The sequence below is a fragment of the Luteibacter jiangsuensis genome, assembly GCF_030812295.1.
Classification (GTDB): Bacteria; Pseudomonadota; Gammaproteobacteria; order Xanthomonadales; family Rhodanobacteraceae; genus Luteibacter; species Luteibacter jiangsuensis_A.
Genome location: NZ_JAUSSK010000002.1, coordinates 822898 through 878362, shown reverse-complemented (window position 1 = coordinate 878362; position 55465 = coordinate 822898). Strand labels below are relative to the sequence as shown.

At 66.6% G+C, this 55465-nt stretch carries 56 protein-coding genes (2 of these 56 running past the window's edge); 30 read left to right on the top strand and 26 right to left on the bottom strand.

Annotated features, from left to right (window positions below):
* Positions 1-276, top strand: partial view of a hypothetical protein gene (locus J2T07_RS09180; RefSeq protein ID WP_306849182.1) — the final stretch only. The gene continues 672 nt to the left of window position 1, outside the view; the window shows 276 of its 948 coding nt (coding positions 673-948); its start codon lies off the left edge, out of view; the stop codon is at positions 274-276.
* A 47-nt stretch (positions 277-323) separates the two neighbouring features.
* Here J2T07_RS09180 and dcp read toward each other — a convergent pair whose 3' ends face one another.
* The 3 genes from dcp to bioD form a co-directional block, all read right to left on the bottom strand.
* Positions 324-2504: a peptidyl-dipeptidase Dcp gene (gene dcp / locus J2T07_RS09175; RefSeq protein WP_306849180.1), complete on the bottom strand. Its 2181-nt coding sequence runs from the start codon at positions 2502-2504 to the stop codon at positions 324-326.
* A 109-nt stretch (positions 2505-2613) separates the two neighbouring features.
* Positions 2614-2949 (bottom strand): hypothetical protein, encoded by a 336-nt coding sequence (locus tag J2T07_RS09170; protein WP_306849178.1) that lies wholly within the window; start codon positions 2947-2949, stop codon positions 2614-2616.
* 37 nt (positions 2950-2986) lie between these two features.
* Positions 2987-3658, bottom strand: coding sequence for a dethiobiotin synthase (gene bioD / locus J2T07_RS09165; protein WP_306849176.1), 672 nt, complete (start codon positions 3656-3658; stop codon positions 2987-2989).
* A gap of 74 nt (positions 3659-3732) precedes the next feature.
* On the opposite strand from bioD, the gene J2T07_RS09160 reads away from it, so the two are divergent.
* Positions 3733-4221 carry a GAF domain-containing protein gene (locus J2T07_RS09160; protein ID WP_306849174.1) on the top strand — a complete coding sequence of 163 codons (489 nt, stop codon included), beginning with the start codon at positions 3733-3735 and terminating at the stop codon, positions 4219-4221.
* A gap of 12 nt (positions 4222-4233) precedes the next feature.
* Here the strand turns inward: J2T07_RS09160 and yihA are convergent, their stop codons facing one another.
* A complete protein-coding gene (gene yihA, locus J2T07_RS09155; protein ID WP_306849172.1) occupies positions 4234-4878 on the bottom strand; it encodes a ribosome biogenesis GTP-binding protein YihA/YsxC in 645 nt (214 codons plus the stop codon).
* Between the two features lie 172 nt (positions 4879-5050).
* Between yihA and J2T07_RS09150 the strand changes: the two genes are divergently transcribed.
* From J2T07_RS09150 to J2T07_RS09130, 5 genes are all read left to right on the top strand, one after another.
* Positions 5051-5824 (top strand): c-type cytochrome, encoded by a 774-nt coding sequence (locus J2T07_RS09150; protein ID WP_306849169.1) that lies wholly within the window; start codon positions 5051-5053, stop codon positions 5822-5824.
* An 81-nt stretch (positions 5825-5905) separates the two neighbouring features.
* Positions 5906-6775 carry a thiol:disulfide interchange protein DsbA/DsbL gene (locus J2T07_RS09145; protein ID WP_306849165.1) on the top strand — a complete coding sequence of 290 codons (870 nt, stop codon included), beginning with the start codon at positions 5906-5908 and terminating at the stop codon, positions 6773-6775.
* Positions 6776-6805: 30 nt separating this feature from the next.
* Positions 6806-7453 carry a thiol:disulfide interchange protein DsbA/DsbL gene (locus J2T07_RS09140; protein WP_306849163.1) on the top strand — a complete coding sequence of 216 codons (648 nt, stop codon included), beginning with the start codon at positions 6806-6808 and terminating at the stop codon, positions 7451-7453.
* An 82-nt stretch (positions 7454-7535) separates the two neighbouring features.
* Positions 7536-8363 carry an endonuclease/exonuclease/phosphatase family protein gene (locus tag J2T07_RS09135; protein ID WP_306849161.1) on the top strand — a complete coding sequence of 276 codons (828 nt, stop codon included), beginning with the start codon at positions 7536-7538 and terminating at the stop codon, positions 8361-8363.
* Complete coding sequence (locus J2T07_RS09130; protein WP_306849159.1) at positions 8360-8770, top strand: hypothetical protein; 411 nt, start codon at positions 8360-8362, stop codon at positions 8768-8770. Before J2T07_RS09135 ends, J2T07_RS09130 begins: the two co-directional genes overlap by 4 nt.
* A 98-nt stretch (positions 8771-8868) precedes the next feature.
* On the opposite strand, the gene J2T07_RS09125 is transcribed toward J2T07_RS09130, so the two are convergent.
* Positions 8869-10521 (bottom strand): glycosyl hydrolase family 17 protein, encoded by a 1653-nt coding sequence (locus J2T07_RS09125; RefSeq protein WP_306849157.1) that lies wholly within the window; start codon positions 10519-10521, stop codon positions 8869-8871.
* A gap of 144 nt (positions 10522-10665) precedes the next feature.
* Here J2T07_RS09125 and J2T07_RS09120 point away from each other — a divergent pair, with 144 nt between their 5' ends.
* From J2T07_RS09120 to J2T07_RS09110, 3 genes are read left to right on the top strand one after another with little or no spacing between them, the layout of a single operon-like run.
* Positions 10666-12768: a transglycosylase SLT domain-containing protein gene (locus J2T07_RS09120; RefSeq protein WP_306849155.1), complete on the top strand. Its 2103-nt coding sequence runs from the start codon at positions 10666-10668 to the stop codon at positions 12766-12768.
* Positions 12765-13703 (top strand): complex I NDUFA9 subunit family protein, encoded by a 939-nt coding sequence (locus tag J2T07_RS09115; protein ID WP_306849154.1) that lies wholly within the window; start codon positions 12765-12767, stop codon positions 13701-13703. The genes J2T07_RS09120 and J2T07_RS09115 overlap by 4 nt, the downstream gene beginning before the upstream one ends.
* Positions 13704-13711: 8 nt before the next feature.
* Entirely contained in the window at positions 13712-14941 is a 1230-nt protein-coding gene (locus tag J2T07_RS09110) for a multifunctional CCA addition/repair protein (RefSeq protein WP_306849152.1), read from the top strand.
* 84 nt (positions 14942-15025) lie between these two features.
* Here J2T07_RS09110 and J2T07_RS09105 read toward each other — a convergent pair whose 3' ends face one another.
* The gene (locus J2T07_RS09105; protein ID WP_306849150.1) at positions 15026-16219 is read right to left on the bottom strand and encodes a class I SAM-dependent methyltransferase; all 1194 of its coding nucleotides are present in this window, start codon (positions 16217-16219) and stop codon (positions 15026-15028) included.
* 76 nt (positions 16220-16295) lie between these two features.
* A complete protein-coding gene (locus J2T07_RS09100; RefSeq protein ID WP_306849148.1) occupies positions 16296-18407 on the bottom strand; it encodes a TonB-dependent receptor in 2112 nt (703 codons plus the stop codon).
* A 173-nt stretch (positions 18408-18580) separates the two neighbouring features.
* Here J2T07_RS09100 and J2T07_RS09095 point away from each other — a divergent pair, with 173 nt between their 5' ends.
* Positions 18581-19237: a hypothetical protein gene (locus tag J2T07_RS09095; RefSeq protein WP_306849146.1), complete on the top strand. Its 657-nt coding sequence runs from the start codon at positions 18581-18583 to the stop codon at positions 19235-19237.
* Between the two features lie 62 nt (positions 19238-19299).
* Positions 19300-20037, top strand: a complete 738-nt coding sequence (locus J2T07_RS09090) for a pteridine reductase (RefSeq protein ID WP_306849143.1) — start codon at positions 19300-19302, stop codon at positions 20035-20037.
* A 3-nt stretch (positions 20038-20040) separates the two neighbouring features.
* Here the strand turns inward: J2T07_RS09090 and J2T07_RS09085 are convergent, their stop codons facing one another.
* The 5 genes from J2T07_RS09085 to tsaD all read right to left on the bottom strand — a co-directional run bounded on the left by J2T07_RS09085 (position 20041) and on the right by tsaD (position 24239).
* A complete protein-coding gene (locus J2T07_RS09085) occupies positions 20041-20895 on the bottom strand; it encodes a DUF6159 family protein (protein ID WP_306849141.1) in 855 nt (284 codons plus the stop codon).
* Between the two features lie 104 nt (positions 20896-20999).
* On the bottom strand, positions 21000-21509 hold the full coding sequence (gene folK, locus J2T07_RS09080; RefSeq protein ID WP_306849139.1) for a 2-amino-4-hydroxy-6-hydroxymethyldihydropteridine diphosphokinase: 510 nt from the start codon (positions 21507-21509) through the stop codon (positions 21000-21002).
* A 1-nt stretch (position 21510) separates the two neighbouring features.
* Positions 21511-22779, bottom strand: coding sequence for a mechanosensitive ion channel family protein (locus J2T07_RS09075; RefSeq protein WP_306849137.1), 1269 nt, complete (start codon positions 22777-22779; stop codon positions 21511-21513).
* Entirely contained in the window at positions 22776-23135 is a 360-nt protein-coding gene (folB, locus tag J2T07_RS09070; protein WP_306849135.1) for a dihydroneopterin aldolase, read from the bottom strand. Before folB ends, J2T07_RS09075 begins: the two co-directional genes overlap by 4 nt.
* A 60-nt stretch (positions 23136-23195) precedes the next feature.
* Positions 23196-24239: a tRNA (adenosine(37)-N6)-threonylcarbamoyltransferase complex transferase subunit TsaD gene (tsaD, locus tag J2T07_RS09065; protein ID WP_306849133.1), complete on the bottom strand. Its 1044-nt coding sequence runs from the start codon at positions 24237-24239 to the stop codon at positions 23196-23198.
* Between the two features lie 65 nt (positions 24240-24304).
* Between tsaD and rpsU the strand changes: the two genes are divergently transcribed.
* The 5 genes from rpsU (at position 24305) to J2T07_RS09040 (ending at position 27911) form a co-directional block, all read left to right on the top strand.
* A complete protein-coding gene (rpsU, locus tag J2T07_RS09060; RefSeq protein ID WP_029213735.1) occupies positions 24305-24520 on the top strand; it encodes a 30S ribosomal protein S21 in 216 nt (71 codons plus the stop codon).
* 133 nt (positions 24521-24653) lie between these two features.
* Complete coding sequence (locus tag J2T07_RS09055) at positions 24654-25097, top strand: GatB/YqeY domain-containing protein (protein WP_306849123.1); 444 nt, start codon at positions 24654-24656, stop codon at positions 25095-25097.
* A 140-nt stretch (positions 25098-25237) separates the two neighbouring features.
* Positions 25238-25411, top strand: a complete 174-nt coding sequence (locus J2T07_RS09050) for a DUF1328 domain-containing protein (RefSeq protein ID WP_306849121.1) — start codon at positions 25238-25240, stop codon at positions 25409-25411.
* A 51-nt stretch (positions 25412-25462) separates the two neighbouring features.
* The gene (gene dnaG, locus J2T07_RS09045) at positions 25463-27205 is read left to right on the top strand and encodes a DNA primase (RefSeq protein ID WP_306849118.1); all 1743 of its coding nucleotides are present in this window, start codon (positions 25463-25465) and stop codon (positions 27203-27205) included.
* Between the two features lie 91 nt (positions 27206-27296).
* A complete protein-coding gene (locus tag J2T07_RS09040; RefSeq protein ID WP_306849116.1) occupies positions 27297-27911 on the top strand; it encodes a DedA family protein in 615 nt (204 codons plus the stop codon).
* A gap of 164 nt (positions 27912-28075) precedes the next feature.
* Here J2T07_RS09040 and J2T07_RS09035 read toward each other — a convergent pair whose 3' ends face one another.
* Positions 28076-28951 carry a LysR substrate-binding domain-containing protein gene (locus J2T07_RS09035; RefSeq protein WP_306849114.1) on the bottom strand — a complete coding sequence of 292 codons (876 nt, stop codon included), beginning with the start codon at positions 28949-28951 and terminating at the stop codon, positions 28076-28078.
* A 104-nt stretch (positions 28952-29055) separates the two neighbouring features.
* Between J2T07_RS09035 and J2T07_RS09030 the strand changes: the two genes are divergently transcribed.
* From J2T07_RS09030 to dgoD, 8 genes are read left to right on the top strand one after another with little or no spacing between them, the layout of a single operon-like run.
* On the top strand, positions 29056-30054 hold the full coding sequence (locus J2T07_RS09030; protein ID WP_306849112.1) for a 2-dehydro-3-deoxygalactonokinase: 999 nt from the start codon (positions 29056-29058) through the stop codon (positions 30052-30054).
* 43 nt (positions 30055-30097) lie between these two features.
* Entirely contained in the window at positions 30098-31090 is a 993-nt protein-coding gene (locus J2T07_RS09025; protein WP_306849110.1) for an arabinose ABC transporter substrate-binding protein, read from the top strand.
* A 2-nt stretch (positions 31091-31092) separates the two neighbouring features.
* Positions 31093-32619 carry an L-arabinose ABC transporter ATP-binding protein AraG gene (araG, locus tag J2T07_RS09020; protein ID WP_306849108.1) on the top strand — a complete coding sequence of 509 codons (1527 nt, stop codon included), beginning with the start codon at positions 31093-31095 and terminating at the stop codon, positions 32617-32619.
* Positions 32620-32622: 3 nt separating this feature from the next.
* The gene (araH, locus tag J2T07_RS09015) at positions 32623-33624 is read left to right on the top strand and encodes an L-arabinose ABC transporter permease AraH (protein WP_306849106.1); all 1002 of its coding nucleotides are present in this window, start codon (positions 32623-32625) and stop codon (positions 33622-33624) included.
* Positions 33624-34517 (top strand): SMP-30/gluconolactonase/LRE family protein, encoded by an 894-nt coding sequence (locus J2T07_RS09010; RefSeq protein ID WP_306849104.1) that lies wholly within the window; start codon positions 33624-33626, stop codon positions 34515-34517. The genes araH and J2T07_RS09010 overlap by 1 nt, the downstream gene beginning before the upstream one ends.
* Positions 34514-35323, top strand: a complete 810-nt coding sequence (locus J2T07_RS09005; protein ID WP_306849102.1) for an SDR family oxidoreductase — start codon at positions 34514-34516, stop codon at positions 35321-35323. The genes J2T07_RS09010 and J2T07_RS09005 overlap by 4 nt, the downstream gene beginning before the upstream one ends.
* Complete coding sequence (locus J2T07_RS09000) at positions 35313-35939, top strand: 2-dehydro-3-deoxy-6-phosphogalactonate aldolase (protein WP_345783959.1); 627 nt, start codon at positions 35313-35315, stop codon at positions 35937-35939. The genes J2T07_RS09005 and J2T07_RS09000 overlap by 11 nt, the downstream gene beginning before the upstream one ends.
* 2 nt (positions 35940-35941) lie before the next feature.
* Positions 35942-37093 carry a galactonate dehydratase gene (gene dgoD, locus J2T07_RS08995; protein ID WP_306849098.1) on the top strand — a complete coding sequence of 384 codons (1152 nt, stop codon included), beginning with the start codon at positions 35942-35944 and terminating at the stop codon, positions 37091-37093.
* Between the two features lie 155 nt (positions 37094-37248).
* Here dgoD and J2T07_RS08990 read toward each other — a convergent pair whose 3' ends face one another.
* Together J2T07_RS08990 and J2T07_RS08985 are read right to left on the bottom strand one after the other, a co-directional pair.
* Positions 37249-37797: an rRNA large subunit pseudouridine synthase E gene (locus tag J2T07_RS08990; protein ID WP_306849097.1), complete on the bottom strand. Its 549-nt coding sequence runs from the start codon at positions 37795-37797 to the stop codon at positions 37249-37251.
* A gap of 1 nt (position 37798) precedes the next feature.
* Positions 37799-38647, bottom strand: coding sequence for a class I SAM-dependent methyltransferase (locus tag J2T07_RS08985; RefSeq protein ID WP_306849096.1), 849 nt, complete (start codon positions 38645-38647; stop codon positions 37799-37801).
* 144 nt (positions 38648-38791) lie between these two features.
* Here J2T07_RS08985 and J2T07_RS08980 point away from each other — a divergent pair, with 144 nt between their 5' ends.
* Positions 38792-40903, top strand: coding sequence for a TonB-dependent receptor family protein (locus tag J2T07_RS08980; protein WP_306849095.1), 2112 nt, complete (start codon positions 38792-38794; stop codon positions 40901-40903).
* Between the two features lie 36 nt (positions 40904-40939).
* On the opposite strand, the gene J2T07_RS08975 is transcribed toward J2T07_RS08980, so the two are convergent.
* Genes J2T07_RS08975 through J2T07_RS08955 form a run of 5 tightly spaced genes read right to left on the bottom strand, consistent with a single transcriptional unit; the run spans position 40940 to position 44999 of the window.
* Positions 40940-42115, bottom strand: a complete 1176-nt coding sequence (locus J2T07_RS08975; protein WP_306849094.1) for an ABC transporter permease — start codon at positions 42113-42115, stop codon at positions 40940-40942.
* Positions 42112-42846, bottom strand: a complete 735-nt coding sequence (locus J2T07_RS08970) for an ATP-binding cassette domain-containing protein (protein ID WP_306849093.1) — start codon at positions 42844-42846, stop codon at positions 42112-42114. The genes J2T07_RS08975 and J2T07_RS08970 overlap by 4 nt, the downstream gene beginning before the upstream one ends.
* Positions 42843-44402, bottom strand: a complete 1560-nt coding sequence (locus J2T07_RS08965) for an alpha/beta hydrolase (protein WP_306849092.1) — start codon at positions 44400-44402, stop codon at positions 42843-42845. Before J2T07_RS08965 ends, J2T07_RS08970 begins: the two co-directional genes overlap by 4 nt.
* 4 nt (positions 44403-44406) lie before the next feature.
* On the bottom strand, positions 44407-44601 hold the full coding sequence (locus tag J2T07_RS08960; RefSeq protein WP_306849091.1) for a helix-turn-helix transcriptional regulator: 195 nt from the start codon (positions 44599-44601) through the stop codon (positions 44407-44409).
* A complete protein-coding gene (locus J2T07_RS08955) occupies positions 44598-44999 on the bottom strand; it encodes a hypothetical protein (RefSeq protein ID WP_306849090.1) in 402 nt (133 codons plus the stop codon). The genes J2T07_RS08960 and J2T07_RS08955 overlap by 4 nt, the downstream gene beginning before the upstream one ends.
* 267 nt (positions 45000-45266) lie before the next feature.
* On the opposite strand from J2T07_RS08955, the gene J2T07_RS08950 reads away from it, so the two are divergent.
* From J2T07_RS08950 to J2T07_RS08935, 4 genes are read left to right on the top strand one after another with little or no spacing between them, the layout of a single operon-like run.
* A complete protein-coding gene (locus tag J2T07_RS08950) occupies positions 45267-45776 on the top strand; it encodes a Csu type fimbrial protein (RefSeq protein ID WP_306849089.1) in 510 nt (169 codons plus the stop codon).
* A gap of 23 nt (positions 45777-45799) precedes the next feature.
* Complete coding sequence (locus J2T07_RS08945; RefSeq protein ID WP_306849088.1) at positions 45800-46513, top strand: fimbrial biogenesis chaperone; 714 nt, start codon at positions 45800-45802, stop codon at positions 46511-46513.
* Positions 46467-48824, top strand: coding sequence for a fimbria/pilus outer membrane usher protein (locus tag J2T07_RS08940; protein ID WP_306849087.1), 2358 nt, complete (start codon positions 46467-46469; stop codon positions 48822-48824). Before J2T07_RS08945 ends, J2T07_RS08940 begins: the two co-directional genes overlap by 47 nt.
* On the top strand, positions 48821-49837 hold the full coding sequence (locus tag J2T07_RS08935) for a Csu type fimbrial protein (RefSeq protein WP_306849086.1): 1017 nt from the start codon (positions 48821-48823) through the stop codon (positions 49835-49837). Before J2T07_RS08940 ends, J2T07_RS08935 begins: the two co-directional genes overlap by 4 nt.
* A gap of 131 nt (positions 49838-49968) precedes the next feature.
* Here J2T07_RS08935 and dhaL read toward each other — a convergent pair whose 3' ends face one another.
* The 6 genes in view from dhaL to J2T07_RS08905 are tightly spaced (at most 40 nt apart) and all read right to left on the bottom strand, a layout consistent with a single transcriptional unit that may run on beyond the window.
* Positions 49969-50625: a dihydroxyacetone kinase subunit DhaL gene (gene dhaL / locus J2T07_RS08930; RefSeq protein ID WP_306849085.1), complete on the bottom strand. Its 657-nt coding sequence runs from the start codon at positions 50623-50625 to the stop codon at positions 49969-49971.
* Positions 50622-51623, bottom strand: coding sequence for a dihydroxyacetone kinase subunit DhaK (locus J2T07_RS08925; RefSeq protein ID WP_306849084.1), 1002 nt, complete (start codon positions 51621-51623; stop codon positions 50622-50624). Before J2T07_RS08925 ends, dhaL begins: the two co-directional genes overlap by 4 nt.
* A gap of 40 nt (positions 51624-51663) precedes the next feature.
* Positions 51664-52779, bottom strand: coding sequence for an MDR/zinc-dependent alcohol dehydrogenase-like family protein (locus tag J2T07_RS08920; protein WP_306849083.1), 1116 nt, complete (start codon positions 52777-52779; stop codon positions 51664-51666).
* A 29-nt stretch (positions 52780-52808) separates the two neighbouring features.
* Positions 52809-53576: an SDR family oxidoreductase gene (locus J2T07_RS08915; protein WP_306849082.1), complete on the bottom strand. Its 768-nt coding sequence runs from the start codon at positions 53574-53576 to the stop codon at positions 52809-52811.
* A gap of 2 nt (positions 53577-53578) precedes the next feature.
* Complete coding sequence (locus tag J2T07_RS08910) at positions 53579-54574, bottom strand: substrate-binding domain-containing protein (protein ID WP_306849081.1); 996 nt, start codon at positions 54572-54574, stop codon at positions 53579-53581.
* A 31-nt stretch (positions 54575-54605) separates the two neighbouring features.
* Positions 54606-55465: the 3' portion of an ABC transporter permease gene (locus J2T07_RS08905; protein ID WP_306849080.1), read on the bottom strand. 124 nt of this gene lie beyond the right edge of the window; only the last 860 of its 984 coding nucleotides appear in the window; its start codon lies beyond the right edge, outside the window — the gene reads right to left on this strand; its stop codon occupies positions 54606-54608.

Below are 55465 nucleotides of genomic sequence, written 5' to 3'. Positions count from 1 at the left end.
GGCAGCACCGAGGCGGCAGGCAACGATGCCCTCCTGATGTATCGCACGGTACGCAACTCCCTGGATCTCACCGTCGTACCCGATCCGTCGGGCGAGCCGGCCACTATCGAGTTCCTCGAAGCCCCTGATTTCACCACGCTGCACTCGATTCGCATCGATCCGGCGAGCGGGCCGCAACGCCTGTCGTTCACGGCTCCGAGAGGATCGAGCCTGCAGGGCATGCGCTGGACCGGTGGAAAGCTGCGCATCGACGAGGTGATGCTTCGATCCAGATAAGGAAAGGGCCCCTCGGGGCCCTTTCTCGTATCGACAGGGGTCGGAACTTATTTCAACCCACGATCCTTGAGCATCGGCTCGATGCTCGGGTCCTTGCCGCGGAAATCGCGATAGAGCTTGCCCAGTTCGACGGTGTTTCCCCGGGAGAGGATCTTGTCGCGGAAGACCTGGCCATTCTCGCGAGTGAGCCCGCCGTGCTCCTTGAACCACTCGAAGGCGTCGGAATCGAGCATCTGCGTCCACAGGTAGGCGTAGTAGCCCGCGGCGTAACCATTGCCCCAGATGTGCTGGAAGTAGCTCGAGCGATAGCGCGGAGGCACCTGAGGCAACGTGAAGCCCGCGTGCTTCAGCGCGTTGGCTTCGAACGTATCCACGTCCTGCTGGGCGCCGCCCGGCGGCAGCATGTGCCACTGCATGTCCAGCAGGGCGGCGGAAATCAACTCGCTCATTGCATAGCCCTGGTTGAAGCTGTGCGCCTTCTTGATCTTCTCCACCAGCTCGGCCGGCATGGGCGCGCCGGTCTGGTAGTGCTTCGCGTAATGGGCGAATACCTGCGGATCGGATGCCCACTGTTCGTTCAACTGCGAGGGAAACTCGACGAAATCGCGCGCGGTGCTGGTGCCGGAAAGCGAGGGGTACTGCGCGTCGGCGAACAGACCATGCAACGCGTGACCGAACTCATGGAACATCGTGGTCACGTCGTCGAACGAGAGCAGTGCCGGCTGGCCCGCGGCCGGCTTGGTGAAGTTGGCGACGTTGTACACCACCGGCTTGGTACCGAACAGCTTCGACTGGTCGACGAGGTTGCTCATCCACGCGCCGCCGTTCTTGTTGTCGCGCTTGAAGTAGTCGCAATAGAACAGTGCCATCGAGGTACCGTCCTTGTCGAACACCTCGAACACACGCACGTCCGGCTGCCACACCGGGATGTCCTTGCGCTCCTTGAAGGTGATGCCGTAGAGCTGGGTGGCTGCGTAGAACACACCATTCTGCAGCACGTTGTCGAGCTCGAAATACGGCTTGATCTGCGCTTCGTCCAGGTCGTACTTGGCCTTTCGCACCTTCTCGGCATAATGGTCCCAGTCCCAGGCCTGGACCTTGAAGCCACCCTTCTCCTGGTCGATCACTTGCTGGATATCCTTCGATTCGGCCGTCGCGCGGGCGACGGCTGCAGGCGCCAGGCGTTCCATGAACTTCTCGGCGGCTTCGGGCGTCTTCGCCATCTGGTCGTCGAGCTTCCACGCCGCGTAGTTCGGGAACCCGAGCAGCTTCGCGCGATCGGCGCGCAGCTGTGCGATGCGCGTGATGATCTGCCGCGTGTCGTTGGCGTCGCCGTGCTCGGCACGCTCCCAGGAGGCCTTGAACAACTTTTCACGCGTGGCGCGATCGTTCATCGCCTGTAGCGCCGGCTGCTGTGTCGTGTTCTGCAAGGTCACCACGAACTTGCCGTCGAGTTGACGATCCTTGGCGGCCGCGGCCGCGGCTTCGATGTCGGCATCGGACATGCCGTCGAGCGCCTTCCTGTCGTCGGCTACCAGGGCGGCGGCCTTGGTAGCGGCCAGCAACTGGTTGGTGAACTTCGTGCTGAGCGTCGACTCTTCCTTGTTCAGCGCCTTGAGCTTGCCCTTGTCCGCTTCGGAAAGCTTCGCGCCCTCATGGACGAAATCGTCATAGGTCACCTGGAGAAGACGGGCGGATTCCGGATCGAGGTTCAGCGAAGCGCGCTTCTCGTAGAGCGCTTCCACCCGCTTGAACAACTTGTCGTTGAGGTAGATCGCATCGCTATGCGCGGCGAGCTTCGGCGATTCCTCTTCCTCGACCTTCTGCAAGGTGTCGTTGGTGTTGGCACCGGTAAGCGTGCTGAACACGTTCTCGACGCGCTTGAGCAGGACGCCCGTCTTCTCCAGGGCGACGACGGTGTTCTCGAACGTGGGTTCCCCGGGCGCGTTGGCGATCGCCTCGACCTCGGCCAGCTGCTGCTTCATGCCTTCTTCCAGCGCGGGCTGGAAATCCGCATCCACGATCTTGTCGAACGGGGGGGCCTGGAACGGCAGCGAACTCTGGGTCAGCAACGGGTTCTCGTGCGCGGTGGTCGCCGCGGTCGTCGTAGGCGCGGGCGCGCTTCCCGGCGAGGCGGGCGCGGCGGCCTTGTCGGCTTCGTTGGACGATGAGCAGGCGGCGGTTAGGGCGATCGAAGTGGCGATCACGAGTGTGCGGACCTTGAGCATGGTCGAGGTATCCCCTGACGGTGAAAGTCACCGACTCTAGCCGTGGTGGCGTGTCCGGAACAACCGCCATCGGTCAGGGCGTTCCATCGCCGACAGGGTCGGCGATGTCTTACCGGGTGTCGCGAAGCTCCCAGCTGGATCCGATCAGGAGGTTCAGGCGGTGCTTCACGATCCGCATCGGCAACGAGGTGGTCAGCTTGACGTCGTTGCGGTCGTTCGAGAGCTCGCCCGTGGCGGACGCGGAAGCATCCGCCACCCCGAGGCTGGGGTCGACCTCGTCCGGCTCCGGCTGCTTGGCGCGCCAGCGCTGGAACAGGTCGTCGCTGCGCATCGCATCGGCGATGTCGGCGGCCAGTTTCTCCGGGCCGATGCCTTCGAAGGAAAGCTCCGGGTCCGGGCCCTTCGCCTTGCTCATGTCCTTGACGGAAAGATAGTAGGTGGTCATGGCTCGACTAGTTAGGATGAAACGCGTGAAGGGACCGTCAGCCCAGCGGGCCGAGGTCGAGGAGAACGGCCGCATCGGCAGGCGCCACGCCGTAGGGCAACACGCCCAGGCATGCTGCCGGCAGGTAGTCGCGCAACGTCTGGATGTTTTCCTCCCACAAGGGCATCGTCGGCTCGATCACGTTGGCGATCCAGCCCGCCAGTCGACAACCATCGGCCTGTATCGCCCGCGCCGTGAGGCGCGCATGACTGATGCAACCCAGGCGCACTCCGACCACCAGCACCACGGGCAGGTTCCAGCGTGAGGGCATGTCTTCGGTCGACATGCCTTCGGCCAGCGGCACCATCCAGCCACCCACGCCCTCGACCACCACGCGGTCGTAATCGCGTGCCAATAGCTGGAAGGCGGCATCGAGCGGCGGCCAATCGATAGGCTGTCCCGACCGTGAGGCGGCGAGATGCGGCGCCACGGCTTCCTCCAGCGCCACGGGATTGACCCGTTCGTACGCCGGGAGAGGCGCGCTGGCGGCCTGCAAATCGAGGGCATCCTGGTTGCGCATGCCTTCCGGGCCTCGCGCCGAACCGCTGGCGATGGGCTTCATCCCGGCCACGCGCTCGCCCGTCCTGCGGAATGCATGGACGAGGACCTGGGCGGCGTGCGTCTTGCCGATTCCCGTGTCGGTACCGGTGACAAAGATATGGCGCGACATCGTGCGACAGCCTTGCGGAACTTGGGACGTGGCACCATACACCGCCTCGCCCACGAATCGCTCCAGGAACCGCCATGTTCGAAACCAAGGCCATCGCCACCGACGACAAGGCCGCCCTGTACGCCGAACTGGTCCAGCAGGCCCAGGGCCTGATGCATGGCGAGCCGAACACGATCGCCAATGCCGCCAACTTCGCCGCGCTCGTCTACGACGCGGTGCCCGACCTCAACTGGGCAGGCTTCTACCTGTTCGACGGCACGGAACTGGTCGTCGGCCCGTTCCAGGGCAAGCCCGCCTGCATTCGCATCGCCGTGGGCCGCGGTGTCTGCGGCACGGCCGCGCAGACGCGGGAAACGCAGGTGATTCGCGACGTGCACGAATTCGATGGCCACATCGCCTGCGACGCGGCATCGAATTCCGAGATCGTGGTGCCCCTGGTGATGGCCGACGGCAGCCTGTTCGGCGTGTGGGACGTCGACAGCCCGTCGGTCGCTCGCTTCGACGACGAGGATCGCAAGGGCATGGAAGCGCTGTGCAGGGTGTTCATGGCAACCCTGGCGTAGGAGCGGTCCGCGTCAGAGTTCGTGCGGCCGGGGTGTCGCCAGCAGTTCCATCACCCGGGCACGCGCTTCCTCCACGCCGGTTTTCGCGGTCGAGGAAAAGACCTGCGCCGTGCCGGGCACGCCGTTCGCGCGGAAGTCCTTGCGCAAGGCCTCCAGCGCGGCGGACGCCTGGCCACGCGAGAGCTTGTCGGCCTTGGTCAGCAATACGTGGCAAGGCAGCTCGGTAGCCGCGCAGAAATCGAGCATCGTCCTGTCGAAATCCTTCAGCTCGTGGCGGATGTCCACGATCAGGACGATGCCGCGCAGGCTGCGGCGCATCTTCAGATAGGCGTCGATCTCGCCGCGCCAATGTTGGCGCATCGCCTCGGGCACCTTGGCGTAACCGTAGCCGGGCAGGTCCACCAGGCGGGCATCGACCGGCGCGGCGCCCTCCACCTTCAACGGCGGCAGGTCGAACACGACCATCAACTGCGTGCGCCCGGGCGTCTTCGAGGTCCTGGCCAGGCCGTTGTGCCCCGTGAGCGCGTTCAATGCGCTCGACTTGCCCGCGTTGGAGCGCCCCGCGAAGGCCACTTCGGCACCCTGGTCGTAGGGGAGCTGGGTGATTTCGTGGGCGGCCAGCACGAAACGGGCGCCATTGAGGGGATTGGAGGACATGGGTAAGTGGCCAGCGGGGCGCAAGGAAACGGAGGCCCGGCAGTGTATGCGATCGTGCCCGGCGGCGCGCGCGGTGCGGTTTGACCGGGCTCTCCCGCGCCCCCCATAATCTTTTGGTTGAGGCGCGGCAGGGTACGCGTCCCGGTCCGGAAAGTTCCCCTTGGAGAGACTTATGAAGTTTCGGCACGCCGCCGCTGCCATCACCGCGTTGCTCGTCATGCATGCAGCCGCGGGCCAGACCGCAACTCCCGCCAAGCCGGCGAGCGCACCGGCTCCGGCCGCCACGACCGCCGCCAATCCGGCCACCGATCCAGCCACTCCGGGCATGCCGACAGCCGAAACGTCCACCGCCGCGCTGAAGCCGGGCGATGCCACGGCCGGCCAGGGCAAGGCCGCCGCCTGCGGTGCCTGCCACGGCATCGACGGTAATTCCACCGATCCGCAGTACCCGCGCCTCGCCGGCCAGAACGAGCAGTACATCGCCGCGCAGCTGGCGGACTTCAAGTCGGGCAAGCGCATGAATCCGATCATGGTCGGCTTCGCCCAACCCCTGTCCGAGCAGGACATGCACGACATCGGCGCCTACTTCGCCGGCAAGGCGTCCCTGCCCGGCGTGGCCGACCAGGCGCTGGTCGAACAGGGCCAGACGCTCTACCGCCAGGGCGATGTCGACCGCGGCATCCCTGCCTGCATGGCGTGCCACGGCCCCGACGGCCGCGGCAACCCGGGAGCGCACTATCCGCAGCTCACCAGCCAGCATGCGAAGTACGTCGAGGCGCGGCTGAAGGGTTGGCACGACGGCGGCACGCCGAACGACGGCCCGCGTACCAAGATCATGGTGTCGATCGCGCAGAAACTCGGCGACAAGGACATCGCGGCCGTGGCCAGTTATATCGAAGGCCTGCACACGAACGAACCGACGGCTGCCGCACCCGCGACGCCCTGATGGCGTTAAAGTTGGACGATCGGACGGGCCCCTTCGGGCCCGTTCCTGTTTAAGAAGGTAAGAAAAGGACCCCACATGCGTATGCGCCTTCCCCTCCTCTGCGCCGCCCTGATCGGCCTTGCCGCCTGCGGCTCGGGCAACAACGACAGCGCCACGGCACCGCCCGCCGCCTCGACCGCGGCCCCGGCGGCGACGCCGGCATCGCCGTCCACGGCGGCGGCTACGCCCGCGTCCGCGACGACGGCCGCGCCGGCCGCCAGCGGCAGCACGGCACCCGCACCCGTCACAAGCGCCGACGACGACAACCGCCCTGCCGCGAAGCCGTTCGTCGACGACGGCAAGTGGGTGGAAGGCAAGCATTACTTCCGCATCGATCCGGTCCAGCCCACCAGCACGCCCGGCAAGATCGAGGTCACCGAGGTGTTCTCGTACGGCTGCCCCGCCTGCTTCCAGTTCCACGGCGTGGTGGACGAGCTGGCCAAGAGCCTGCCCAAGGGCGCGGTCATGACCTATACCCCCGCGTCGTTCCGCCCGGACGAGAACTGGCCGCTGCTGCAGCGCGCCTACCTCACCGCGCAGGCCTTCGGCGTCGACAAGCAGAGCCACGATGCATTCTTCGACGCCGTCTTCAAGAGCGGCGAGCTCGGCATCATGGACCAGCAGTCCGGCAAGCCGAAGGCCCAGTCGGCATGGCCGACCATCGACGACGTGGCCAAGTTCTACGTCAAGTACGGCGTCAAGCCCGACGAATTCGTCGCCACGGCCAACTCCTTCACCATCAATACCAAGATGAAGCGCGCCGATGAACTGATCCGCGCCTACGAGGTCGATAGCACGCCGACGATCGTCGTCAACGGCAAGTACCGGCTGACCCCGATCACCGCTGGCGGCTATCCGCAGGCGGTCGAGCTCACCCAGTGGCTCGTCAGCAAGGAAGCCGCGGGCAAGTAACCGCGCACTCGACCCACTTCGGAGACATCCATGTTCAAGCGTCTTTCGCTCCTCTTCGTCGGCCTGGCCATGACCGCCGCCTGCAGCGCGCGCCCCGCCGACGACGCATCCACCCCGGCCTATACCGAGGGCACGCAATACGTGGCCACCGGCGCGCCGCAACGCCTCGATCCGAAGAACGGCAAGGTGGAGGTCGTCGAGGTGTTCTCGTACGGCTGCATCCATTGCGCGCATTACGAGCCGAAGGTCGAGCAATTGCAGAAGGATCTGCCCAAGGGCGTGGTGTTCCATGCCATCCCGGCGGCGTTCAACGACGCCTGGCTTCCATATGCCCAGGCCTATTACGCGGCGAAGAAGCTCAACGCGCTGCCGGCCACGCACGCCGCGCTGTTCAAGGCCATCCATGAAGAGCATTACCCACTGCGCACGCTCGACGAACTCGCCGACTGGTATGCCCAACATGGCGTGGACAAGGCGAAGTTCCTCGCCGCCGCCAACAGTGGCGAAACGCGCGACCGCATCCTCGCCGACACCAAGCTGATCCAGGCATGGGGCATCGACGGCACGCCGACCATCGTCGTGGACGGCAAGTACCGCAGCGCCCAGATCAAGGACTTCGACGAGCTCAATGGCGTCGCGACGTTCCTGGTCGACAAGGAATTGAAGGGCGGCAAGTAAGTCCTTCCCCATCGATGCCCTCCGTTCACACGGCGGGGGGCATCCTCTGGCCTCCCGGCCAGTCGAGACCCAACGCCGTATCATGACCCGCGCCACGCCGAATCCCTCCCCCGCTCCCGAGCGCACGCTGCGCCTGTTGAGCTGCAACATCCTCGCCGGCGCGAGCGTGCAGCGTTACAGCGACTATTTCACTCGCAGCGTCAACGCCGTACTGCCCGGCCGGACGAAACTGGCGAACCTGGATTCGCTGGCGGAGCTGCTCCACGAGTTCGACGTGGTGGGTCTGCAGGAAGCCGATGCCGGCAGCCTGCGTTCGGGTTTCCTCAACCAGACCCGCTACATCGCCGAAGCGGCCGGCATGCCCTACTGGAGCCATCAGCCGAACCGGCCGATGGCGCGCGTGGCGCATTCGGCCAACGGCCTGCTGAGCCGCATCGAGCCCAGCGAGGTCATCGACTATCCGCTGCCGGGCCGGATCAAGGGCCGCGGTGCGCTCTTCGTTCGCTTCGGTCATGGGCCCGATTCCCTGGTGGTGGTCATCGCGCACCTCTCGCTCGGCGCCGCGGCCCGACTGGGCCAGCTCGCCTTCATCGCCGAGTTGCTCGCGCCGTATCCGCATGCGGTGCTGATGGGCGACCTCAACACCGAGCCGGCCAGCCTCGAGATGCGCCATCTCTTCGACAAGACCGCGCTGCAACCACCCTCGGTGGCGACACCGACCTTCCCCAGCTGGAAGCCACGGCGCGCCCTGGACCACATCCTCACGTCGGCGGACATCAAGCTTGAGCGCACGTGGACCTTGCCGCGCGCCTTCTCCGACCATTTGCCGCTGGCCGCGGAGATCCGCCTGCCGATCGCCCTCGCCCAGGCGTCCGGCGCGGCATCATTGATCCATACAGGAACGCCATGAAATCCAGCCTTCGCGTCGCCCTGCCCTGGGCCGTCATCGTCGCTGTCGCCCTCGTGGCCGGGCTGCTGCGCTACGGATTCATCGAGCCATCCGACATGGGGCATGCATGCGACGCCAAGGGTGGCCCGTGGTGGTGCGGGCCGCGCACGGTCATCGTGCAAGGCTTCCTCAACTACGGCTATGGCTATGCCGCCGTACTGGCGGCCCTGGTCGCGGTGTTCTGGCGAAACACCTTCACCGCCGTGCTCGCCGCCTCGCTCGGCGTCATCGCGTTGCAGTTGTATTGCTACGAGGGCGGCGCCCTCGCGCTGCTGATCGGTTCGCTACGGCTGGTGCGCGACCAGGCGGGAGCCGCCCCTGTCGGCAATGCTCCTGTGGGAGCCGATTCATCGGCGATCCCGCGGTAGCGGGGCAGCCTGAGGCAAGCACCCGTCGCCGCTGAAGCGGCTCCCACAAGGCGCGGTGGGAGCCGACCCTGTCGGCGATCCCGCGGCAACGGGCCAGGTTACGGCAAGCGTCCTTCGCCGATAGGGTCGGCGCCCACCCAGGCGATCAACACCGGCAGTGCCAGGGCGAGGTTCAACGCCAGCCATCCCCACGACACCGCGTTCGCACCGATTTCCTGTACGACCACGCTCGCACCGAGCAGTACCAGCCAGATCGCCATGAGCCGCTCTTCCACCAACGGCATGAGCGCGCGGTCGCGCGTGCGCAACAGCGCCAGCACGAAGAAGCCGATGCACGGCATCGCGAAGAGGCCGATGGGAAAATCGCGGTATCGTCCGTTGAAGACCATCAGGATGCCGTAGAGGGACAGGACGAACATCCAGAAGAAGCGTTGCGGGGTGAACTCGTCCGTCCATGCGATACCGAACCGTCGCCGCTCGACCGGCGACGGCGCGACGGCGGCCGGATTCACCGGGGCGGCAAGACGGGGCGCAATGGCACGCGCCAACGACAGGGCGGTCAGCCCTCCGGCGAGGCCGATGGCTATGCCCACCGTCCACTCCACATCGTTGCGGCACGCGAAGAGCAGCAGCCGCGCATGCGCCGCCAGCGCGGTACCGGTGGCGAAACCGGCCAGGGCCAGCGCCAACCAACCCGGAACGCCGTGCCAGCGCCGCCGGATCGAACCGGCCAGCAGGAACAGCAAGGCGCCCGCGCCGCCCGCGGCGATCGCCCAGGTCCAGCGCGGCTCCTCCACGACGGGTCCCTGCATCGCGAATTTCGGCCGGGCCTGCGTGTCGAAGATGCCCCAGAAGCCGCCGACCGTGCCTTCCAGGTCGCGTTTCCATGGCTGGTCGAAGGCCTCGATCACGTTGTAGGGCATGTCGACGGTGGCGGCGTAGTTGAGGAATTCGCGCACGTAGCGCGCCTCGTTGACGAGACTCGCGCTGGCGTCGCGCCGCGAGCGGCCCTGGCTGGGCCAGCCGGTTTCGCCGATCATGATCTGCTTGCCCGGAAACTCCGCCTTCATCTTCTGGTAGACGTCGGCCACATGCTGGACGGCCTTTTCCGGCGCCACCGGCTCGTCTTCCCAGTACGGAAGGATGTGGATCGTGATGTAGTCGGTGACCTTGGCCAAAGCCGGATGCTTCTGCCAGAACTCCCAGACATCGGCATAGGTGACGGGCACGTCGGTCGCCGCGTTCACCCGCTCGATATAGGCCGCCAGCGCGTGCTCGGACAGTTCGTTGCGCAGGAGCACCTCGTTGCCCACCACGATGCCACGCAAGGTGTCGTGGTCGCGACTCGCCGCCGCCAGGCCCAATTCGATCTCCCGCTCGTTGGCGGCGGGATCGCGACCGAGCCAGATGCCCATCAGCACTTTCATACCGTAGCGCCCGGCGATATCCGGCACCGCGCCCAGGCCCTGGCTCATCGAATACGTACGGACGCAATCGAAACGCGTGGACAAGGCCTTGAGATCGGCGTCGATCCGCTCCGGAGGGACGAAGGCGTACGGGTCGAACGGCGTCTCCCCTTCGAGGCGGAACGGTGCATACGACACGCAGGCGATGCGGGCCGTGGGCGAATCCGGCAGGTTCACCGGGCGCCCGAGCGACCACCAATAAGCCGCGCCGAACACGGCGGCGAGGACGAGGACGATCCAAGCGAGCGGTCGCGCGAACCGCGCGTAGGAAGTGTGTGGCGGCATGCCGTTCCAGATCGAAAGCGAAAGTTAGCGACACAAGCTTAACGGCCCGCAGGCGGGAGAGCGATTCCCCCGTTCAGGATGTTCATCCGGCCTGCGCGCGTCGTTCCCCTACAATCATGCGGTATGTACCCGTGAAGGAATCCCATGGTCCCCGCCCCGGCATCGCGACGCGCCGCCCGTTCCCTCCGCCTGCTGGCAGGGGTCGTCCTCGCCATCTGCGGCGCCGCCGCCACGTTCACCGCATCGGCGGAGGGCACGGAAGCCCAGCGCCTTCGTTTCCGCCAGGCCTACGCCGTGGCCCAGCAAGGTGGCGACGCGTGGAAGGCGCAGGCAGCCGGACTGGAGGGCTATGTGCTCTTTCCTTATCTGGAAGCGGCGGCCCTGGAGCACGATCTGCGCACGTTGGATCGCGCGCGCGTGGACGCCTATCTGGCCCGTTACCCGGGTCTCATTCCCGCCGCCGACCTGCGTCGCGATTTCCTGGGTGAACTTGCACGGCGCAAGGACTGGACCACCTTCAGCGCGATGTATCAGCCCGGCCTGGGCGACTCGTTGAGTTGTTTCGCATTGCAGGCGAAGCTCGCGCGCAACGAGCCGCTGGTGTTCGACCGCGATCTCGCCGACCTGTGGAAAAAGGCCAGCCTGCCGAACGCCTGCGATCCCGTGATCGCCGCCGCGCACGACCAGGGCCTGCTGACGCCCGAGCGTCTGTGGACGCGTATCCAGACGGCCGCGGAGGCAGGCAAGGGCGGCACGGTGGCCTCGCTGGCGCCCTGGTTGCCGCCCGAGGACGCGATCGCCGCGCAGCGCATCGCCCAGGCGCTCAACGACCCCGCCAGCGCATTGCGTACCGCGTCCACCTGGCCCGACACGCCACGCCATCGCCAGGCCGTGACGCTGGCCTTGCAACGCATGGCGCGCAAGCAGTCCACCGTGGCCGATGCGGCCTGGTCCACGCTGTCACCACGTTTCTCCCTGAGCGAGCAGCAGAAGGGCGCGATCGAGAACGCATTGGCGCTGTTCCACGCCACCGACTTCGACGAGTCCGCGCTCGAGCGCCTCGCTACCTTGCCGCCCGGCGCGCAAACCGACGCCGCACGCGAGTGGCGCGTGCGGGTCGCCCTTGCGCGGCAGGATTGGAAATCCGCCCTGGCGGCCCTCGACGCGCTCGGCGAGTCGCAGAAAGACGATGGCGAGTGGCGCTATTTCCGCGCGCTCGTGCTGGAAAAGCTGGGGCGCAAGGGCGAGGCTCAACCGATCTATCGCTCCGTGGCGCAGGAAGCCACCTATTTCGGCTTCCTCGCCGCCGACCGGATCGACACCGCCTATGCGATCTGCCCTTCGAGCATGGCCACCGACGAAGCACGGGAAGCCGCGTTGCTGGCCGACCCGGGCCTCGACCGCGCGTTCGAGCTTTACGCCGTGGGACTGCAGAAGCTCGGCCGCCGTGAATGGACCGCCGCACTCGCCGGTCGCGACGCGGACACGCAGCGATTGGCTGCCGACCTGGCGTTCCGCAAGGGCTGGTACGACCGTGCGGTATTCGGCCTCTCGTCCGGCGACGCCTTGCGTCTCTACGAACAGCGCTTCCCGCTGGCGCGCCAGGATGGCGTCGTGGAACAGGCCAGCCAGGCCGGCATCGAGGCGCCCTGGGCCTATGCGATCATCCGCGCGGAAAGCGCATGGATGAGCGACGCCCGTTCCGGCGCCGACGCGCGCGGCCTCATGCAACTGCTGCCGGGCACGGCGGCGCTGGTCGCCAAGCGTAACGGCCTGTCGTGGTCCGGTGGCGACAGCCTCTACGAACCCACGACCAATATCGTGCTCGGAACCCGCTACCTCGCGCAAATGGCGGCTCGCTACAGCGGCGCACCCTGGCTCGCCAGCGCGGCGTACAACGCCGGGCCGAACAAGGTCGACCAGTGGGTGGAAGCACGCGGCACGCTCGATCCCGACCTGTTCGTCGCCAGCATTCCGTACAAGGAAACGCGGGAATACGTCGCGCGCGTGATGGCTTTCGCCGTGATCTACGACTGGCGCCTCAACGGCAACGCCTTGTCCATCGGCTCGCGCATGACCCGCCTCGGGAATACGTACTCGCTGCCTTCGCCGGGCGCGGTGCGCAAGCCGGTGGCCTGTCCCGCGCCCGCCGTGGCGAAGGCCGCGCCACCGACGGCACCCGCCGTCATGGAGCCCGCTCCCGCCGAGGCATCGTCGGCACCCGCGCCACAGGAGCCACAGCGGTGAAAACCCAGCGCATCGTCATCCTCGGCGGCACCGGCTTCGTCGGAGGCAGCCTCGTTCCGCGCCTCGCCGCCGATGGGCACGAGTTGCTGCTGCTCTCGCGCAATCGCGAAGGCCGCCGCCATAGTGCCGTGGGCCGTAACGTCAAGGTGACCAGCGCCGACATCTACGATTCGCCCACCCTGCGCCGGCATATCGCGGGCGCGGATGCCGTGATCCACCTCGTCGGGATCCTCAACGAGAGCGGCAGGGACACCTTCGCGCGCGTCTATCCGGAGCTGACCCGGCTCGTGGTCGACGCCTGCAAGGACACCGGCGTACATCGCCTGCACCTGATGAGTTCGCTCAAGGCGGGACAGGGTCACTCTGGATACCTCCGCGCGCGCGGCGAGGCGGAAGCGCTGGTGAAGGCTTCGACGCTCGACTGGACCATCTATGAACCGAGCACGATCTTCGGTCCCGGCGATGGCCTCGTCAGCCGCTTCGACCAGCTGCTACGCATGACCCCGGTGGTGCCGCTGCCCCGGCCGCAGGCAAGGATGGCGCCCGTCTACGTCGGCGACGTGGCCGAGGCCATTGCACGCGCCGTCGCCGATCCCTCGTCGGTGTTGCGCACCTATGAACTCTACGGCCCGGAAACCTGGACGCTCATCGACATCGTGCGGGCGATCCGCGACGCCCGTGGCCGGCACCGCGCCGTGCTGCCGATGCCCGACGCGCTGGGACGCCTGCAGGCATGCGTGGCCCAGTTCATGCCGGGCAAGCCATTCACGCCGGACAACTTCCGCTCGCTGCTCACCGATTCGGTCGGCCAGGTCGATGGCCTGGCGCAACTGGGCATCGATCCACAGCGTTTCTCCGCGTGGCTGCCACGCCTGCTCGGCCCCTCGGTGCGCCAGCGCCGGCTGGACGAGGCACGCAGCCGGCGCCGCCCTTGAAAGGACGTATGGACATCTATCTGGTCGGCGGTGCCGTACGCGACGAATTACTCGGTCGACCCGTGGTCGACCGCGACTGGGTGGTGGTGGGCGCGACGCCCGAGGAGATGCTCGCTGCCGGCTACAAGGCCGTGGGCAAGGATTTCCCCGTATTCCTGCATGGGGAAACCAAGGAGGAATACGCCCTGGCCCGCACGGAACGGAAGACCGGCCGCGGCTACCATGGCTTCGCCTTCCACGCGGACCCGTCGGTGACCGTCGAGCAGGATCTCGAACGCCGCGACCTCACGATCAACGCCATCGCCCGCCACCAGGACGGTTCGCTCGTGGACCCGTTCGGCGGCGTCCACGACATCCACACGCGCACGCTCCGCCATGTCTCCGAGGCCTTCGCGGAAGATCCCGTGCGCTTGTTGCGCGTGGCGCGTTTCGCGGCCCGCTATGCTCCCCTGGGCTTCACCGTGGCGGGAGAAACCATGGCGTTGATGCGGCGCATGGTGGAGGACGGGGAAGTCGATCACCTGGTACCGGAACGCGTGTGGGCCGAGACGCGGAAAGCGCTCGCCGAACCGGCCCCATCCGCCTTCCTTCGCGTGTTGCGCGACAGTGGCGCGTTGCGCGTGCTGTTCCCCGAGGTGGATGCCCTCTACGGCGTGCCGCAGCGGCCGGAATTCCATCCGGAGGTCGATACCGGCATCCATGTGGAATTGGTGCTCGATGCCGCCGCGAGGCTCGCTCCTGGCGACGCGCTGGTCGGCTGGTGCGCACTCACGCACGACCTGGGCAAGGCGCTCACGCCTGCCGACGTGCTGCCGCGCCACATCATGCACGAACAACGTGGCGTCGAGCCGGTGCGCGCGATGTCGGCGAGATTGAAGGTGCCTGCGGAGTACGCGTTCATGGCGGAGGTGGTGTGCAAGCACCATCTCAACGCGCACATGGCGCTGGAACTGAAGCCGGCGACGATCCTTCGCCTGCTGGACACGCTGGGGGCCTTGCGCCGTCCTGAACGCCTGGAGACCTTCCTGCTGGCGTGCATGGCCGACAAGCGTGGCCGGCTGGGAAGCGAGGAAGCCGCGTATCCGCAGGCCGATTTCCTGCGCGCCTGCCGCGAGGCCGCGGCGGCGGTCACATCGCAGCCGTTCGTCGAACAGGGGCTGCAAGGACCGGCGATCGGCGAGGCGATGAAGAAGGCGCAGGCGCGGGCGATCGCGGGCGTACCGCGTTCCGCTCCGTAGCTATCGCCGACAAGGTCGGCTCCCACAAAAGCCGGCTACGCATCGACCGGGTGGGAGCCGACTTGTCGTAGCTATCGCGAAAACCTACAACCGCGCCCCCTGGTCGGCCGCCATCACCTCGGCCGGCAGCGCGGCTGGATCGAGATCCTTGGCGAACAGCATGGCCTGGAAGCGCTCGCCCATCTGGTCGGGCATGGTGAGCTTCTTCACCTCCTGCGCGAGGCGGTAGCGTGCCGCCTCGTCGGTAAGCGCGAGGTAGTCGTTCTCGAAGAACTCCTGCATTCCCGCCGCGAGCAGGAATCGTGCCTGTGGCATGTACGCCGCAACGCCGAATCCCGCGCTGTTGCCCGCTTCGGCAAGGGCGGTGAAATCCACCGACGCGGTGAGGTCTTGCAATCCCGGCATGAAGAACGCATCGCCATGCACACGATGACGGTAGAAGGCGCGCAAGGTCCCGTCCGTGCGTTCGGGCTGGTAGAACTCGCCGCGGGTATACCCGTAGTCGGCGAACAACATCGCGCCGCGACGCAGGCTACCCGCCACCGCCTGCACCCAATAGGGCAGTTGCGGCAGGATCTCGCTGCGGTATCCGGCTTCGAACTCACGGCCGAGATCACGCTCCACGTGGCGCACGGCGCCACCCACCAGCGCATCGGCGGGGCGATCGTTACGCACGAAGCGGCCCTCGCCATCGAGGACGACATGTTCTTCGTAGATCTCGCCATCGCGGGCCGTGAAGCGCGTGGTCGGCAGCGCGTCGATCACCTCGTTGGCGAAGAGCACGCCTTCCCACTCGGCCTCCGGCGGGCCGTCGAGCCATTCCACGCGCGCAGACAGGGCGGCGGGAAGCGCGGCATGAAGACGTTCACGCTGGCGCTCGCGCAGGTCGGCGCTCGGCTCGAGGATCATGTAGCGCCGTGGCACGCACCCGGCCGCGTCGAGGGCCAGCAAGGCCGCTTCCGCGAAGGCGCCGCTGCCACCGCCGAGTTCGAGGAACCCCGCGTCCGGTCCGACCGAACCGAGTACCGGTTCGAATGCACGCACGACACAACGGGCGAACAGCGTGCCCAGTTCCGGTGCCGTGACGAAGTCACCCTCGGCACCGAACTTGGCCTTGCCCGCGCTGTAGTAGCCCAGCCCGGGGGCATACAGGCAGCGCTCCATGAAGCGCGAGAAAGGCATGGGGCCGTGCGAGGCGATCTCCTCGCGCAACAGGGACGCGAGGTGATCGGAATGGGCGCGCTCGTCGGCGCCTGGTGCGGGGAGGTTGACGTTCATGCCATGCGTATTCGTAGACGAATGCGCAGGATAACGGAAGCCCCACCCAGGCGGCGTCAAGCGACGGACCGGGGCCTCAGAAATCCTGCTGCAACGACAGGAACAGGCCCCGGCGCGGACCGAACTGGGGCGCGCCCACGCCGATACCCGAACCATCGCGGATCTCGTAAGTGCGATCCAGCGCGTTCACCAGTGCCAGCTGCGCATGTGTGGCACCGGCCGGAGTGAGGTGGAAATCCCTCGACACGCTCAGGTTGAGCTGGAAGTACCCCGGCAGGGTGTCGCCGTTGGGCACGATGCCGTCGCTACGCAGGCCGGAGCCGAACAGGTAGTCCGCGCCGATCCGCGTCGAGTCCGCGAAGGCGTAGCTGATGCCACCCGACGAGGTGTACTTCTGGTCGTGGTCGAGATGGATGAAGTGATCCTGGATGTAGGCCAGGTCATCCGGGCTGAAGTTGTACTGGCCGGTGATGATCCGCTTGCCGACCGATCGGTTGTACGCGAAGTTGAAGTACGCGGTGAGCGCGCCGCCGTCGTAGTTGATCGTGAGCTCGTCACCCTTGACCTTGCCCTGGTCGTAGTTGAACGTGGAATAGACCAGCGCGGTGCCGAACTGCCCCTCATCCTGGATGCGCTGCACGTGGCGCGAGTAGCTGTCGAGGCCCACGGTCCACGCATCGCCCAGCTTCTGCGAGATGCCGATGTCGTAGTAACTGGAGCGCTCGGCCAGCGGCGTGTCGTTGCCGTTGTCCGGCAGCGCATTGGTGGTACCGGCGAACTTCGCGATCGAGGTGGGGCTGATCATCTCCGACGCCGGCGGCGTGAAGTAACGCGAGAAGCCCGCGTGGATGGTGGTGCTGTCGGTGGGCTGGTACACCACGCCGACGCGCGGGCTCAGCTGGCTTTCCGTGCGGAAGGCGTCGTAGCGATCCGCACGGACGCCGTAGTTCACCGTCCACTTCTCGCCGATGCTCCACTCGTCCTGCAGGTACAGGGCGTAGGTGCGGGCGATGATGCGGCTGGCGTCGACGATGTTCAGCGGCGTGGTGGAGGTCTGGTTGCCGTCCGCATCGGCCGGGAACACGAGCGCGTCATTGGTGGCGTTCGCCCTTTCGAACGAACCGTAGATGCCATAGCGTAAGGTGTGGCTGTCCCCCAGCGGCGTGGAGAAGTCCGCCTGGAGCGTGCTCGCGCGGTTCGCCCGGCTGACATCGGAAGCGACACCGTTGAACATGAGGTCGCCAATGTCGTCCGGGGTGAAGTCCAGGCTGCTGTACCGCTGTCCCGCCGAGACCTGGTAGGCGGTTTCTCCCAGCTTGCCCTGCAGGCTCAATACGCCGAAGCGCGTCTTTTCCTTCTGGCGCTCGTTGAGTTGCGCCGAATCGAAATTGGTGACATCGAGGTAACCGAATTGCGGCGTCTGGCCCGGGTTGTTCGGAATCTCGAAGCGGTTGTTGGTGGCGCCGAACAGGAAGCTGAGGCGCGTGTCGTTGTCGATCAGGTAGGAGATGTCGCCGAACGCCTTCACCTGATTGGTGTGGTCGTGGATCGGCTTGCGGCTGGCGGTCGGGTTCTCGATACCGATGTCGTTTTCGAGATAGTTCGCGGTGAGGAACCAGCTCCAGGCGCCGCTGCGGCCGAACAGGGTCGCGTTCGGGTTCAGCGTGCCGAACTGGCCGCCGGTGATGCCGACGCTGCCGCCCACACCGTCTTCCTTGGGTGAACGCGTGGTGATGTCGACGATGGCCGCGGTCCGCTCGCCGTACTGCGCGGGCAAGGCGCCGGTGAGCAGCTTCACGTTCTGGATCATGCGCGCGTCGAGGGTCTGGCCGAAGCCGCCGATGCTTTCCGGAATGAGTACGCCGTCGATGCGGTACTGCAGGTTCGCGTGGTCGCCGCGCACGTGCAACTGGCCGTAGGAATCCTGGACCACGCCCGGCGCCTGGAGGATCACCTGGTTCAACGGCGTCGAATCGCCCAGCGGCAGGGCCTGGATGGTCTGCCGGTCCATGACGTACTGGCTGCTGCCCGTGTCGGGCGACAGGCTGTTCCGCGCTTCGTCCAACCGGGCGGTCACGTCCACCTCGCCAAGGTCCGTGGCCTTCGGCGGCGGCCGGTCGTCGGCCGCGAAAACGGGTGCGGCGGACAGGGCGAGGGCGATGCAAAGCGCGAGGCGAGCAGGGGTCATCGTGGATTCTTCCAAGGATCGAAATGTTATAACGTATCTTCTTGCGGACACGCCAAGGGGGAATTGGGCGAGGCGACTGTGCCGGGCGTAGCTTTCCGCCAGCTTTCACGGCGCTTCATGATCGACTCACGCCGTCGCGGCGACCATGCCCGTCCTGACCCGTGGAGAGACCGATGGCGAAACGAGACACCCCATCGACATCGAAGGAAATCGTCGCGACGAGCGCCGGACGCGCCGACAACCCCGTCGCCAAGGCCATCCTGGAGTTCGTCAGCCGAATTCCCGATAGCGACGTCTCCCCCGCCAGCAAGGGCTCGGCGGAGGAAGAAGCGCGCCGCCTGGCCAGCGCGGCCGCCAACAAGGCCGCCGTGACGGCCGGGTCGCTGGCCTTGCCACCAGGCCCGCTGGGGTGGCTGACCGTGCTGCCGGAGCTTGTCGCGATCTGGCGCATCCAGGGCCAACTGGTCAGCGACATCGCCGCCGCCTACGGCAAGACCGCTCGGCTCGGGCGGGAACAGATGCTCTGGTGCCTGTTCCGCCATACAGCCGCGCAGGCTTTTCGCGACGTGGCCATCCGCGTCGGCGACCGTCTGGTCTTCCGCACCGCCGCCACGGGGGTGTTGCAACGGCTGGCCGGGCGCATCGGCGTCAGTGTCTCCAAGCGCACCGTGAGCAAGGGCATCTCCCGCTGGTTGCCTATCGTCGGTGCGCTGGGTGTGGGCGCCTATGCCTATTACGACACGGGACAGGTCGCCCGGACGGCGATCGAACTGTTCAGCGGCGAGGTGCATGTCGAGGAAGACGGGCACGCTTCGGAAGCGGACGCGTAAATGCCCGGTGACGTGAGCGCCGGTTTGCGGCAAGCTCGCGGGCGCATCAACAGGGAGTCGCGATGAACAAGCAGCCGGTCGTCCTCGTCACCGGAGGCGCGCGCCGCGTCGGCGCCGCCATCGTCCGGTGCCTGCACGCCGCGGGCTGTGTCGTGGCGATCCACTACCGGCACTCGGCTGGCGAAGCCGATGCGCTGGCGGATGAGCTCAACGTCGCCCGCGCGGGCAGCGCGGCCACGTTCGCCGCCGCGCTGGAAGACGACACCGCCTTGCCGGCCCTCGTCGGCTCCGTGGTCGAGCGCTTCGGCCGCCTCGACGGGCTGGTCAACAACGCTTCCGCCTTCTATCCGACCCCGGTCGGCGCGACCACCTCCACGCAATGGGACGACCTGTTCGCCGCCAATGCGCGGGCGCCCTTCTTCCTCGCACAGGCGGCCATGCCGGCATTGCGCGAGGCGAAGGGAGCGATCGTGAACATCGTCGACATCTACGCCGAGCGCCCGCTCGCGGGGCATGCCGTGTACTCGATGGCGAAAGCCTCGCTGGCGATGCTCACCTTCGCCCTGGCGAAGGATCTCGCACCCGATATCCGTGTCAACGCGGTCGCCCCCGGCGCCATCCTGTGGCCCGAGTCCGGCAAACCGGAAGAAGCCGCCGAGACACTCATCGCGAAGACGCCACTCGCACGCAAGGGCGAGCCGGCGGACGTGGCCGAGGCCGTCCGCTGGCTGCTGCTCGACGCACGCTACACGACCGGGCAGGTCGTGCGCGTGGATGGTGGGCGGGCGCTGACGATCTGAACGTCAGTTCTTTTGGCGGAACGCCGATTCGAGCAGCGCGCGGTCGAAGCCCTGGCCCGGATCGCCTTCCTGCGTGTAGCGGTACAAGGCCGCGGAGTACACGCCATGCATCGCCGTCTGGAACAGGCTGAGCGCCACCAGGCCGACGACGGCGATCACGCCCACCGCGACCATCAATGCCACCGACTGTGTACTGGCCGCGGCGAAGAACAGGATGCCGCTGACGAAGACCAGGCAGAAGGTGAGGATGCCGCCGGCCACGCCGATGCCGGCGTTGCCGATCAGGTTCTCGCCCCAGGTCTGCTTCAGCGCGCCGGCGCTGCGCTTCACCGCGTCGACGGGGCCGACATCCTGCGCGGCGAGCACGGGCACGACGAGGAAGGTGGCCACCGTCCAACCGAAGCCGATCAGGCCGACCACGAGACGGCCGATGAAGCCGAGGCGTTCCTGCAACGCGCGAAGGATCATGCCCACCGTCGCGGCGATCAGGGCGTAGCCGAGGATGTTCGGCAGTTTGCCCATCGCCGTGCGAATGCCGTCGCCCAGGGTCGGGTTGCCGCCGTCCAGGCGGATCAGCGCGGCCGAGGCCAGCGCCACGTTGAAGAAGATGACCACGGTGTACTGAACGAAGTAGAAGAGGAAGCTCACCAGCATGAACATCGGCGAGACGTGCTGGCGCTGGCCTTCGAACTCCGCCTGGTGGTGCGACACCAGGGTGAATACCGGCCAGGCGAACGTGGCGATCACCACGAGCGAGGCCAGTCCCGCGAGCAGCGGGAAGAGCATCAATTCCTTGTCTTGCCGAAGGATGTTGGCGCTGGCTTTCATCAGCGCCCAACTGCGTGCGAACTTACCCATTTCCTTGTTTCCCCTTGGTCCGATGTGGACGCGTTGTAGCATCTTGCGGGAGTGGTCGCCAGCGCAACCCGGTAAGAGCCCGTCCCCAAACGAAAGAACGCTTCTTAGTTGAGCCCGGCCACGGCGCGGGTGCAGGTTTCATCCACCACCAGCGGCTCGCTCTCCTGTGGGAAGGCCGCCCACAAGTCCGCCATCGTCCGGCCGCTCACCGGGTGACGCAGCGTTGGCGCGATATCGGCCATGGGCTTCAGCACGAAGGCGTGACGCAACTCACCGCGGGGGATTTCCAGGTGCCCTTCCCCGCTCAGCACGAGGTCGTCGTAGAGCACGATGTCGACGTCGAGGGTACGGCTCGCGTAACGCCCACCGCCACGGACGCGTCCGTGGCGGTCTTCCAGCGCGTGCAGCCAGTCGTTGAGGTCGTCGGGACCGAGATCGCTGTCGAGGGCCACGGCGAGGTTGAGGAAGTCAGGTCCGTCGAAGCCGACCGCCGCGCTGCGGTAAACCGGCGAAACCTCGAGCGTGCCGAAGCGGTTCCGCAATTCCGCCACCGCCAGCCCGAGCCAGCGTTCCGCGTCGATATTGGAGCCCAGGCTGAGATAGGCGCGGCCCATGTCAGCTCCCGCCCGGGGATGCATCACGCCGCGTGGCGAAGCCTTCGCGCACGTCGCCCCCCGACGGCTGCTGGAAGGGACGCAGCCCGAACGCGGGAAGAATGGCGATGAGGTGATCGAAGATATCGGCCTGGATGCGTTCGTAGTCGAGCCAGACCACGGTATTGGTAAAGCAGTAGATCTCCAGTGGAATGCCCTGGGCACCCGGGTCGCGCATGCGAACCATGCGGGTCATGTCGTCGTGCACGTCCGGGAGAGCCGCGAGATAAGCCTCCGCGTAGGCCCGAAAAGCTCCGATATTCGTTTGCCGGCGGCGATTCACCGCCAGCTTCGCCGGTTCGCCCAGTGCTTCGTTCCAGCGCCGGATGTCCTCGCGCTTGCGTTCGAGGTAGGCGGTGAGCAGATGGACCTTGCCGAAACGCTCGATCTCGTCGTCCTCCAGGAAGCGCACGCAGGCGGCGTCCACGAACAACTCGCGCTTGATCCGGCGGCCGCCGGACTCCGACATGCCACGCCAGTTCTGGAACGATTCGGAGATCAATCTCCAGGTAGGCACGGTCACGATGGTGCGGTCGAAATTGCGCACCTTGACCGTATGCAGCGTGATATCGATGACGTCGCCATCGACGCCCGTGGACGGCATGGTGATCCAGTCACCCACGCGCAGCATGTCGTTGGTGCTCAACTGGATACCCGCGACAAAACCGAGGATGGTGTCCTTGAACACGAGCAACAGCACCGCCGACATCGCACCGATGCCCGATAGCAGGAGGCCGATGCTCTGGTGGGTGAGCTTGGTGATCACCAGCACCACGGCGACGATCCACAACGCCAGCTGCAGCAGCTGCACCACCCCCTTGATGGAGCGCTTGCCCGCCGGCGTCGCGCTGTAGAGCGACTCGAAGGCGAGCAACGACTGCGCCATCGCCGCGATGAAGCAGACGATCATCCAGCAGACCGCGAGGTTGCGCACGAATACGCCCAGGCCGTCGTCGTCCACGCGCAGCAACAAGGCGACGCCGTAGTAGACGACGATGGCCGGCAGCGTGCGCGCCAGCCAGCGGAACGCTCCGTACTCGTACAGTGCGTCGTCCCAGCGCCAATGGGTGTGCCGCGTGGCGACACGCACCACGCGATGCAGGAAAAGGCGGCCGAGCAGGCCGACGAGCCAGGCGATCACCAGGAGGCCAGCGACCAACACCAACCGCCGCAGTTCGGGCGAGGTTATGGCGCCTTCCAACAGCGTCAGCGCTTCCTTCGGATCGATCATTCCGGACGCGTGCCGCGTTCGATGCGAACGCCGACCGCGCGGGCCCCGCGCACCGCGCCGGGCTTCGAAAGCTTCAGGCGTACCCAGGTCACGCCGAATTCCTCGCGCACGATCTCCGCGCAGCGCTCGGCGAGCGTCTCGACCAGGCCGAAGCTCGAGGCCTCCACGTAAGCCTGGAGACGCTTGGAGATCGACTTGTAGTTGAGCGTGTCGGCGATGTCGTCACTGGCGGCCGGCCGGCGATTGTCGAAGGCCATCTCGAGATCGAACGACAGGGTCTGCCGAATGCGGCGTTCCCAGTCATAGATGCCAATGACCGCGTCGATGCGCAGGTCTTCGATGAAGACGATATCCATGGAGTCAGGTGCTGCGAAGGGCCTTACAGGGTCCGCGAGGAGGGGCTATTTCGCAAGCGCTCAAGCCGCGGGCGGCAACGTTTCCAGACTCCAGCGCGGATACACCTGGATCGTTTCGTCCTGGTGCTGGCCGGCGGCCAGCCGGATAGCCCCGGCCAGGGCGATCATCGCGCCGTTGTCGGTGCAGAACGCCAGGCGCGGGAAATACACCCGGAAGCCGTCCGCCCCGGCGGCTTGCGCCAGCTGTTCGCGCAGCCGCTTGTTCGCGCCCACGCCGCCGGCGATCACCAGCCGCTTCGCCCCGGTGGCCTCCAGCGCACGCCGGCACTTGATGGCCAGGGTGTCGACGATCGCCTCCTCGAAACCGCGGGCGATGTCGGCACGGGTCTGATCGGTCTTGTCCGACCCCTGCCAGGCCAACAGCACCTGGGTCTTCAGGCCGGAAAAACTGAAATCCAGTCCCGGCCGGTCGACCATCGGGCGCGAGAAACGAAAGCGTCCCGGCGTGCCCTCTTCGGCCAGCTTCGCCAGCGCCGGGCCGCCCGGGTAGGGCAGGCCCATGAGCTTGGCCGTCTTGTCGAAGGCCTCGCCCGCGGCGTCGTCGAGGGTGTCGCCGAGGATCCGGTACTCGCCGATCGCCTTGACCTCCACAAGCATCGAGTGGCCGCCCGAGACCAGCAAGGCGACGAAGGGCGGTTCCGGCGGATCGTCCTCGAGCAGCGGCGCGAGCAGATGGCCTTCCATGTGATGCACCCCGATGGCGGGCACGCCCAGCGCCCAGGCCATGGCGCGGGCGGCCGAGGCACCGACGAGGAGGGCACCGACCAACCCCGGTCCGGCCGTATAGGCGACGCCGCCCAGGTCCGCCGGGGTCATGCCGGCGTCCTTAAGGGCCTCCCTGACCAGGGGCAGCAGCTTGCGCACATGGTCACGGCTGGCCAGTTCAGGCACCACGCCGCCGTACTCGGCATGCAGGGCGATCTGGCTGAAGAGCGCGTGGGAAAGCAGCCCCCGGCCAGGCTTCTCGGGGTCCCAGCGCAGCAGGGCCACGCCGGTCTCGTCGCAGGAGGTTTCCACGCCCAAAACGGGCTTTGAATTTTTCATCTCGATCACGTTATAATCCACGGCTCACCCGGATTCACGGGTCAGTTTAATCAAGTGGAGTTTCCATGCCGAGCGTTAAAGTCCGCGAGAACGAGCCGTTTGAGCTTGCCCTTCGCCGCTTCAAGCGTACGTGCGAGAAGGCTGGCGTGCTGGCCGAAACGCGCAAGCGCGAATTTTACGAAAAGCCGACCCAGGAGCGTAAGCGCAAGCGTGCCGCTGCTGTGAAGCGCCACCTGCGCCGTCTGTCCCGCGACACGACGCGCCGGACCCGCATGTACTGATGTACCAGCCGGTCCTCGTGGCCGGCATGGTAACGCGGTTGGCGCGTTTACGCTGCCCCCGCACTCAGGCGGAAATCCCGAGCCGGCTTTGCCGAAAGGTGAAGCCGGCTTTTCGTCGTCCCGGAGAAAAGACATGAGCCTCAAGGCAAAGATCACCGAAGACATGAAGGCCGCCATGAAGGGCGGTGAAAAGGACCGCCTGGCCGTCATCCGCCTGGTCCTGGCGCAGATCAAGCAGCGCGAGGTCGACGAGCGGATCGAGCTGGACGACAACCAGGTGCTCGCCGTGCTCGAAAAGATGCAGAAGCAGCGCCGCGATTCGATCGAGCAGTACGACAAGGCAGGCCGCACCGACCTGGCCGATATCGAGCGTTACGAAATGAGCGTGATCGACGGCTACCTGCCGGCCAAGCTGGGCGAGGCCGAGCTGGACGCCATCATCGATGCCGCCATCACCGAATCCGGGGCCGCCACCGCCCGCGACATGGGCAAGGTGGTCGCGCTGATCAAGGAAAAGGCCGCCGGCCGCGCGGACATGGCTGCCGTGGCAGGCAAGGTGAAGGCCAGGCTGGCCTGATAGCCTCCGCAGGAGCCGAGCCGGTTGGGAACCGGCCCTGGTGGAGCCGACCTGCCCGTTCACGACTTCGCCACGGCGCTGCCAGCATCCTGCGCGGCGCGGCTGGCGGGCCATCCTCCGGCGCCTGACGGAGGATTTCCATGCTCAAGTACGCCATCATCTTCGGCCTTATCGCCCTGGTTACCGGCGCCCTCGGCTTCAGCCAGATCTCGGGCGTCGCCGCCACGATCGCCAAGGTGTGCTTCGCCATCTTCCTGATCCTGTTCGTGATCGCGATCCTGGCCGTCATCGGCGTCTTCAAGCTTGCCTTCTAAGGGCACGCCAGGCTCCATACGGAAGCGGATGCATGGCATCCTAGGGGACTGATGCGTGGCCGTATTCCCGACAATTTCATCGATGAACTGCTGACTCGCGTCGACATCGTCGACGTGATCGAACGGCGCGTGCCGCTGAAGAAGGCCGGGCGCGAATGGACCGCATGCTGCCCCTTCCACAACGAGCGCTCGCCGTCGTTCTACGTGAGCCCGCAGAAGCAGTTCTTCCACTGCTTCGGCTGCGGCGCGCATGGCAGCGCGATCAAGTTCATCATGGATTACGACCGCCTCGAATTCCCCGACGCCATCGAGGAACTCGCCCAGTCGGTAGGCATGAAGGTGCCCTACGAGGGTGGCCGGGACGATAAGCCGCGTGAAGACCGCAGCGACCTCTACTCCCTGCTCGACGATGCCGCCAGCTTCTACCAGCGCGAACTCGACAACAGCGCCGAGGCGCGCGCCTATGTCGACCGGCGCGGCCTCGACGACGAGATCGTCAAGCGCTTCCGCATCGGCTGGGCACCCGCCGGCTTCGACGGCGTGCTGAAGGCGCTGGGCACCTCCGACCGTCGGCGTCAGTTGCTCAACGAAGCCGGCATGGTCGCCAGCAACGAGCGGGGCAACCGCTACGATCGCTTCCGTGAGCGGGTGATGTTCCCGATCCTCGACCGGCGCGGCCGCGTGATCGCCTTCGGCGGACGCGTGCTGTCGTCGGACCAGAGCCCGAAATACCTCAACTCACCCGAGACCCCGCTCTTCCACAAGGGCCGCGAGTTGTTCGCCCTGTGGCAGGTGAAGCAGGCCCACCAGCACCTCACCCGGATCATGGTGGTGGAGGGCTACATGGACGTCATCGCACTCCACCAGGCCGGCCTGCCCATCGCTGTCGCCACGCTGGGCACGGCGACCACGCCCGAGCATGCCGAGGTGCTGTTCCGCGCCGCGCCGGACGTGTATTTCTGTTTCGACGGCGACCGCGCCGGCCGCCAGGCCGCATGGCGCGCGCTGGAATCGATCCTGCCGCGCATGCGCGACGGCCGCCAGGCCCATTTCCTGTTCCTGCCCGACGGTGAAGACCCGGATACCCTCGTGCGCAAGGAAGGCAAGGAGGGCTTCGAGAAGCGCATGAAGGAATCCATGCCGATGTCGGAGTATTTCTTCGAGGAACTGGCCCGCGATGTCGACGTCACCCGGATCGACGGGCGCGCGCGTCTCGCGGAACGCGCACGCCCACTGATCGCCAAGCTGCCCGATGGCGCTTTCCGCGACCTGATGGCGCAGGAGCTGGAGCGCCGTACCGGGGCCCGCGCCGTGCTGGAGCCAGAGCCGGGGCCGTCCCGCCCCTCGGCGTCGCGCCCGGCCAACGTGCAACGCAGCCTCGTGCGCAGCGCCATCACCTTGCTCCTCGCCCAGCCTTCACTGGCCGAAGAGGTGGAGCCGCCCTACCCGTTCCTGCGCCTGGAACGGCCCGGCGTCGGCCTGCTCGCCGAACTGATCGACCTGGCCCGCGCGCGGCCGGGCATCAATCCCGCCGTGCTCGTCGAACACTTCATGGACCGCCCCGAATACCCCTCCCTGCAAAAGCTCATGCAGGCGGAAGTCATCGGCGAGGCGGACATGCAGCGCGTGGAATTCCTCGACGCCCTGGCACAGATGCAACGCCAGGTCACGACACAACGTCGCGATACCCTGATCGCCCGCAGCCGTGAAGGGGCGCTCGACGACACGGAAAAAGCCGAACTTCGTGTCCTCCTCGCCGCCCGCGCCACCCCCGCCCCGGCGGACGGCGAATGATGCGCCGCATCGTGGGCGTAACGCGATCCGTGGGATCATCCCGGCCTCGTTCCTCCAAGGGACCGGCCCCAGCCGGATTCGCGCGCCACTGATGGACCTGCTCAACGACCTCGTCGATTTCTTCGGAAGGAACGGTTACCTCGCCGTCTTCTTCGCCCTGATGCTCTGCGGGGCAGGCATCCCCTTGCCCGAGGACATCACCCTCGTCGCTGGCGGCATCATCACCGGGCTGGGCTACGGCGACGTCCATACGATGGTCGGCGTGGGCATGGCCGGCGTGCTCGTGGGCGATTCCACGATGTTCCTGCTCGGCCGTCACTTCGGCGGGCGGATCATGAGCTGGCGCCTCGTCGCGCGCCTGCTCACGCCGGAGCGCTATGCCAAGGTGCAGGAGAAATTCGAGCGCTACGGCAACCGCATGATGTTCGTCGCCCGCTTCCTTCCGGGCATGCGCACCGCGGTGTTCATCACTGCCGGGGCCACCCATCGCGTCGGCTTCTTCCGCTTCCTGCTCCTGGACGGTCTCGCCGCCGCCATCAGCGTGCCGCTGTGGGTCTACCTGGGGTATTTCGGCGCGCACAACCACGAGTGGCTGGCGATGTGGATCCATCGCGGGCAGACCGGCGTATGGTTGGCGATCGCCGCCGCGCTGGTCGTGCTGGGCGTCATCTGGTGGCGCCGCAAGAAGGCCGCGCGGGACTGCTGAGCACGGTCATCGTGAGGCCTGCGGGACCATGGGAATGGTGGGAGCCGCTTCAGCGGCGATCCCACGGGAATGCAGATCGCCGGCAGGGTCGGCTCCCACCAGAACCCGGCCAGCTTGCCGATTTGTCGGCTCCCACAAGTGAAGCGGCTCCCACCCGGCTCCAGTCAACCGGCTGCCGTGATCTCGGCGAAAAGCCAGTCGCGGAAGACGGTGGTTTCCTCGCGCGGCTCGGCATCGCGGGACACCGCCAGGTAGTAGGTGTGATGCAACGGCAACGCCAGGTGGAACGGAGCCACGAGCCGGCCCGCGGCCAGGTCGTAGGCCACCAGCAGCTCCTGCGCCAGCGCCACGCCCTGCCCCTCGATCGCCGCCTGGAGCATCATCGTGCCGTCGCTGAAACCCATCTCGCGCGACACCGGCCCCGGTTCGACGCCCGCACGCTCGAACCACTGGTCCCATCCTGTCGCCGCCGCGGCACGGCGTCCCGGACGTTCGTGCAGGAGCATCTGTGCGGGCAGGTCCGCCGGTCCGCGAACCTGTTCGGCGAGTGCGGGGGCACAGACTGGCGTGTAGCCACTCACCACGAGGATCGACTGCCCGGCGCCTTCGTTCACGCGATCGTCGATGGCCAGGTCCCAGCCACCCTCGTCGCCACCGTCGGTGACCACTTCCACGGCGATGTCCGGATGTCTGGCGAAGAAGCGGAACAGCCTCGGCACCAGCCATTTCGTACCGAAGGTGGGCGGCACCGAGACCCGCAAGGAAGCATTGCGCTGCCCCATCACCTGGTCCGTGGCATGTTGCAGCGCACGAAAAACGTCACGAACGCGCGGAAAATAATTCTCGCCCGCCGCCGTGAGCGACAGCCGATTGTTGCTTCGCACAAAGAGCGGCGCGCCGAGGTACGACTCCAGCAACTTGACTTGCGCACTCACCGCCGCAGCGGTCAGCGAGAGTTCCTCGCCCGCCTTGGTGAAGCTCATATGCTGCGCTGCAAGCTCGAACACGCGCACGGCATGGAGGGGTAATGAGCGCTTCATTGCGGACTCGTTCAAAAAAACTTGGGGAAACCCCGAAGAATTTCTAGTTTGCCTGCCTCGGCAGGCAACGCCAACAATCCATGGCGCTTTCGAACGGACCTTCGATGAACATCCTCACCGTCGACACCGGAACCACCAACACCCGCGTCACCGTCTGGCACGACGGCGTCGTGGCCGGACAGGCCGCCCGGCAGGTCGGCGTACGCGACACCGCCATCACGGGCAGCACGGCGAAGCTCGAGGAAGGCGTGCGCGAAACGATCGCCGAAGCCCTCGCGGCGGCGAACATCGACAAGGCCGACATCGGCCGCGCCATCGCCTCCGGCATGATCACCTCGAACGTCGGGCTCTGCGAAATTCCGCACGTTGTGGCGGCCGCCGGCATCGACGATCTCGCTGCCGCCATGCGCGAGAGCCTCATCGCGAACGTGTGGCACGAGCCGATCTGGTTCGTGCCCGGCGTACGCAACGCGGTGGACCACATCGGCCTGCACAATTGCGAGGCGATGGACATGATGCGCGGCGAGGAAGTGGAGTCCTTCGCGCTGGTCGAACGGTTGAAGCTCGACGAGCCCACGGTCATCGTCTTGCCCGGCTCGCATTCCAAGTTCGTCAGCATCGACGCGAAGCGCCGCATCGACGGCTGCGTCACCACGCTGGCCGGCGAACTGCTGCACGTCATTTCTCACGACACCATCCTGGCCGGTTCGCTCAAGGACGGTTTCGCCAAGCGCATCGACCCCGAGATGCTGCTGGCCGGGGCCGCCTCGGCGAAGAAAATCGGCCTGGGCCGCGCCTGCTTCAGCGTGCGCATCCTCGACCAGTTCGCCGTGTACGACGCCAATGCGCGCGCCAACTTCCTGCTTGGCGCGGTGCTCGGTTCGGACCTGCTCACCCTCAAGAATTCCAGCGCGATCCGGATGAGCCCGGGCACGCGCTTCGTCGTCAGCGGCAAGCCGATCCTGCGCGAGGCCATCGGCCGGCTGGTCGAAGGCGACGATTTCTTCTCCGGCACGGTCACCGTGCTGGGCGACGACGAGCAACGCGACCTCGCGGGATACGGCGCCATCGCCGTCGCCCGCCGCCGCGGGCTGGTCGACTGACGACACGGCTTATGGCCATCCGAATCACCCGAGGAAGGAACGCATGAAGACGAAGATCGCCCTGGGCCTCCGCGCCCTCGCCCTGGCGCTGGCTGTGACCGCCGCGCCCGCTTTCGCCGCCGACGACCCGGTGAAGATCGGCTTCGTGGTGAAGCAGCCCGAGGAACCCTGGTTCCAGGACGAGTGGAAGTACGCCGAACAGGCGGCCAAGGAAAAGGGCTTCACCCTGGTGAAGATCGGCGCTCCGGACGGCGGCCAGGTCCTCACCGCCATCGACAACCTGAAGTCGCAGCATGCCCAGGGTTTCATCATCTGCACGCCCGACGTGAAGCTCGGCCCCTCGATCGTGGCCAAGGCGAAGATCGACAAGCTCAAGCTGATGACGGTGGACGACCGCCTCGTCGACGGCGCCGGCAACCCGATCGAATCCGTCCCCCACATGGGCATCTCCGCTTCGAAGATCGGCGAGCAGGTCGGCGAGGCGATCGCCGCGGAAATGAAGAAGCGTGGCTGGAAGCCGGAGGAAACCGGAGCGCTTCGCATCTCATACGACCAGCTGCCGACGGCCAAGGAGCGCACCGACGGCGCCATCGCCGCACTCACCGCGGCCGGCTTCCCCAAGGCCAACGTGGTCAACGCGCCGCAGGCCAAGACGGACACCGAGAATGCTTTCAACGCGGCGAACATCGCGATCACGCAGAACCCGAAGTACAAGCACTGGATCGCGTTCGGCCTCAACGACGAAGCCGTGCTCGGTGCCGTGCGCGCGGCCGAAGGGCGCAACTTCCGCGCCGACAACATGATCGGCGTGGGCATCGGCGGCAGCAAGTCGGCGCTCAACGAGTTCGCCAAGGCGCAGCCGACCGGCTTCTTCGGCAGCGTGCTGATCAGCCCGAAGCGCCACGGCTATGAGACGTCGGTGAACATGTACGAGTGGATCAAGAACGGCAAGGCGCCGCCGCAGCTCACCTTCACCACCGGCCAACTGATCACCCGCGCCAACGCCGCGGAGATCCGCAAGGACATGGGGCTTTGACGATGACGGACGCCCCGCGCCTCGAGTTCCGCCACATCGGGAAGACCTTTCCCGGCGTGCGTGCGCTCGGCGATGTCGGTTTCGCCGTGCGCGCCGGCAGCGTGCACGGCCTGCTCGGCGAAAACGGCGCGGGCAAGTCGACCATGATGAAGATCCTCGGCGGGGAATACATTCCCGACGAGGGTGAAGTCGCGATCGATGGACAGGTACGGCACTTCCGCAAGGCGGCCGATGCGATCGATGCGGGCGTGGCGGTGATCCACCAGGAACTCCAGTACGTGCCGGAACTGTCGGTCATGGAGAACCTGCTGCTCGGCCGCTTGCCCACGCGCTTCGGCCTTGTCGACCGCCACCGCGCACTGGCCTGGACACGCGAGCGCCTCGATGCGCTGGGCGTGGACCTCGATCCCCGGGCGAAGCTGAAGCAGCTTTCCATCGGTCAGCGGCAGATGGTGGAGATCGTCAAGGCGATCCTGCGCGATGCGAAGATCCTCGCCCTGGACGAACCCACCAGCTCGTTGTCCCATCGCGAGACCGACGTGCTCTTCCGCCTCGTCCGCGACCTGCGCACGCAGGGCAAGGCGATGATCTACATCTCGCACCGCCTCGACGAGATCTTCGAACTCTGCGATGCCGCGACGATTTTTCGCGACGGCCGCAAGGTCGCCGATTTCGACGCGCTGGAAGGCGTGACCCGCGACGCACTCGTGCAGCGCATGGTCGGCCGCGAGATCAGCGATATCTTCGGCTACCAGCCGCGCGATCACGGCGAGGTTCGCCTCTCGGTGAAGAACGTGACCGGCCGGGCGGCGCCCCTGCCCGTGAGCTTCGAGGTACGCGCCGGGGAAATCGTCGGCTTCTTCGGCCTGGTCGGCGCCGGCCGCTCCGAGACCATGCGCGTGATCTACGGGGCCGACCGGCGTACCGCCGGGGAAGTTCGCGTGGATGGGCAGAGCATCAAGGCCTCGCACATCCGCGACGCCATCCGGCACGGCCTCGTGTTCTGTCCGGAGGATCGCAAGGAAGACGGCATCATCGGCGTGCGCTCGGTATCGGAGAACATCAACATCAGCGCGCGGCGCAACCACCTCACCGCGGGTCTCTTCGTCAACGACCGCAACGAGGCCAGGACCGCCGACCACTATATCGAGCGCCTGCGCATCCGCACCCCGCACCGCCGGCAGGAAATCCGCCTGCTCTCCGGCGGCAACCAGCAAAAAGCCGTGCTCTCGCGCTGGCTGGCCGAGAAGGACCTGCGCGTGCTGATCGTCGACGAGCCGACCCGCGGCATCGACGTCGGCGCGAAGAACGAGATCTACAACGTGCTCTACGAACTGGCCGCGCGCGGCGTGGCCGTGGTGATGATCTCCAGCGAGTTGCCCGAGGTACTCGGCGTCTCCGACCGTGTCGTCACCATGTGCCGTGGCCGCATCACCGCCCAGTTCGACCGCGCCTCGGCGAACGAGCAGAACGTCCTCGCCGCCGCCCTGCCCGAAAGCGCGGGATCCACCCCGATAAGGAATGCCTGACCCATGACCGAGCCCAACGCCGCCGCCATCGCCGCGACCCGCGAGACGCCCGAGGCACGCCACCGCGCCCTGCTATGGCAGATCGTCGACGACTACAGCCTGATCGGCATCTTCGTCGTGCTGTTCGCCGTACTGAGCATGACCGTGCAGTACTTCTTTTCGTGGGACAACGTGGTCGGGTTGGCCCTGTCCGTATCGCAGATCGGCATGGTCGCCTGCACCATGATGTTCTGCCTGGCATCGCGCGACTTCGACCTTTCGGTGGGTTCGACCGTGGCCTTCGCGGGCGTGTTCTGCGCGATCGTTTCCAACGCCACGGGCAGCGTGGTGATCGGCATCGGCGCCAGCCTGGTCGCGGGTGCGCTGGTGGGCTTCGTCAACGGCGCGGTCATCGCCAAGCTCAAGATCAACGCGCTGATCACCACGCTGGCCACGATGGAAATCGTGCGCGGCCTGGCCTTCATCGCCTCGCACGGCCAGGCCGTGGGCGTCACCAGTGAAGCCTTCTTCACCCTGGGCAGCGCCGAGTTCCTCAGCCTGCCGGTGCCGGTATGGGTCACCCTGGCCTGCTTCGTCGTCTTCGGCGTGCTGCTCAACAAGACCATCTACGGCCGCAACACCCTGGCCATCGGCGGCAATCCCGATGCCGCCCGCCTCGCCGGCGTGGCGGTGGACCGCGTCCGCATCGCCATCTTCCTCATCCAGGGCCTCGTCGCCGCGCTGGCCGGCATCATCCTCGCCTCGCGCATGACCAGCGGCCAGCCCAACGCGGGCGAAGGCTTCGAGCTCAACGTCATCTCGGCCTGCGTACTGGGCGGTGTCTCCCTGATGGGTGGCCGTGCGAGCATCAGCGGCGTGCTCGTTGGCGTCCTCATCATGGGCACCGTGCAGAATGCGATGAGCCTCATGAACATCGACGCCTTCTACCAGTACCTGGTCCGCGGTGCGATCCTGCTGATCGCCGTGCTCGTGGACCAGCTCAAGAACCGCAGGCAATCCCGCTGATGACCGATATCTTCAAACCGCTTTCCTCCCACCGGCAGGCCCACGCCGAGGGCGTGATCTGGGACGACATGGCGGGCCTGGTCCGCTGGACCGACATCGCCACCTCTCAGCTGTTCTCGTACGACCCGGCCACCGGCGTCGTGACGGACCGGAAGCTCCCGGCGCGCCTGTGCTGCTTCGCCCTCACCCACCAGCCCGGCGTGCTCCTGCTCGCGCTGGAGAAGCAACTCGCCCGCTACGACACCCGCGACGGAACCTTGCACGTGCTCGAGGACGTCGAGCCCGACCTGCCCGGCACGCGCACCAACGACGGCCGCTGCGACCGTGGCGGCAACTTCATCTTCGGCACCCTCAACGAACGCGGCCCGGAGAAGGTGGCATCGTTCTGGCGCTACACGCACGACGGCAGGCTCGACCGGCTGGCCCTGCCGAAGGCCGCCATCACCAACAGCATCTGCTTCAGCCCGGATGGCGAGACGATGTACTTCACCGACTCGCCCACGGCACAGATCATGGCCTGCGACTACGACGCCGCGACCGGTGATATCGACCGCATCCGTGTCTTCGCCCAACTGGAAGAGGGTATTGAACCGGACGGCTCGACCATCGACGCCGAGGGCTTCCTCTGGAACGCGCAGTGGGGTGGATCGCGCGTGCTGCGCTACGCCCCCGATGGTCGTGTGGACGCGGTCATCGACCTGCCGGCGCGCCAGCCGAGCTGCGTCACGTTCGCCGGCACCGCGCTCGATCGCATGGTGGTCACCTCGGCGCACAAGGGCCTGAAGGACACCGTGATCGCCGACGAACCCGTGAACGGCGCGATCTTCATCGGCACGCCGCCGCGCGGGCGCGGCCTGCCCGAGGCACGTTACGGCCACGGATCGGGCGCATGACCGGTACGACGAAGGCCGATCCGCGCACCACGCCCTTGCCGCGCCTCGCGGGCAAGGTGGCCATCGTCACCGGCGCCACGCAGGGCATCGGCGCCGCGACGGCCGCGCTGTTCGCCGCCCACGGCGCGAAGATCGTGCTCAACGTGATCGACGACAACGCGCAGGCGCGTGCCACGCTGGAAGGCCTCGATACCGAGGATGCCATGTTGTTCGAAGCCGACGTGACCGATCCCGCGGCGGTACGGCGCATGGTCGATGCGGCGACGGAACGCTTCGGCGCACCCGACATCCTGGTCAACAACGCCGGCATCAACGTGTTCAACGATCCGCTCTCCCTGAGCGACGACGAATGGACGCGCTGCTTCGAGGTCGACCTCAAGGGCGCCTGGAACTGCGCGAAAGCCGTGCTGCCCGGCATGCTCGGACTCGGTCGCGGCAGCATCGTCAACATCGCGTCGGTGCACGGGCACAAGATCGTCCCGCACTGCTTCCCCTATCCCGTGGCGAAGCATGGATTGATCGGGCTGACCAAGGCACTGGGCATCGAGTACGCCGCGCACGGCATTCGCGTGAACTCGATTTCCCCGGGCCTGGTGCTGACCGCCATCGCCGAGGCCGGCTTCGCCGCCGCTGCCGATCCCGAGGCGGAACGCCGCCGGCAGACCGAGATCCTGCCCAACAAGCGCATCGGCGAGCCAGAGGAGATTGCCTATACTGCGCTGTTCCTCGCTTCCGACGAAGCGCGCTACATCAACGCCGCCGACATCCGCATCGACGGCGGCCGTTCCCAGCTCTATCACGAGTGAACCCATGGCCTGGCCGACTGCGCTTCCCCTCATCGCCATCCTTCGCGGCATTACCCCGGACGACATCGCCGGCCATGTCGAGGCCCTGCTCGAAGCGGGATTCGACGCGATCGAGGTACCACTCAACTCGCCCGACTGGCAACGCAGCATCCCCATGGCGCTGGAAGTCGCCGGTACCCGCGCACTGGTCGGCGCGGGCACGGTGCTGACGCCGGAAGCGGTCGACGCCGTGGCTGACCTGGGCGGCCACCTGTTGGTGACGCCCAACACCGACCCTGCGGTGATCCGCCGCGGCCGCGAACGCGGGATGTATACCTCCATCGGCTTCAGTACGCCGAGCGAAGCCTTCACGGCCATCGCCGCGGGCGCGCAGTCGCTGAAATTGTTTCCCGCCGCGCAATGGGGCCCGGGCTACGTGAAAGCCATCCGCGCGGTACTGCCGCCCAACCTGCCGTTGCTGGCAGTGGGTGGCGTCACTCCGGAGAACATCGGCCAGTTCCTCGACGCGGGTTGCATCGGTGCGGGATTGGGCGGCGACCTGTATAAAGCGGGGCAGCCCGTGTCGCGGACGCGTGAGCGCGCGAACGCCTTCGTCAAAGCCTATCGTTCGGTCTGAGCATGAAGATCACCAAGATCACCACGTATCGCGCCCCGCCACGCTGGATGTTCCTCAAGATGGAAACCGACGAAGGCGTCGTCGGCTGGGGCGAGCCCGTGGTGGAAGGCCGTGCGCGCACCGTCGAGGCGGCGGTGCACGAGCTTTCCGAGTACGTCGTCGGCAAGGACCCGGCCCGCATCAACGACCTCTGGCAGGTGATGTACCGCGGCGGGTTCTACCGCGGCGGCGCCGTCTTCATGAGCGCCATCGCCGGCATCGATCAGGCCCTGTGGGACATCAAGGGCAAGGTGTTGAACGCTCCGGTGTACGAATTGCTCGGCGGCCGCGTACGCGATCGCATGAAGACCTATTGCTGGGTGGGCGGCGACCGTCCCGCCGATGTCATCGCGCAGATCCGCGAACGCATGGCCCACGGCTTCGACACGTTCAAGATGAACGGTTGCGAGGAAATGGGCATCATCGGTTCGAGCAAGGCGGTGGACGCGGCCGTGGCGCGCGTGGCCGAGATCCGCGAGGCCTTCGGCAACACGATCGAGTTCGGCCTCGACTTCCATGGCCGGGTGTCCGCGCCGATGGCAAAGGTGCTGGTCAAGGAGCTGGAACCCTTCCGCCCCCTGTTCATCGAGGAACCGGTGCTCGCCGAGCAGGCCGAGTACTACCCGCGCATCGCGGCGCACACCTCGATTCCCATCGCCGCGGGCGAACGCATGTACTCGCGTTTCGAATTCAAGAGCGTACTGGAGCGCGGCGGCATCTCGATCCTGCAACCCGATCTCTCCCACGCCGGCGGCATCACCGAATGCGTGAAGATCGCCGCGATGGCCGAGGCGTACGACGTGGCCCTGGCGCCGCATTGCCCGCTGGGACCGATCGCGCTGGCCTCGTGCCTGCACGTGGACTTCGTCAGCTGGAATGCCACGTTGCAGGAACAGAGCATCGGCATCCACTACAACAAGGGCGGCGAAGTACTCGATTACGTCCTCAACAAGGACGCGCTCACGCTGGACGATGGCGGCTATGCATTGCCGTTCAGCGGGCCGGGCCTGGGCATCGAGGTGAACGAGGCACTGCTGATCGAGCGCAGCCGGGACGTTGCCGACTGGCGGAATCCGCTATGGCGGCATCCGGACGGATCGGTGGCGGAGTGGTGAGGGGGAGCGGCATCTTGCCCGCTGCCGCGGGATCGCCGACAGGGTCGGCTCCCACCAGGCTGCAAGGTCGACTCCCCCAGGTTGCCGCTGACTGGTGGGAGCCGACCCTGTCGGCGATGCTCTTTGTGGGAGCCGCTTCAGCGGCGATCCCTACGTCAGCGAGCCACTCGCGAATCGATCACCCGCACCTGCCCGATCCCCAATCCATCCAGCCGGTAATCCCCCACCGCCTCGCGCACCAGCCGTAGCGTCGGCAGCCCCACCGCCGCGGTCATCCGCCGTACCTGGCGATTCCGCCCCTCGCGCAGCACGATGCGCAGCCACGCGTCGGGCACCGTCTTGCGGAAACGCACTGGCGGATCGCGCGGCCATAACCACCCGGGCTCGTCGATGGCTTCCACCACCGCCGGCAACGTCGGCCCATCCTTGAGTATCACGCCGTGTCGCAGCCGATCGAGTGCGTCCTCCGTCGGCACGCCCTCGACCTGCACCACATAGGTCTTCGGCTGCTTGTGCTTCGGGTCGGCCAGCCGGTGCTGCAACTTGCCATCGTCGGTGAGCAGCAGGAGCCCTTCGCTGTCGTGGTCCAGCCGCCCCGCGGCGTAGACGCCTTTCTGCGGCACGAAGTCGGCCAGCGTGCGCCGGCCGGCTTCGTCGGTGAACTGGCAAAGGACCCCGAAGGGCTTGTTCAGCGCGACCAGCACCTTACTTGGCGGTGGCGGGCTTCACGAAGCGCAGGGTCATGCGATCGGATTCGCCGATGGCCTGCCACTTGGCCTTGTCCGTCTCACCCATGTCCAGCGTCGGTGGCAATGTCCACACGCCCTTGGGATGGTTGTGGTCGTCCTTCGGGTTCGCGTTGATCTCGCTTTGCGCGTCGAGCTTGAAGCCCGCGTCGGTCGCCAGCTTGATGACGTAATCGGTCGGCAGGTAGCCGGAGTTCACGACCTCGTCGAGTTTCTTCCCCGCGTCCGCCCGATGGTCTTCCACGCCAAGCACGCCACCCGGCTTGAGCACGGTGAAGAAGGACTTGAACATCGCCTCGGCGCTGCCGTCGGCCGCCCAGTTATGCACGTTACGGAAGGTCAGCACCATGTCGGCCGAACCCGGTGCGCCAAGCACGGGCGCCTTGCGGTTGAACTCCACGATCTTCGCGTTGCCGTACTGCGCCGGCGCGAAGGAAAACTTCTTCTGCAATGCCGCCGTGCTCTTCGAGCCCTTCTCGACCGCACCGATGTAATGGCCGTTGTCGTGAAGGAACGGAGCGAGGATCTCGGTGAACCAGCCACCCGAAGGCCAGATCTCGATGACAGTCATGTCCGGACGGATGCCGAAAAAGGTCAGCATCTCGCGCGGGTGACGGTACACATCGCGCGCCTTGTTCTCCGGAGAGCGCCAGCTGCCGGCGATGGCCTTGTCCAGTTCGGCGGCGGTGAGCTGGCCGGCACTGGCCGGCGGCGTCGCCCGGGCCGGCTGGTCCGTATCGACGGCGAGGGTGGTGTGCGCGAACGCGAGACCGAGCAGTCCAACGCAGGCGAAAGCGAGCTTCTTCATGGCGACACCGGAAGGTAGGGGACGTGGGCGGGAAGGCTAGCACGTGTGTGGGGGCGCTTCAGCGGCAACCGGACGGGGCCGGACCTTGAGCTTATGCATACAATCCCTCGGACATCCTGTCCGCCCCACCCCAGGGAACCCCACATGCGCCCTCCCCATCTCCGCCCGTTGGCGGGCGGCATCCTCCTCGCGCTGGCCTCCGGCGTGGTCGCCCAGGACGCGCAGCTCGCGCCCGTCGTGGTCACCGCCACCCGTACGGCGCAGTCGCCCTACGACATTCCTGCCGCCATCGACGTGGTCGCCACGCCGCCGGACGGCTCGCTCGACGTGAACCTGTCCGAGCGCGTGCAGGCGATCCCGGGCATCGTCGCCCGCGATCGGCAGAATTATGCGCAGGATGCGCAGGTGTCGATCCGCGGCTTCGGCGCACGCTCCACCTTCGGCATCCGCGGCGTGCGGCTTTACACCGACGGCATTCCGGCGAGCATGCCGGACGGCCAGGGCCAGGTATCGCACTTCAACCTCGACTCGGCGGACCGGGTCGAGGTATTGCGCGGCCCTTTCTCCGCCCTCTACGGCAATGCGTCGGGCGGTGTGGTGCAGATTTTCACCGCCGGTGGGACCGAACCGCCGGAGTTGCGCTTCGGCATCGCCGGGGGCAGCAATGGCAATGTCCGAAGCTCGGTGAACGCGCGTGGCGTGGACGGGCCGGTCGACTATAACGTCGACTTCACCCACTTCCGTACCAGCGGCTATCGCGACCACAGCGCCGCACGGCGCGAGTCGGGCAATGCCAAGATCGGCTGGAAGATCGACGATGACGCCAGGCTGACCCTCGTGGTCAACACACTGGATGTTCCCGATGCACAGGATCCATTGGGACTCACGCGGGCCCAGTACAAGAGCGATCCGCGCCAGGTCGCCTCGGTGGCGACCACGTTCGACACCCGCAAGTCGGTCGACCAGCAACAGGCGGGGCTCATCTACGACCAGCACATCGACGATGCCAACAGCCTGCGGGTGATGGGCTACTACGGCCAACGCGGGGTCACGCAGTACCTGTCGATTCCGGTCGCGACGCAGGTCTCCCAACCGGGAAACTCGGGCGGCGTCGTGGATCTCGATAACGAATACGGTGGTGGCGACGTGCGCTGGACCTGGCGCGACACGCTGGCCGGGCGGCCCTTCGAACTGGCCGCGGGCGTGGCGTACGACAACCAGGAGCAGCACCGCCAGGGTTACAACAACTTCGTCGGTGGCACGCTCGGCGTCCGTGGGGACAAACGCCGCGACGAGATCGACCGTGTCTTCGACTTCGACCAGTATGCCCAGGCGACCTGGCGCGTGGCCGACGACTGGAGCTTGATGGGTGGCGTCCGGCACAGCGAGGTGCGCTTTCGCTCCACCGATCGCTACATCGCAACCGGCAATCCCGACGACAGCGGCACGGTGAAGTACAGCGCGACCACGCCCGTGTTCGGCGTGCTCTGGCGCGCGGCACCCTGGATGCATGCATATGCGAACTGGGGCCGAGGCTTCGAGACGCCCACGTTTTCGGAACTCGGCTACCGCGCCGATCGCGGCGCCGGGTTGGCCTTCGACCTCAAGCCCTCGCGCTCGCACAACGCGGAGCTGGGCCTGAAGTTGCGTCCCGCCGAAGGCACCGAGGCGGGCCTCGCCGTGTTCCGCGCCGATAGCGACGACGAACTGGCGGTGGCGACCAACCTCGGTGGCCGCACGACCTACCAGAACATCTCGCGGTCGCGGCGACAGGGAGTCGAGGCTTCGTTCAGTACGGGGCTTGCGCGGAACCTTCGGTTCATCGCGTCGTACACGCACTTGCAGGCGACCTTCCGCACTCCCTTCCTCACCTGCGTAACGGCGGGTTGCCCCGCGCCGGATACACCGGTGCAGGCTGGCACGCGCATTCCGGGAGTGCCGCGTTCGATGGGTTATGCGGCGCTGAAGTACGGCGGGGAACGGGGCTGGCAGGCGGGGCTGGACATGAATGCCATGGGCGCGACGTCGGTGAACGACCTGGGCACGGAGTCCGCGCCCGGATATGCGCTATTCGGTTTGTCGGGCGGGTATGTGTTCGACCAGGGACCGTGGCGGGTGAACACGTTCGCCCGGGTCGACAACCTGGCCGGCCGGCATGTGATCGGATCGGTGATCGTCAACGATGGGAACGCACGGTATTACGAGCCGGCACCGGGCCGCACGTTCCTGGTGGGGGTGGATATGCGGTGGCGGTGAGGTTGACGGGCTGTCGCCGCTTCAGCGGCGATGCCCTTAGCCGGAAATCGCCAGGCGCTCCGATCGGTACAGCAGGGCGGTGCCCCACACCGCCAGCACGGCGGCCGCGAAACCACCCGCGAGACAGAGACCGAGTTGCCACCCGGGCACGCCATCGCCGCGCAGCAATTGCACGATGCCGAGGTTCTGCCCGAGCAACGGCACCGCATACATCCACGGCTCCGCACGCACGGGAATCACCGAAAGCAAGGCGCTCGGCAACACCGGGATGATCATCAGGATCGACAGGTAGGTCTGCGCCTCGCGGTAGCTCTTGGCGAACGCCGACACGAGCGACTGCAACGCCGCCAGGAGCACGATCAAGGGCAGCATCAGCAACACCACCTGCGAGCCGAACCGCAGCCCGAGGTCCAGCGCGATGCCCAGCTTCTCCACCGGGATGAACAAGGGCGCGGTGGCGAACGCCGCCACACTGAGCAGGAGGCTCACCAGCGAAAAGGTGCAGATCGCCGCGAGCTTCCCCGCCAGGATCTTCCAGCGCGCCACGGGATTCACGAACAGCGGCTCGAGCGACTGGCGTTCACGCTCGCCGGCGGTGAGGTCGATGGCCAGGTACATGCCCCCAAGGAAGACCGTGAGCACGAAGAAATACGGCAGGAAGGAAAACATCAACGCAGAGCGCGATTGCGACGTGGCCTGGTCCCGATCGGCCACCTGCACCGGCCATGCCGTGGTCGGCGACAGGCCGCGCGCGATCAGCCGCATCGCGCCTTCGCGCTTGCCATACGACTCGACCACACTGCGCACGCGCGCCACCGGCGTGGACGCGTCACGTCGCGAGGAATCGTAGATCAGTTCCACCTGCACGGCCTGGCCCTTGCTCCATGCCTGGGCGTATTCCGGCGAGATGCGCAGCACGATGTCGGCGCGCTGCTCGCGCACCGCGTTCTCCGGATCGGGCATGGCCGGGGCCGCATCGATGCCCGCGCCTTTCAACGCGGCCACGAGGTTCGGCGCGACATCCGCGCCGATCACCGGCACGGATATCGGCCGGTCGGACTTGGCCAGCTCGCGGTTGACCATCACGTTCATCAACATGATGAACATGACCGGCCCCAGCAAGGGACCGGTGATCAACGCGTTGACGAGCGTGCGGCGGTCGCGGAGGTTCTCCCGCACTTCCTTCCAGTAAACAGCGGTGAAAGCGCTCATGCGGCCAGTCCTTCGTCGGTACCGATGATCTTCACGAAAGCATCCTCGAGACTGGTTTCACCGGTTTGGGCGAGCAAGGCGGAGGGCGCCTCGTCGGCGACGACACGCCCGTGGGCGATCACGACGATGCGGTCGCACAACGCGGCCACCTCCTGCATGATGTGGCTGGAGAACAGCACGCAGCGCCCTTCGTCTTTCAGTTGCCGCATGAAACGGCGCATCGCGCGGGTCGCCATCACGTCCAGGCCGTTGGTTGGTTCGTCGAGCAATACGTTGCGCGGGTCGTGCACCAGCGCGCGGGCGATCGCGGTCTTGACCCGCTGCCCTTGGGAGAAGCCCTCGGTACGCCGCGTGGCGATGTCACGCATCTCCAGCGCGTCGATCAGTGCCTCGCGGCGCTGGCGAAGCAGACCGGGTTCCATGTCGTGCAGGCGGCCGAAGTAATCGATGTTCTCCGTCGCGGTCAGGCGCTTGTAGAGCCCGCGTGCATCGGGCAGCACGCCGAGCTGGCGACGGACGGCAAGCGGATCGACCGCGGCGTCCACGCCGTCGACCAGCACCTGGCCCGAATCCGGTGTCATCAAGGTGTAGAGCATGCGCAGGGTGGTGGTCTTTCCCGCGCCATTGGGGCCGAGCAAGCCGGTGATCTCGCCATCGCGCGCGGTGAAGCTCACGCCGTTCACGGCGCGTACCGCGCCGAAGGCCTTGTGCAGGTCCTTGACCTCGATCATGGGGTGGCTCCGTTGAATCCGACGAAGACGGGCAAGGGCTTGAGGCGATCCAGGCACGAGGTGTCGAGGCCCTTCGCATCCGCCTTGTCGATGAATCGGTCGAGCAGGCGGGGCATGCAGCCGCGCGCGACCACGTTGTGACCCTGCCCCTTCAGCACGACGTGACGACCGTTCGGCAGGCCCTTCACCACCTCGTCGCCATAACGTGGTGGCGTCACGGGATCGAACTCGCCGGACATCAGCAGGGCGGGTACGTCGCTCCTCAGCGGTTCGTGGAAATCCGCCGGCCGGGAACCGTGAGGCCAGACCGAGCATGCCGCGCGAAAGGCCTCGATCATCGTGTCGCCGAGGATGGTGTCCTTGTCCTGCGGTCGCGGTTGCAAAAGGTCGGCGTCCTCGGAGCAAATCACGGAGTACTGCATGCCGCCGTCCATGGTGTCGCCGAGATCACCGGTGAGCAGTTTCGCCTGGCCCAGCAACGGTCCGACATCGCCGCGCGCAGCGGCGTCGATGGACAACGGCAACAAGGCTGCGGTTTCCGGGGAATAGGCGAACATGCGCACGACGGTGGCCAGGGAGACTTCGCTGAGCACGCGCTGCACGGACGCGTAGTTCTGCGGGTCGCGGAAGCTCACCTTGTGCGGGTTGGCACGAAGGGCGTCACGCAGCTGGTAGAGCGTCTGGTAGGGATCGCTGAAACGTGCGCGACAGGCCTCGTCGGCTTCGCAACGGGCGAATTGCGCCTTCAGCGCGGCGTCCAGGTTTACCGCGAAGTCCTCTCCCAACACGAGCGAATTCGGCGCGATGCCGTCGAGGATCAACGTTCGCAGGCCGTCGGGATGCCGCATCGCGTATTGCTGGGCCACGCGGGTGCCATACGACACACCGAGCAGGTCGAACTTCGGCGAACCCAGCGCGCGACGCACGTCTTCCAGATCCGCCACGGCATCGGTGGTGGTGTAGAAGCGGACATCGGCGTCGCGTGAGAGCTGGTCGAGGCATTGGCGGGTCTCCTTGCGCACGGCCTCGGCATCGAAGCCATGTGTTTCCTCCGCGCCGCCGGGCACGCCCGGCTCGTCATCCCTGCAACTCAACGGATGCGAGCCACCGGTTCCGCGCTGGTCGAGCAGGAGCAGGTTACGGTGCGCCAGCAGCGGCGCCATCGCCGGGGCGATCGCTGGATAACTTTCGGCGGCGGACTGGCCGGGGCCGCCCGCGATGAAGGTGACCATGTCGACGGCAGGCACCTGCGCGCTGCTGCGGACGATCGCCAGGCGCAGGGCGATCTTGCGGCCATCCGGATGCGCGCGATCTTCCGGCACCTCGAAGGGCGCGCACCACGCAGCGGTGGATAGACCGGAATGCGGCTGCGGCAGTTCGCACGGTTTCAGTTCCAGCGCCCCGAGCTTCCACACCCGCGGCGGCGCGGGACGCGTCGCGGCAGGCGCCGTCGTCGTCGCGGCCGGTTCCTCCGTCCGGTGATGCATCCATTGCCGTCCCGCGAGGGCGGCGGCGACGATCGCGATGACGACGGCGATCCGTGGCGCTCGTTTCATACGCTCATTCCCCCGGGATAAAGATGGATTCGATAGGCAGGTCGAACAGCTTCGCGATCTTGAAGGCGAGTGGCAGGCTCGGATCGTACTTCCCGGTTTCCACCGCGTTCACCGTTTGCCGGGATACGTCCAGCTTCTCGCCGAGATCGGCTTGCGACCACCCCGACGCCGTTCGCAGTTCACGGAGGCGGTTGTTCATCGGGCACGGTAATACAAACGAACGGCGCACTTGACCACGCCGAAGCAACCCAGCAGCACCGGCAATACCCAGATCGCCACCGCCTCGGCGGGCGGCGCCGCGATCACCCGCGCGTTGAGCAACATGCCGTAGGTGAAGAAGCCGAAGGCACCGATGCCACCGGCGATGGCGATGGATTCAAGGTCGATGCGGCGCTCGAACTCGTCCTGGTCGCGGATCACGCGCACCATCGCGCGAATGACGAAGGCGATCGGCAACACGGGCAACAAGGTCACCAGGGTTCGCGCGAGGCTGCCTTCCAGCGTCTTCAACCAGCCGACGGAAAAAAAGAGCAGGAGCACGTAGGCCAGCATCGCCGGGAAGAATTCGCGCAGGTAACGCTTGTGCACGGCACGCATCGCCACTCCCCTCGGTGGATGAAGCCGGACGGCCACTGTCACGACCGAACATGTGTCAAGCAAGCTTTACACCATCATGCGACGGGCTCCCCGCTCATGTCAAGCACCCTTTACAGCCCGCCCTGCGCCCTTTCGGCATCGATATGTCGATACGGCAAAGCGGCCGTAAATGCGCACCGGCGCATTCGCCTTTCCCCGATCCTTGCTTTCGACGAGACGTACCCGCGCCGGTCGGCCGGGCCGCTCCGTCATCCAGGGAGACACGCCATGCATCCTGTCGTCCGCCTGTTCGCCGGCACAGCCGCCCTTGCCCTTGGCGTGGCCAGTGCCCCTGGCTACGCCGCCACCGCCACGACCACGTTCAACGTGCGTGTCACGATCACCGCCGCTTGCGACATCACCACGACGGCACCGACCGATGTCGACTTCGGCAGCCAGCCGTCCACCGCGACCAACGTCGACAACCAGGGCGCGCTCAACGTGAACTGCACGCCCAGCGCTCCCTACACGATCGCGCTGGACAACGGCCAGAACGGCACCGATGCGAACTCGCGAAAGATGAGCAACGGCACGGAGCTGGTGCCCTACCAGCTCTACCGCAACGCCGCGCGCACCGCGGCCGACATATGGGGCAGCACCACCGGCGCGGGCGGCAACGTCTATGCAGGCACGGGGGACGGCAGCGTGCAGAACATTCCCGTCTACGGCCGTGTGCCGAGCACCAACTTCGCCGCCGGCAGCTACACCGACGTCATCACCGCCACGATCACGTACTGACGGTGTGCCGATGGGCGCTCCGCGTGGCGAAGGCTGCCGCGATGGCCATCGCGGCCATCGTGGCGCCGGTGGCGTTGGGCAGTGGATTGCAGGTGACGCCCATCGGCCTTCGTCTCGCGGCGAAGACACCGGCCGAGGCGCTGTGGCTGACGAACACAGGCAACGACCCGATCCAGGCCCAGGTCCGCGTATTCCGTTGGACGCAGGTGAACGGCGAGGATGTCCTGGCACCGTCGCGCGACCTCGTGGTGAGCCCACCGATGGTGGCCATCGCCCCTGGGGATCGCCAGCTGGTGCGCGTGATTCGGCAGGCGACGCCGCCGGAAGACGGCGTGGAATCCGCCTATCGCATCCTGGTCGACGAATTGCCGGTGGGCATGACTACCAAGGGTGGCCTGACCTTCGTCCTGCGCTATTCCATCCCTGTTTTCCTCGCCCCCGCCGGCAACCCGGCGACGAAAGCGGCGTTGGAAACCACCTGGGAAGAAACGGCGACGGGTGCGCGCCTGCGTGTACACAACAGCGGAAACGCCCATGCGCAAATCGCCGACGTGACTTGGCAGGGACCGGAGGACCGGCGCGACATGCTCCTGTCCGGGCTGGTCGGCTACGCCCTGCCGGGCTCGACGATGCGTTGGAATCTTCCGGCCGACGTGCCGAGCGGTGGCGTGTTGCGCGCGAGGATCAACGGTGAGGCGTCCGAATCGACGCTGGTCGTTGATCCTCGGGGCCCTTAGTGTCCTTCTTGCGTCCGAATCCGGCGGCACCCACGCCTTGTCCAACGAACCGGCCGCCGTTCCTCCACCACCGACGGTGACGCCGCGCGTACGAACCACCGGGGAAGACCTCTATCTCGAGGTGGTGCTCAACGGTTCGTCGACGGAGAAGCTCGTGCACTTCATCCATCGCGGGGAGACACTCTGTGCGACGGCGAGGGACCTGCGCGATCTCGGATTCATCCTGCCTCCCGGCGACGGCGAACGCTGCCTGCCGGATATCCAGGAGCTTCGTTATACCTATGACGTACGCCTGCAACGGGTGGACATCCAAGTGCCCAACGCACGTCTGCAACTGTCCACGCACATCCTCAATCGACAGGAACGCCCCGCGTTGCGCGCCACCAGCGGTACCGGGGTCCTGCTCAATTACGACATCTACGCCGCGCACGGCGGTGGCGAGGGAAACATCAGCGGACTGGCGGAGTTGCGTGGCTTCAGCGAAGGCCTGGGCGTGCTCAGCACCACCTCGTTGACTCGTCGCTACCAATCCCACGGTGCGGGATGGCGAGGCGATTCCGTACGGCTGGATACCCAGTGGCGGCTTTCGTTCCCCGATCGTGCGCAGGTGTTGACCATCGGCGATACCTTCACCGGTTACCTTGCCTGGACGCGGGCCACGCGTATCGGAGGGATTGCCTACGGCACGGATTTCGCCACCCAGCCCTACCGCGTGACGACGCCGCTGCCGCAATTCTTCGGCGAGGCCACGGCGCCGTCGTCGGTGGAGCTTTATATCGACGGCGTCCGCCAATACAGCGGCAAGGTGCCGGCCGGTCCTTTCCAGCTCACCGCCGTCCCCGGCATCGACCAGGCCGGCCAGGCGCAAGTGGTACTCACGGATGCGCTGGGCCGCAGCAGCACGGTCACCTTTCCCTTCTACGCCGCGAGGCAACTCCTGCGCCAAGGTCTGGACGACTGGTCGGTGGAACTAGGCACGGTGCGCCGGGCCTACGGCATCGATTCCTTCGCGTACGGCGACGCGCCTGTCGGCAGCGCCACATGGAGGCATGGCGTCACCGACACGCTTACCCTCGAGTCGCACGCCGAGGCGGGAGACGGGCGGGGCACCGCGGGCGCGGGCGGCGTGTGGAACCCGGTGGGGGCGCATGTCCTGAATGCGTCGCTGTCCATGTCCCGAGGCGGCGGCATGCAGTATGGACTCGGCTATGCGTGGAACGGGCACTACATGAATGCCGCGATCGACACGCTGCGTGGCGACGCCCGTTACCGCGATGTGGCCGCAGGCTATGGTTCGCCCCCGCCGCGCGTCAGCGATCGGGCGCTCATCGGCTTCAACGTGCGCGAATCCAGCTTCGGCGCCAACCTCGTCCGGCTCCGCTACAGCGGACAGCCTATCTCGCGGTACGCCGGCCTGTTCGCGCTGCGCAACATCGGTCGCGGGGTATCGTTGAGCGCCAGCTACAACCGTAACCTCGACGATGCCTCGGATCGCAGCTTTTTCATCGGCGTGACCCTCGCGTTGGATCGTCGCGCGACCTTGAGCGCATCCATGCAGCGCGACCGCGAACGGGCCTTCGGCGTGGTCGATGCCAGCCGTGCCATCGACGGAGACGGCGGCTTCGGATGGCACGTGCAGGGACGTTCGGGCGCGGATGCGGGTGGTCTTGGCGAAGTGGGCTGGCTCGGCAACCGTGGCCAGCTCACCGTCGGTGCCAGCGATGTGGGGCCATCCTCGTACAGCTATGCCGACGCCAACGGGGCGATCGTGCTGATGGGCGGCCACGTGTTCGCCGCTCGTCGTATCGACGACGCCTTCGCCCTCGTGACGACCGAAGGCGCAGCGGACGTACCGGTGTTGCTCGAGAATCGCCGCACCGGCGTGACCGACAGCCGTGGATTGCTGCTGGTCTCGCGGTTGAATGCCTACCAGGACAATCGCCTCGCCATCGATCCTCTCGACCTGCCCGCCGACGATCGCGTACAGCGCGTCGAAGCGACGATCGCGCCCGCGGACCGATCCGGCGTGATGGTGCGCTTCCCCGTGAAGCGAGTGCGTGCCGCGCTGGTCACGCTCGTCGACGAATCCGGCGTTCCCCTGCCGGTGGGTTCCACGGTCGCGGCGGGCGGTGGTGGAAACGCCATCGTCGGCTACGACGGCATGGTCTATCTCGACAACCTGGAAGGCAGCACCATCCTCGATGTGGGCATACAAGGCGGCGGCCATTGCGAGGCGACGCTCGATTACCCCCCGCATGCACGCAACCTCCCCGATCTTGGCCCGCTGGCATGCCGGGCCCGTGCGCCGTGAAGTGGCTGGCCGTCATCGTCATCGCGCTTGCCGCACTGCTGGCGGGGCCGCGGGCGGAAGCCACGACCACCTGCACGATCACCGGCATCACCACGCTCGCCTTCGGCCCGGTGGACCCCACGTCCGGCACCGTCGACGGCACGGCGACGATCGACTACAGCTGCACGTACAGCGGCGGCCTGCTCGGTGGCCTCTACGGGGTCTACCTCACCGGATGCATCGGGCTCGCGCCGGACGACCTAGGCAACGTCTCGCCGCGCACCGCCATCAACGGCAACGGTGATCGCATGCAGTACCAGCTGTACAAGGATTCGCCGCGCAGCAACGTGTGGGGTCCCATCGGAAACGCGACGTACACGCCGCTGACCTTCCAGGTGACCTTCACCATCCTGTCGAACCCACAGACACGCACCGGCTCCGTCACCGTGTACGGCCGGGTGCCCGCTGGCCAGTCGACGCTGTCGAGCGGCACGTACAGCGGAACCCTCGCCGGGGGACTCAACGCGAACGGTCTCGCGTATCGCTACAACGAGGTGCTGCTCAGCCTCGGAACGTATCCGGCGAGTTGCCAGAGTGGTGGCGGCGGGGGCGCCAGCGGGGCCGGGCCGTCCTCGACGGTAACGGCATCCGTATCGAACCTGTGCACCCTCGCCACGGCGAGCGATCTCAACTTCGGCAGCGTGCCGGGCCTGCTGCGGACGAACAGCGACCAGACCTCGTTGCTGCGCATGACCTGCACCAACCGCGCTGCATACCAGGTGGGGTTGGACAATGGACAGAACGCGTCCGGGACGACGAGACGAATGACATCCGGGGGCGGCTTCGTGAACTACGAGCTCTACCGTGACACCCAGCGCACGCTGCGCTGGGGAGAGTCGCTGAACGTCGATACGGCGACGGGGACGGGCTCGGGTGCGGAACAGACGCTGACGGTGTATGGCCGGGTGCCGGTGCAGTCGGCCGTTGGCGCCGGCGAGTACAGCGATGTGGTGACGGTGACGGTGACTTATTGAGGGTTGGACTTTGGGGAGGACTTTGGGAAGGACTTTGGGAAGGCTGGTGTGGGAGCCGCTTCAGCGGCGATGGGGGCTTGCCTCAGACTGGCCCGCTGCCACGGGATCGCCGCTGAAGCGGCTCCCACAAGTCACGGCGCGAGACGACGCGTGATCGAATCCGCCATCGACTTCAGGATCAGGAAGCATGAGGTCGCGCCGGCGTCGACGGTGCCGATGGAGCGTTCACCCAGTCGTGCCGCGCGGCCGATCCTGGCCTGCATGTCCTTCGTGGAATCCTTGCCCTGCTCCGCCGCCGTCGACATCGCGGCCAGGGCCTCGATGAAGTCGCCACCCCCCGCCAGCGTCTCGCGATACGCGACCTCGGCCGGCACCAGCGTGTCCATCAAGGTCTTGTCGCCCACCTTCGCGCCACCCAACTCCTTGACCGACGCGACGCCCGCGGCCAGCGCCTGCCCGAACAGCGCCGCGTCCAGCGTATCGCGCCCCGTGAAGGCGAGCTGGAATTCGAGGAAGAAGCTGCCGTAGAGGGGACCCATCGATCCGCCGATGTCGTCCATCAAGGCCATCGTCAGGGCTTCGAACGCATCACTCGCGCCACGCACGTCCTCGGCATCCATGCGTTCGGCACACAAGGCGAAGCCCTTGGCCATGTTGATGCCATGATCGCCGTCGCCCGTGGCGGCATCGATCTCGGAAAGGTAGTCCCGGTTGGCACGGATCGTCGCGACGAGGGCATCGACGATGAAGCGCCCATCGGAAAGCGGAAGCGAAACGGCGGTCGTCATGCCAGCACCTTCAGGCCGATGCTCGAACAAGGATGGGCGAGACAGGCCTTCAATTCGTCGTCGAGCCGGGTCAGCGTCAGCGTGATGCCATTCATCTCGAGCGAGGTGAACAGGTTGCCGACGAAACGGAAGGCGACGACGGCACCGGCGGCTTCGAGCTGCTCGGCCACGTCGGCATAGAAGATGTACTGCTCCATCAAAGGCGTGGCGCCGAGACCGGAGACGAGGACCGACACTTCGTCGCCTTTCGCCAGCGGGAAGTCGGGAAGGATGATGTCCAGCATCATCTTCGCCATGTCCCTGGACGACACCGTCTTCGTTACCTGCACGCCGTGCTCGCCGTGATGGCCGATCCCGACTTCCATCTCGCCGTCGGCGATGTGGAAGTTGGCCTTGCCCGCGGCGGGGATGGTGCAGGCCGAGAGGCCGATGCCCACCGAACGGGTGGCATCGATCGCCTTCTGCGCGGTGGCGATCACTTCGTCGAGGCTGCCACCCAAGGCGGCACGGGCACCGCCGCATTTCCACATGACGATCTCGCCGGCCACGCCACGGCGCTTTTCGCGTTCGGTCTTCGGCGCGGAGGCGACATCGTCGTTGGCGACCACGGTCTTCACCGCGATGCCCTGGGCGGCGGCCATCTTCACCGCCATCTTCACGTTCATGTTGTCGCCGGCGTAGTTGCCGTAGAGGCAGGCCACGCCCGCGCCACGGTCCGCGGCCTTGAAGGCATCGAGAAAGCTCTTCGCCGTGGGCGACGAAAAGATCTCGCCGACGGCGACGGCGTCCAGGAGGCCCGGCCCGACATAGCCGAGGAAAGCGGGTTCGTGCCCCGAACCGCCGCCCGTGACCAGGCCGACGGAGCCTTCGGGTTTCTTCGTGGCGACACCGATCACGCGCGGGTTCGCGCTATCCAGTGCCATCTCCGGATGGGCGGCGACGATGCCGCGTACCATGTCCTCGACGACCTTCTCGGGGTCGTTGATCACTCGGTTCATTACGTGGTTCCTGAAAACGTGGAGTGTGCGCCGAAGGGGCTCAGGGTTCGAGTACGACTTTCAGCGAATGTTCACCGCGTTCCATCACCGCGAAGGCTTCGGCGAACTTCGCCAGCGGGAACTTGTGGGTGACGATATCGCGCACGTCGATCTTGCGGTGTCCGATGAAGTCGATGGCGCGTGGATACATGTACGGTCCCAGATGCGAGCCGAGCACGTCCAGTTCCTTGCGGTCGCCGATGATCGACCAATCGACCGTGGCCTCGTCGTTGAACACGCTGAACTCGACGAAGCGGCCCAGCTTGCGCAGCATCGCCATGCCCTGGTTCACGGCCCGGTGGTGGCCGGTCGCCTCGATGTAGATGTCGCAACCGTAGCCGCCCGTGATCGCCTTGACCTTCGCCACCACGTCTTCCTGGCCGGGGTTCCATACCTCGTCCGCACCCATGCGCAATGCCAGCGCGGCGCGCTCCGGTTTCATGTCCAGCACGATGAGCTTCTTCGGGTTGCGCAGGCGTACCGCGCCGATGATGCCGAGGCCGAGCGTGCCCGCGCCGGCCACGACGACGATGTCGTCGAAACCCACGTCCGCACGGTCGGCGGCGTGCAGCGAGCACGCCAGCGGTTCGATCAGGATCGCTTCGTCCGGCGGGATCTCATCGGGCACCTTGTGCACGATACCCTCCCTGGTGAAGATCATGTACTCCGCCATGGCGCCCTGGACGTTGTTCTGGAAGCCGTAGAGATCGTGCTTCTGGCACATCCAGTACTGGCCGTGGTTGCAGAAGCGGCAGCCCCAGCACGGCACGATCTGTTCGGAGATCACGCGGTCGCCCACGGCGACGCCACGCTTCTCGGCGCCGGGCCCCAGCGCGACGACACGGCAGACGAACTCGTGGCCGGGAATCATCGGCGGCTTCACGTAACGGGGCTGCTCGTCGTCGCCCCAGAACGATGGCGCGCCACGATAGGTCTTGATATCGCCCATGCAGATGCCGACCAATTCCACCTTGGTCAGTATCTCGTCCGGCCCCGGCGTGGGCACGGGCACTTCCTCGAGGCGGTAATCCTCGGGCGCGTAGCAGACCACGGCCTGCATGGTCTTGGGGATGGATGGGATGGCGCGCGCTTCGCGGGGTTCGATGACGGTGGACATGGGTCGGCCTGCGTTTTCTGCGGAAGGGATTACTGGACGGTGTAGCCGCCGTCGATCACCACGTTTTCGCCGGTGATCATCGCGGCCGCGTCGGAGAGGAGGTAGAGCACCATCGCGGCGATCTCGGCGGGCTGGGCGAATCGCCCCATGGGAATCTGCTTCTTCGCCCGCTCACCGACTTCGCCGGCCCAGGCCTTCTTGCCCAGCTCGGTCTCGACCACGGTGGGCGATACGGCGTTGACGGTGATCCCCGAACCGGCCCATTCGATCGCCAGCACCTTGGTCATGCCGACAATGGCCGCCTTGCTGGCGCAATAGGCCACATGGCGATCGAGCGCGACCACGGCCGCCTGCGAGGCGAGGTTCACGATACGGCCGCGGCCGGCCGCCATCATCGGCTTCGCGACGGCCTGGGCCACGAAGAACGAGGCCTTCAGGTTCACGTCCATGGTCGTGTCCCAACCGGCTTCGGTCACGTCCACGGCCTTGTCGAGGATCGCCACGCCCGCGCTGTTGACGAGGTGATCGATGCGCCCGAAACGCTTCATCACGGCGTCGACGGCGGCGTGCACCTGGGCGAGGTCGCGTACGTCGAGCGTGACACCGATGTGCTTGCCCGCTTCGCCCGGGAGCGTGGCGGCGATATCCGCCACGTCCGGCCGCAGGTCGAGCAACGCCACCGAGGCACCGCGCGAGGCGAGCAGTTCGGCGCAGGCGAAACCGATGCCCGCGCCACCGCCGGTGACGACGGCCACCTGGCCGCCGAGGTCGAATGCGTCGTTCCAGAATGAGCTCATGATCAGCCGCCCGTCACCTGCTTGTACAACGCGTCCGCGTTCTGCGGGGTGACCGGCACCCAGGGCAGGATATAGCTGGCGGCCTTGCCATCGGCCCACTTCACCTGGTTGCCGTAGCGCTGCCAGATCACCGAACGCGGCTTGTAGCTGTCGCCGATGAGCTTGGCCAGCGTCACGTCGAGCGCGCCTTGCGACTGCGCCTGGGCATCCTGCAGGAAGGTGGTGATCTCACCGGCCTGGGCCGCCTTGATCGCATCGGGCATGCCGTCGATCGAGGTGATCGGCACGTCCTTGGGCGAGACACCGTGCGACTTCAGGGCCTGGAGCGCGCCGAGGGCCATGTCGTCGTTCTGCGAGACGATGCCGGCGATCTGCTTGGGATGCGCGTTCAACCAGTCCTCCGTGAGGCTCAGTGCCTGGGCGCGGTCCCAGTTGGCCGTCTTCTTCTCGATGATCTTGATGCCCGGATTCTTCGCCAGCACTTCCAGCTCGCCCTTCTCGCGATCGATCTGCGCCGACTGCCCGATCGGTCCCTGGATGATGACGACGTTGCCCTTGCCGCCGATCTGCTTCGCGAGCGCCGCCGCCTGGAGCCGGCCGCCCTCCACGTCGTCGTTGCCGACGTAGACCACCTTGTCCGAGGCGACCTTGGTGTTGGAAGCGACCACCGGGATGTCCTCGGCCATGGCATGACGTACGGCGCCCACGCTGGCCTTGGTATCGATCGGCACGAAGATGATCGCGTCGTAGTGCTGCGTGATCATCGTCTCGATCTGGTTGTTCTGCGTGTTGGCGTCGTAGTTGCCGTCGAAGACGGTGATCTGGACCGTGCCGTCCTTCACCGCGGGATGTTCCTTGATCGATTTCACCCAGGCCTGCATGAACTGGCCCTTCAAACCGTAGACGGCGGCACCGATCTTGTAGGTCTTCGCTTCGACGGCGCCCGCCATGAGGGTGCTCGCGGCCAGCATGCAGACGAGGAGCTTGCGCAATTTCATGTGTTTCTCTCCGTGGAATGGGAGCGCCGGTTCAGCGCTGTTTCTTGCGGGATACGTCGAGGAGCACGGCCAGGACGATGATCAGTCCCTTGGCGACCTGCTGGTAGTACGAGGACACACCGAGGAGGTTGAGGCCGTTATTGATGACACCGATGAGCAGCGCGCCGAACAGCGTACCGACCAGGCTGCCGGTGCCACCGGACAGGCTGGTCCCGCCGATCACCACCGCGGCGATCGCGTCGAGTTCGTAGGAGAGGCCCGCCTGCGGCAGCGCCGACGTGGTACGCGCGGAAAGGACCATGCCGGCGAGTCCGGCAAGCAGGCCCGAGACCACGTAGACGGAGAAGATCACCTTGCGCACGCCGATGCCCGAAGTGCGCGCGCTCTTCTCGTTGCCGCCGACCGCGTACACATAGCGGCCGTAGGTCGTGTATTTCAGGACCATCCAGAACAGCAAGGCCACGGCGGCGAAGATCACGATAGGCATGCTCAGCGGGCCGAGCTTGCCGTCGCCGAGCGAGAGGTAGGCGTCCGGCAGGTCGGCGACGGGGCTGCCGTCGTTGACGATATAGGTGAGGCCACGGGCGACGCTCAGCATGCCCAGGGTGGCCACGAACGGCGGCACCGAGAGACGAGCGACGACGAAGCCGTTCACCGCGCCCAGCACGGCACCCGCGAGCAAGCCGGCACTGAGGGCGGCGAGCAGGCCGTGGCCCTGTGCGGCGATGAGCCCGCTGCAGATCCCCGCGAAGGCCAGGATCGAGCCCACCGAGAGGTCGATGCCCTTGGTGAGGATGACGTAGGTCATGCCGATCGCGAGGATGCCGTTGATCGAGGTCTGCCTGAGGATGTCCATCAGGTTCCGCGCGGTCAGGAAGTACTCGCTGGAGA

Bases quoted from the DNA above. Each gene is read 5' to 3' on its own strand.
- dcp (WP_306849180.1), bottom strand. From the start codon at position 2,504: ATGCTCAAGGTCCGCACACTCGTGATCGCCACTTCGATCGCCCTAACC.
- J2T07_RS09170 (WP_306849178.1), bottom strand. From the start codon at position 2,949: ATGACCACCTACTATCTTTCCGTCAAGGACATGAGCAAGGCGAAGGGC.
- bioD (WP_306849176.1), bottom strand. From the start codon at position 3,658: ATGTCGCGCCATATCTTTGTCACCGGTACCGACACGGGAATCGGCAAG.
- J2T07_RS09160 (WP_306849174.1), top strand. From the start codon at position 3,733: ATGTTCGAAACCAAGGCCATCGCCACCGACGACAAGGCCGCCCTGTAC.
- yihA (WP_306849172.1), bottom strand. From the start codon at position 4,878: ATGTCCTCCAATCCCCTCAATGGCGCCCGTTTCGTGCTGGCCGCCCAC.
- J2T07_RS09150 (WP_306849169.1), top strand. From the start codon at position 5,051: ATGAAGTTTCGGCACGCCGCCGCTGCCATCACCGCGTTGCTCGTCATG.
- J2T07_RS09145 (WP_306849165.1), top strand. From the start codon at position 5,906: ATGCGCCTTCCCCTCCTCTGCGCCGCCCTGATCGGCCTTGCCGCCTGC.
- J2T07_RS09140 (WP_306849163.1), top strand. From the start codon at position 6,806: ATGTTCAAGCGTCTTTCGCTCCTCTTCGTCGGCCTGGCCATGACCGCC.
- J2T07_RS09135 (WP_306849161.1), top strand. From the start codon at position 7,536: ATGACCCGCGCCACGCCGAATCCCTCCCCCGCTCCCGAGCGCACGCTG.
- J2T07_RS09130 (WP_306849159.1), top strand. From the start codon at position 8,360: ATGAAATCCAGCCTTCGCGTCGCCCTGCCCTGGGCCGTCATCGTCGCT.
- J2T07_RS09125 (WP_306849157.1), bottom strand. From the start codon at position 10,521: ATGCCGCCACACACTTCCTACGCGCGGTTCGCGCGACCGCTCGCTTGG.
- J2T07_RS09120 (WP_306849155.1), top strand. From the start codon at position 10,666: ATGGTCCCCGCCCCGGCATCGCGACGCGCCGCCCGTTCCCTCCGCCTG.
- J2T07_RS09110 (WP_306849152.1), top strand. From the start codon at position 13,712: ATGGACATCTATCTGGTCGGCGGTGCCGTACGCGACGAATTACTCGGT.
- J2T07_RS09105 (WP_306849150.1), bottom strand. From the start codon at position 16,219: ATGAACGTCAACCTCCCCGCACCAGGCGCCGACGAGCGCGCCCATTCC.
- J2T07_RS09100 (WP_306849148.1), bottom strand. From the start codon at position 18,407: ATGACCCCTGCTCGCCTCGCGCTTTGCATCGCCCTCGCCCTGTCCGCC.
- J2T07_RS09095 (WP_306849146.1), top strand. From the start codon at position 18,581: ATGGCGAAACGAGACACCCCATCGACATCGAAGGAAATCGTCGCGACG.
- J2T07_RS09090 (WP_306849143.1), top strand. From the start codon at position 19,300: ATGAACAAGCAGCCGGTCGTCCTCGTCACCGGAGGCGCGCGCCGCGTC.
- J2T07_RS09085 (WP_306849141.1), bottom strand. From the start codon at position 20,895: ATGGGTAAGTTCGCACGCAGTTGGGCGCTGATGAAAGCCAGCGCCAAC.
- folK (WP_306849139.1), bottom strand. From the start codon at position 21,509: ATGGGCCGCGCCTATCTCAGCCTGGGCTCCAATATCGACGCGGAACGC.
- J2T07_RS09075 (WP_306849137.1), bottom strand. From the start codon at position 22,779: ATGATCGATCCGAAGGAAGCGCTGACGCTGTTGGAAGGCGCCATAACC.
- folB (WP_306849135.1), bottom strand. From the start codon at position 23,135: ATGGATATCGTCTTCATCGAAGACCTGCGCATCGACGCGGTCATTGGC.
- tsaD (WP_306849133.1), bottom strand. From the start codon at position 24,239: ATGAAAAATTCAAAGCCCGTTTTGGGCGTGGAAACCTCCTGCGACGAG.
- rpsU (WP_029213735.1), top strand. From the start codon at position 24,305: ATGCCGAGCGTTAAAGTCCGCGAGAACGAGCCGTTTGAGCTTGCCCTT.
- J2T07_RS09055 (WP_306849123.1), top strand. From the start codon at position 24,654: ATGAGCCTCAAGGCAAAGATCACCGAAGACATGAAGGCCGCCATGAAG.
- J2T07_RS09050 (WP_306849121.1), top strand. From the start codon at position 25,238: ATGCTCAAGTACGCCATCATCTTCGGCCTTATCGCCCTGGTTACCGGC.
- dnaG (WP_306849118.1), top strand. From the start codon at position 25,463: ATGCGTGGCCGTATTCCCGACAATTTCATCGATGAACTGCTGACTCGC.
- J2T07_RS09040 (WP_306849116.1), top strand. From the start codon at position 27,297: ATGGACCTGCTCAACGACCTCGTCGATTTCTTCGGAAGGAACGGTTAC.
- J2T07_RS09035 (WP_306849114.1), bottom strand. From the start codon at position 28,951: ATGAAGCGCTCATTACCCCTCCATGCCGTGCGCGTGTTCGAGCTTGCA.
- J2T07_RS09030 (WP_306849112.1), top strand. From the start codon at position 29,056: ATGAACATCCTCACCGTCGACACCGGAACCACCAACACCCGCGTCACC.
- J2T07_RS09025 (WP_306849110.1), top strand. From the start codon at position 30,098: ATGAAGACGAAGATCGCCCTGGGCCTCCGCGCCCTCGCCCTGGCGCTG.
- araG (WP_306849108.1), top strand. From the start codon at position 31,093: ATGACGGACGCCCCGCGCCTCGAGTTCCGCCACATCGGGAAGACCTTT.
- araH (WP_306849106.1), top strand. From the start codon at position 32,623: ATGACCGAGCCCAACGCCGCCGCCATCGCCGCGACCCGCGAGACGCCC.
- J2T07_RS09010 (WP_306849104.1), top strand. From the start codon at position 33,624: ATGACCGATATCTTCAAACCGCTTTCCTCCCACCGGCAGGCCCACGCC.
- J2T07_RS09005 (WP_306849102.1), top strand. From the start codon at position 34,514: ATGACCGGTACGACGAAGGCCGATCCGCGCACCACGCCCTTGCCGCGC.
- dgoD (WP_306849098.1), top strand. From the start codon at position 35,942: ATGAAGATCACCAAGATCACCACGTATCGCGCCCCGCCACGCTGGATG.
- J2T07_RS08985 (WP_306849096.1), bottom strand. From the start codon at position 38,647: ATGAAGAAGCTCGCTTTCGCCTGCGTTGGACTGCTCGGTCTCGCGTTC.
- J2T07_RS08980 (WP_306849095.1), top strand. From the start codon at position 38,792: ATGCGCCCTCCCCATCTCCGCCCGTTGGCGGGCGGCATCCTCCTCGCG.
- J2T07_RS08975 (WP_306849094.1), bottom strand. From the start codon at position 42,115: ATGAGCGCTTTCACCGCTGTTTACTGGAAGGAAGTGCGGGAGAACCTC.
- J2T07_RS08970 (WP_306849093.1), bottom strand. From the start codon at position 42,846: ATGATCGAGGTCAAGGACCTGCACAAGGCCTTCGGCGCGGTACGCGCC.
- J2T07_RS08965 (WP_306849092.1), bottom strand. From the start codon at position 44,402: ATGAAACGAGCGCCACGGATCGCCGTCGTCATCGCGATCGTCGCCGCC.
- J2T07_RS08960 (WP_306849091.1), bottom strand. From the start codon at position 44,601: ATGAACAACCGCCTCCGTGAACTGCGAACGGCGTCGGGGTGGTCGCAA.
- J2T07_RS08955 (WP_306849090.1), bottom strand. From the start codon at position 44,999: ATGCGTGCCGTGCACAAGCGTTACCTGCGCGAATTCTTCCCGGCGATG.
- J2T07_RS08950 (WP_306849089.1), top strand. From the start codon at position 45,267: ATGCATCCTGTCGTCCGCCTGTTCGCCGGCACAGCCGCCCTTGCCCTT.
- dhaL (WP_306849085.1), bottom strand. From the start codon at position 50,625: ATGACGACCGCCGTTTCGCTTCCGCTTTCCGATGGGCGCTTCATCGTC.
- J2T07_RS08925 (WP_306849084.1), bottom strand. From the start codon at position 51,623: ATGAACCGAGTGATCAACGACCCCGAGAAGGTCGTCGAGGACATGGTA.
- J2T07_RS08920 (WP_306849083.1), bottom strand. From the start codon at position 52,779: ATGTCCACCGTCATCGAACCCCGCGAAGCGCGCGCCATCCCATCCATC.
- J2T07_RS08915 (WP_306849082.1), bottom strand. From the start codon at position 53,576: ATGAGCTCATTCTGGAACGACGCATTCGACCTCGGCGGCCAGGTGGCC.
- J2T07_RS08910 (WP_306849081.1), bottom strand. From the start codon at position 54,574: ATGAAATTGCGCAAGCTCCTCGTCTGCATGCTGGCCGCGAGCACCCTC.